54 protein-coding genes and 2 pseudogenes (2 of these 56 cut by a window edge) are annotated in these 54,896 nt (G+C 68.8%); 22 read left to right on the forward strand and 34 right to left on the reverse strand.

The window, feature by feature from the left end; translation table 11 throughout:
• Window positions 1-910, reverse strand: the 5' portion of a protein-coding gene (gene pncB / locus ASF44_RS23085; protein ID WP_056901600.1) for a nicotinate phosphoribosyltransferase. 287 nt of this gene lie to the left of the window's left edge; the window shows 910 of its 1,197 coding nt (coding positions 1-910); the start codon lies at window positions 908-910; its stop codon lies beyond the left edge, outside the window.
• A gap of 215 nt (window positions 911-1,125) precedes the next feature.
• On the opposite strand from pncB, the gene ASF44_RS23090 reads away from it, so the two are divergent.
• Window positions 1,126-1,347, forward strand: coding sequence for a CsbD family protein (locus ASF44_RS23090; protein WP_056901601.1), 222 nt, complete (start codon window positions 1,126-1,128; stop codon window positions 1,345-1,347).
• A 93-nt stretch (window positions 1,348-1,440) separates the two neighbouring features.
• Window positions 1,441-1,794, forward strand: a pseudogene (locus ASF44_RS23095) (hypothetical protein); the annotation flags it as partial.
• 106 nt (window positions 1,795-1,900) lie between these two features.
• Here ASF44_RS23095 and ASF44_RS23100 read toward each other — a convergent pair.
• Window positions 1,901-2,356, reverse strand: a complete 456-nt coding sequence (locus ASF44_RS23100) for a thioesterase family protein (protein WP_056901603.1) — start codon at window positions 2,354-2,356, stop codon at window positions 1,901-1,903.
• A 196-nt stretch (window positions 2,357-2,552) separates the two neighbouring features.
• Here ASF44_RS23100 and ASF44_RS23105 point away from each other — a divergent pair, with 196 nt between their 5' ends.
• The 5 genes from ASF44_RS23105 (at window position 2,553) to rpoD (ending at window position 9,697) form a co-directional block, all read left to right on the forward strand.
• A complete protein-coding gene (locus tag ASF44_RS23105) occupies window positions 2,553-3,104 on the forward strand; it encodes a phasin family protein (protein ID WP_056901604.1) in 552 nt (183 codons plus the stop codon).
• A gap of 189 nt (window positions 3,105-3,293) precedes the next feature.
• The gene (locus ASF44_RS23110) at window positions 3,294-4,334 is read left to right on the forward strand and encodes an extracellular solute-binding protein (RefSeq protein WP_369820952.1); all 1,041 of its coding nucleotides are present in this window, start codon (window positions 3,294-3,296) and stop codon (window positions 4,332-4,334) included.
• A 101-nt stretch (window positions 4,335-4,435) separates the two neighbouring features.
• Complete coding sequence (locus tag ASF44_RS23115) at window positions 4,436-5,194, forward strand: 3-hydroxyacyl-CoA dehydrogenase (protein ID WP_056901606.1); 759 nt, start codon at window positions 4,436-4,438, stop codon at window positions 5,192-5,194.
• A gap of 44 nt (window positions 5,195-5,238) precedes the next feature.
• Window positions 5,239-7,083: a DNA primase gene (gene dnaG / locus ASF44_RS23120; protein ID WP_056901607.1), complete on the forward strand. Its 1,845-nt coding sequence runs from the start codon at window positions 5,239-5,241 to the stop codon at window positions 7,081-7,083.
• 262 nt (window positions 7,084-7,345) lie between these two features.
• Entirely contained in the window at window positions 7,346-9,697 is a 2,352-nt protein-coding gene (rpoD, locus tag ASF44_RS23125; protein ID WP_056901608.1) for an RNA polymerase sigma factor RpoD, read from the forward strand.
• Between the two features lie 54 nt (window positions 9,698-9,751).
• On the opposite strand, the gene ASF44_RS23130 is transcribed toward rpoD, so the two are convergent.
• The 4 genes from ASF44_RS23130 to ASF44_RS23145 all read right to left on the reverse strand — a co-directional run bounded on the left by ASF44_RS23130 (window position 9,752) and on the right by ASF44_RS23145 (window position 13,423).
• Window positions 9,752-11,074 (reverse strand): ATP-binding protein, encoded by a 1,323-nt coding sequence (locus ASF44_RS23130; protein WP_369820953.1) that lies wholly within the window; start codon window positions 11,072-11,074, stop codon window positions 9,752-9,754.
• Window positions 11,067-11,759, reverse strand: coding sequence for a response regulator transcription factor (locus tag ASF44_RS23135; RefSeq protein ID WP_056901610.1), 693 nt, complete (start codon window positions 11,757-11,759; stop codon window positions 11,067-11,069). Before ASF44_RS23135 ends, ASF44_RS23130 begins: the two co-directional genes overlap by 8 nt.
• A gap of 94 nt (window positions 11,760-11,853) precedes the next feature.
• Complete coding sequence (locus tag ASF44_RS23140; RefSeq protein ID WP_056901765.1) at window positions 11,854-12,321, reverse strand: Spy/CpxP family protein refolding chaperone; 468 nt, start codon at window positions 12,319-12,321, stop codon at window positions 11,854-11,856.
• Between the two features lie 97 nt (window positions 12,322-12,418).
• Complete coding sequence (locus ASF44_RS23145) at window positions 12,419-13,423, reverse strand: aldo/keto reductase (protein WP_056901611.1); 1,005 nt, start codon at window positions 13,421-13,423, stop codon at window positions 12,419-12,421.
• Between the two features lie 204 nt (window positions 13,424-13,627).
• Between ASF44_RS23145 and ASF44_RS23150 the strand changes: the two genes are divergently transcribed.
• Entirely contained in the window at window positions 13,628-14,074 is a 447-nt protein-coding gene (locus ASF44_RS23150; protein ID WP_056901612.1) for a helix-turn-helix domain-containing protein, read from the forward strand.
• 52 nt (window positions 14,075-14,126) lie between these two features.
• Here the strand turns inward: ASF44_RS23150 and ASF44_RS23155 are convergent, their stop codons facing one another.
• From ASF44_RS23155 to ASF44_RS23190, 8 genes are read right to left on the reverse strand one after another with little or no spacing between them, the layout of a single operon-like run.
• Entirely contained in the window at window positions 14,127-15,077 is a 951-nt protein-coding gene (locus ASF44_RS23155; protein ID WP_056901613.1) for a Gfo/Idh/MocA family oxidoreductase, read from the reverse strand.
• 2 nt (window positions 15,078-15,079) lie between these two features.
• Window positions 15,080-15,943, reverse strand: a complete 864-nt coding sequence (locus ASF44_RS23160; protein WP_056901614.1) for a class III extradiol dioxygenase subunit beta — start codon at window positions 15,941-15,943, stop codon at window positions 15,080-15,082.
• Between the two features lie 2 nt (window positions 15,944-15,945).
• On the reverse strand, window positions 15,946-16,383 hold the full coding sequence (ligA, locus tag ASF44_RS23165; RefSeq protein ID WP_056901615.1) for a protocatechuate 4,5-dioxygenase subunit alpha: 438 nt from the start codon (window positions 16,381-16,383) through the stop codon (window positions 15,946-15,948).
• A gap of 2 nt (window positions 16,384-16,385) precedes the next feature.
• Window positions 16,386-17,318, reverse strand: a complete 933-nt coding sequence (locus ASF44_RS23170) for an amidohydrolase family protein (protein ID WP_056901616.1) — start codon at window positions 17,316-17,318, stop codon at window positions 16,386-16,388.
• A 10-nt stretch (window positions 17,319-17,328) separates the two neighbouring features.
• Window positions 17,329-18,336 carry a tripartite tricarboxylate transporter substrate binding protein gene (locus tag ASF44_RS23175; RefSeq protein WP_056901617.1) on the reverse strand — a complete coding sequence of 336 codons (1,008 nt, stop codon included), beginning with the start codon at window positions 18,334-18,336 and terminating at the stop codon, window positions 17,329-17,331.
• A gap of 28 nt (window positions 18,337-18,364) precedes the next feature.
• Complete coding sequence (locus ASF44_RS23180) at window positions 18,365-19,351, reverse strand: tripartite tricarboxylate transporter substrate binding protein (protein WP_056901618.1); 987 nt, start codon at window positions 19,349-19,351, stop codon at window positions 18,365-18,367.
• Between the two features lie 30 nt (window positions 19,352-19,381).
• Entirely contained in the window at window positions 19,382-20,065 is a 684-nt protein-coding gene (gene ligK, locus ASF44_RS23185; protein WP_056901619.1) for a 4-carboxy-4-hydroxy-2-oxoadipate aldolase/oxaloacetate decarboxylase, read from the reverse strand.
• Between the two features lie 15 nt (window positions 20,066-20,080).
• Window positions 20,081-21,109 carry an amidohydrolase family protein gene (locus ASF44_RS23190; protein ID WP_056901766.1) on the reverse strand — a complete coding sequence of 343 codons (1,029 nt, stop codon included), beginning with the start codon at window positions 21,107-21,109 and terminating at the stop codon, window positions 20,081-20,083.
• 153 nt (window positions 21,110-21,262) lie between these two features.
• Between ASF44_RS23190 and ASF44_RS23195 the strand changes: the two genes are divergently transcribed.
• Together ASF44_RS23195 and ASF44_RS23200 are read left to right on the forward strand one after the other, a co-directional pair.
• The gene (locus ASF44_RS23195; RefSeq protein ID WP_056901620.1) at window positions 21,263-22,186 is read left to right on the forward strand and encodes a LysR family transcriptional regulator; all 924 of its coding nucleotides are present in this window, start codon (window positions 21,263-21,265) and stop codon (window positions 22,184-22,186) included.
• A gap of 54 nt (window positions 22,187-22,240) precedes the next feature.
• Entirely contained in the window at window positions 22,241-23,185 is a 945-nt protein-coding gene (locus ASF44_RS23200; protein ID WP_056901621.1) for a 2-hydroxyacid dehydrogenase, read from the forward strand.
• Window positions 23,186-23,233: 48 nt separating this feature from the next.
• On the opposite strand, the pseudogene ASF44_RS33290 reads toward ASF44_RS23200, so the two are convergent.
• From ASF44_RS33290 to ASF44_RS23215, 3 genes and pseudogenes are all read right to left on the reverse strand, one after another.
• A pseudogene (locus ASF44_RS33290) lies at window positions 23,234-24,265 on the reverse strand (DUF418 domain-containing protein); the annotation flags it as partial.
• Between the two features lie 50 nt (window positions 24,266-24,315).
• Complete coding sequence (locus ASF44_RS23210) at window positions 24,316-24,807, reverse strand: GNAT family N-acetyltransferase (RefSeq protein WP_056901623.1); 492 nt, start codon at window positions 24,805-24,807, stop codon at window positions 24,316-24,318.
• On the reverse strand, window positions 24,804-25,778 hold the full coding sequence (locus ASF44_RS23215; RefSeq protein WP_235579315.1) for a tripartite tricarboxylate transporter substrate binding protein: 975 nt from the start codon (window positions 25,776-25,778) through the stop codon (window positions 24,804-24,806). The genes ASF44_RS23210 and ASF44_RS23215 overlap by 4 nt, the downstream gene beginning before the upstream one ends.
• Window positions 25,779-25,876: 98 nt before the next feature.
• On the opposite strand from ASF44_RS23215, the gene ASF44_RS23220 reads away from it, so the two are divergent.
• Window positions 25,877-26,140 (forward strand): addiction module antidote protein, encoded by a 264-nt coding sequence (locus ASF44_RS23220; protein ID WP_056901625.1) that lies wholly within the window; start codon window positions 25,877-25,879, stop codon window positions 26,138-26,140.
• Between the two features lie 8 nt (window positions 26,141-26,148).
• On the opposite strand, the gene ASF44_RS23225 is transcribed toward ASF44_RS23220, so the two are convergent.
• The 6 genes from ASF44_RS23225 to ASF44_RS23250 form a co-directional block, all read right to left on the reverse strand.
• A complete protein-coding gene (locus tag ASF44_RS23225; RefSeq protein ID WP_056901626.1) occupies window positions 26,149-26,868 on the reverse strand; it encodes an ABC transporter ATP-binding protein in 720 nt (239 codons plus the stop codon).
• Window positions 26,861-27,622 (reverse strand): ABC transporter ATP-binding protein, encoded by a 762-nt coding sequence (locus ASF44_RS23230; RefSeq protein WP_056901627.1) that lies wholly within the window; start codon window positions 27,620-27,622, stop codon window positions 26,861-26,863. The genes ASF44_RS23225 and ASF44_RS23230 overlap by 8 nt, the downstream gene beginning before the upstream one ends.
• On the reverse strand, window positions 27,622-28,590 hold the full coding sequence (locus ASF44_RS23235) for a branched-chain amino acid ABC transporter permease (RefSeq protein WP_056901628.1): 969 nt from the start codon (window positions 28,588-28,590) through the stop codon (window positions 27,622-27,624). The genes ASF44_RS23230 and ASF44_RS23235 overlap by 1 nt, the downstream gene beginning before the upstream one ends.
• A gap of 109 nt (window positions 28,591-28,699) precedes the next feature.
• Complete coding sequence (locus tag ASF44_RS23240; RefSeq protein ID WP_056901629.1) at window positions 28,700-29,575, reverse strand: branched-chain amino acid ABC transporter permease; 876 nt, start codon at window positions 29,573-29,575, stop codon at window positions 28,700-28,702.
• Window positions 29,576-29,642: 67 nt separating this feature from the next.
• Window positions 29,643-30,848 carry an ABC transporter substrate-binding protein gene (locus ASF44_RS23245; protein WP_056901630.1) on the reverse strand — a complete coding sequence of 402 codons (1,206 nt, stop codon included), beginning with the start codon at window positions 30,846-30,848 and terminating at the stop codon, window positions 29,643-29,645.
• Window positions 30,849-30,919: 71 nt separating this feature from the next.
• A complete protein-coding gene (locus tag ASF44_RS23250; protein ID WP_082524986.1) occupies window positions 30,920-31,762 on the reverse strand; it encodes a GntR family transcriptional regulator in 843 nt (280 codons plus the stop codon).
• A 91-nt stretch (window positions 31,763-31,853) separates the two neighbouring features.
• Between ASF44_RS23250 and ASF44_RS23255 the strand changes: the two genes are divergently transcribed.
• On the forward strand, window positions 31,854-32,909 hold the full coding sequence (locus tag ASF44_RS23255) for an aromatic ring-hydroxylating dioxygenase subunit alpha (RefSeq protein WP_056901631.1): 1,056 nt from the start codon (window positions 31,854-31,856) through the stop codon (window positions 32,907-32,909).
• A 92-nt stretch (window positions 32,910-33,001) separates the two neighbouring features.
• Complete coding sequence (locus tag ASF44_RS23260; protein WP_056901632.1) at window positions 33,002-33,967, forward strand: PDR/VanB family oxidoreductase; 966 nt, start codon at window positions 33,002-33,004, stop codon at window positions 33,965-33,967.
• Window positions 33,968-33,973: 6 nt separating this feature from the next.
• Here ASF44_RS23260 and andR read toward each other — a convergent pair whose 3' ends face one another.
• The gene (gene andR / locus ASF44_RS23265; protein WP_056901633.1) at window positions 33,974-34,966 is read right to left on the reverse strand and encodes an anthranilate 1,2-dioxygenase regulatory protein AndR; all 993 of its coding nucleotides are present in this window, start codon (window positions 34,964-34,966) and stop codon (window positions 33,974-33,976) included.
• A gap of 169 nt (window positions 34,967-35,135) precedes the next feature.
• On the opposite strand from andR, the gene andAc reads away from it, so the two are divergent.
• The 8 genes from andAc to ASF44_RS23305 are packed head-to-tail and all read left to right on the forward strand — an operon-like array spanning window position 35,136 to window position 41,918.
• The gene (gene andAc, locus ASF44_RS23270; RefSeq protein WP_056901634.1) at window positions 35,136-36,422 is read left to right on the forward strand and encodes an anthranilate 1,2-dioxygenase large subunit AndAc; all 1,287 of its coding nucleotides are present in this window, start codon (window positions 35,136-35,138) and stop codon (window positions 36,420-36,422) included.
• 1 nt (window position 36,423) lies between these two features.
• Window positions 36,424-36,939 (forward strand): anthranilate 1,2-dioxygenase small subunit AndAd, encoded by a 516-nt coding sequence (andAd, locus tag ASF44_RS23275; RefSeq protein WP_056901635.1) that lies wholly within the window; start codon window positions 36,424-36,426, stop codon window positions 36,937-36,939.
• A 1-nt stretch (window position 36,940) separates the two neighbouring features.
• Window positions 36,941-37,285 carry a non-heme iron oxygenase ferredoxin subunit gene (locus tag ASF44_RS23280; protein ID WP_056901636.1) on the forward strand — a complete coding sequence of 115 codons (345 nt, stop codon included), beginning with the start codon at window positions 36,941-36,943 and terminating at the stop codon, window positions 37,283-37,285.
• A gap of 29 nt (window positions 37,286-37,314) precedes the next feature.
• On the forward strand, window positions 37,315-38,517 hold the full coding sequence (locus tag ASF44_RS23285; protein WP_056901637.1) for an ABC transporter substrate-binding protein: 1,203 nt from the start codon (window positions 37,315-37,317) through the stop codon (window positions 38,515-38,517).
• 13 nt (window positions 38,518-38,530) lie between these two features.
• Complete coding sequence (locus tag ASF44_RS23290; RefSeq protein WP_056901638.1) at window positions 38,531-39,451, forward strand: branched-chain amino acid ABC transporter permease; 921 nt, start codon at window positions 38,531-38,533, stop codon at window positions 39,449-39,451.
• Window positions 39,452-39,457: 6 nt separating this feature from the next.
• On the forward strand, window positions 39,458-40,441 hold the full coding sequence (locus ASF44_RS23295; protein WP_056901639.1) for a branched-chain amino acid ABC transporter permease: 984 nt from the start codon (window positions 39,458-39,460) through the stop codon (window positions 40,439-40,441).
• Window positions 40,438-41,199, forward strand: coding sequence for an ABC transporter ATP-binding protein (locus tag ASF44_RS23300; protein ID WP_056901640.1), 762 nt, complete (start codon window positions 40,438-40,440; stop codon window positions 41,197-41,199). Before ASF44_RS23295 ends, ASF44_RS23300 begins: the two co-directional genes overlap by 4 nt.
• Window positions 41,199-41,918 (forward strand): ABC transporter ATP-binding protein, encoded by a 720-nt coding sequence (locus ASF44_RS23305; protein ID WP_056901641.1) that lies wholly within the window; start codon window positions 41,199-41,201, stop codon window positions 41,916-41,918. Before ASF44_RS23300 ends, ASF44_RS23305 begins: the two co-directional genes overlap by 1 nt.
• Here ASF44_RS23305 and ASF44_RS23310 read toward each other — a convergent pair.
• The 9 genes from ASF44_RS23310 to ASF44_RS23350 all read right to left on the reverse strand — a co-directional run bounded on the left by ASF44_RS23310 (window position 41,915) and on the right by ASF44_RS23350 (window position 53,325).
• Window positions 41,915-42,835, reverse strand: coding sequence for a dihydrodipicolinate synthase family protein (locus ASF44_RS23310; RefSeq protein ID WP_056901642.1), 921 nt, complete (start codon window positions 42,833-42,835; stop codon window positions 41,915-41,917). The genes ASF44_RS23305 and ASF44_RS23310 overlap by 4 nt on opposite strands.
• A gap of 8 nt (window positions 42,836-42,843) precedes the next feature.
• On the reverse strand, window positions 42,844-44,583 hold the full coding sequence (locus ASF44_RS23315) for an IlvD/Edd family dehydratase (protein ID WP_369820954.1): 1,740 nt from the start codon (window positions 44,581-44,583) through the stop codon (window positions 42,844-42,846).
• A gap of 7 nt (window positions 44,584-44,590) precedes the next feature.
• The gene (yjfF, locus tag ASF44_RS23320; protein WP_056901644.1) at window positions 44,591-45,598 is read right to left on the reverse strand and encodes a galactofuranose ABC transporter, permease protein YjfF; all 1,008 of its coding nucleotides are present in this window, start codon (window positions 45,596-45,598) and stop codon (window positions 44,591-44,593) included.
• Window positions 45,595-46,614, reverse strand: coding sequence for an ABC transporter permease (locus ASF44_RS23325; protein ID WP_056901645.1), 1,020 nt, complete (start codon window positions 46,612-46,614; stop codon window positions 45,595-45,597). The genes yjfF and ASF44_RS23325 overlap by 4 nt, the downstream gene beginning before the upstream one ends.
• 346 nt (window positions 46,615-46,960) lie before the next feature.
• The gene (locus ASF44_RS23330; RefSeq protein ID WP_056901646.1) at window positions 46,961-48,475 is read right to left on the reverse strand and encodes a sugar ABC transporter ATP-binding protein; all 1,515 of its coding nucleotides are present in this window, start codon (window positions 48,473-48,475) and stop codon (window positions 46,961-46,963) included.
• Window positions 48,472-49,704, reverse strand: a complete 1,233-nt coding sequence (gene mmsB / locus ASF44_RS23335; protein WP_056901647.1) for a multiple monosaccharide ABC transporter permease — start codon at window positions 49,702-49,704, stop codon at window positions 48,472-48,474. The genes ASF44_RS23330 and mmsB overlap by 4 nt, the downstream gene beginning before the upstream one ends.
• The gene (gene mmsA / locus ASF44_RS23340; protein WP_056901648.1) at window positions 49,701-51,248 is read right to left on the reverse strand and encodes a multiple monosaccharide ABC transporter ATP-binding protein; all 1,548 of its coding nucleotides are present in this window, start codon (window positions 51,246-51,248) and stop codon (window positions 49,701-49,703) included. The genes mmsB and mmsA overlap by 4 nt, the downstream gene beginning before the upstream one ends.
• 17 nt (window positions 51,249-51,265) lie before the next feature.
• Window positions 51,266-52,330 carry a multiple monosaccharide ABC transporter substrate-binding protein gene (gene chvE, locus ASF44_RS23345; protein ID WP_056901649.1) on the reverse strand — a complete coding sequence of 355 codons (1,065 nt, stop codon included), beginning with the start codon at window positions 52,328-52,330 and terminating at the stop codon, window positions 51,266-51,268.
• A 29-nt stretch (window positions 52,331-52,359) separates the two neighbouring features.
• A complete protein-coding gene (locus ASF44_RS23350) occupies window positions 52,360-53,325 on the reverse strand; it encodes an ABC transporter substrate-binding protein (RefSeq protein WP_056901767.1) in 966 nt (321 codons plus the stop codon).
• Between the two features lie 186 nt (window positions 53,326-53,511).
• Here ASF44_RS23350 and ASF44_RS23355 point away from each other — a divergent pair, with 186 nt between their 5' ends.
• Window positions 53,512-54,459, forward strand: a complete 948-nt coding sequence (locus ASF44_RS23355) for a LysR family transcriptional regulator (RefSeq protein WP_056901650.1) — start codon at window positions 53,512-53,514, stop codon at window positions 54,457-54,459.
• On the opposite strand, the gene ASF44_RS23360 is transcribed toward ASF44_RS23355, so the two are convergent.
• Window positions 54,460-54,896, reverse strand: the 3' portion of a protein-coding gene (locus ASF44_RS23360) for an SDR family NAD(P)-dependent oxidoreductase (RefSeq protein ID WP_056901651.1). Its footprint extends 349 nt past the window's final position; 437 of the gene's 786 nt are visible here — the last part of the coding sequence; its start codon lies off the right edge, out of view; the stop codon is at window positions 54,460-54,462.

The raw sequence follows: 54,896 nt of genomic DNA on the forward strand, positions 1-54,896 counted from the left end.
TATGCGGGTCGACGCGGTTCTGGCGGTAGTGCGCGATCAGCCGCTCGCCCCAGGTGAACGGGTCGCCGCTGTCGTGGCGGGCGCCATCGAACAGCTTGCAGAAGTACATGTCGAAGTCGCGCAGGAAGGCGCTCATGCCGTAGACGTCGGACAGCGCGATGCCGAGGTCGCCGCGGTACTCCTTGGCCCATGAATCGAAGGCGAACACCTGGCTGTCGCGCAGCCGCGGGCCGAGCGCCTGGCAGGCCTGCAGGTATTCGTGCGCCACGGTGCCGAGCGGCGTCAGGCCGAGCTTCATGGCGTACAGCACGTTGCTGGTGCCGGCCAGCTGGCCCTGGGGGCCGGTGCCCAACCGGTCGGACAGGCGCCGCAGCACTTCCTCGTGCCAGGTCTTGGAGAAGCGCCGGCGCGTGCCGTAGTCGGCGATCTTGAGGTCCGCCAGGCCTTCGCCCTGCAGCTGCGCCACCTTGCGTTCCAGCCGCGCACGGCCCAGGTCGAGCCGCGCACCGGCGGCGGTGTTGCGGAAGTAGACCTCGTTGACGATGGCCAGCACCGGGATCTCGAACAGGATGGTGTGCAGCCAGGGCCCGCGGATGCTGATCTCGATGTCGCCCGACGGCAGCGGCTGGACCTCGATGTACTTCTCGTTGAGCTTGAACAGGCCCAGGAAGTCGATGAAGTCGCTCTTGATGAAGCGCAGCGAGCGCAGGTAGGCCAGCTCGGCGTCCTGGAAGCGCAGCGTGCACAGGTGCCGGATCTCCTCGCGGATCTCGTTCACGTAGGGCGCCAGGGGCACGCTGTTGCGGCACTTGAAGCGGTACTCCACCTGCGCCCCCGGGAACTGGTGCAGAACCACCTGCATCATCGTGAACTTGTACAGGTCGGTGTCGAGGAGGCTGCTGAGGATCATGGTTGGCGGGCCGCGCGGGCTTGTCTCCGGCTCGATGCTTCAGGGTGATGACAGGGCATTGTCGCAGGCGTGGCGTGCGGTTTTTTCTGCACGGCGCGAAGCATTCGGCCTACGCCGGCAGACCTGGGCGTCCTACCGTGCTGCCCTGCAGCGCTGCCTACAGTGGTCTCACGTTCCAAGCACCCGCAGGGAACGCACTCACAAGGAGATCGGACATGAACAACGACAAGGTCGAAGGCAACTGGAAGCAGTTCAAGGGCAAGGTCCAGGAGCAGTGGGGAAAGCTCACGAACGACGATCTGGACGTGATCGAAGGCCGGCGCGAACAGCTGTTGGGCCGCATCCAGGAACGCCATGGCGTGGCCAAGGACGAAGCCGAACGCCAGGTGCGCGACTGGGAAAGCCGCAACCCGACCTTCTTCTTCGAGAAGTCCTGAGTCAGTCCTGAACCCGACCCAACCAACGAACCGAGGAGTACCACCATGCAAGCCACGACCATCAAGCACGCGCTGACCGCCCTTGGTGTCGCCATGACGTTCACGCTGGCATCGCACGCCAGCGCCATGACGCGCGACGAGTACAAGGCCGCCGAGGACCGCGTCGAGGCCGAGTACAAGGCGGACAAGCAGCGCTGCGACGGCCTGGCCGGCAATGCCAAGGATGTGTGTCAGAGCGAAGCCAAGGGCAAGGAGAAGATTGCCAAGGCCGAACTCGATGCGCAGTACAAGCCCAGCGCCAAGGCCACCGCCAAGGTTGCCGAAGCCAAGGCCGACGCCGCTTACGACACCGCCAAGCAGAAGTGCGATGAGCTGGCCGGCAACACCAAGGACGTGTGCATGAAGGACGCCAAGGCCGCCCACGTGGCCGCCATGGCCGACGCCAAGCGCAGCTGACGCGCAGCACCGCTTGTGGCCTGGTTGGCGCGCGATGGCGCACGGCAGGCCCGTTCGGGCCGGTACGGGAACGCTCCCGGCGGGCCCGAACCCGTTTTCAGAGCAGCGGCCTCAGCACCGCGCGCAGCGCCTCGGGGACGGGCACCGGACGGCGGCTTGCACGGTCCACGTACACGTGCACGAAGTGGCCGTGGGCAGCCGTTTGCGGTACACCGTGCGCGAACAGGCCGACCTCGTACCGCACGCTGCTGCCGCCCAGGCGCGCCACGCGCAGCCCTGCCTCGATGGCCTGGGGGAAGGCCAGCGGGGCGAAGTACTGGCACTGTGTCTCCACGACTAGGCCGATGGTGGGGCTGCGCTCGACGTCCAGCGCCCCCTGCTCGATCAGGTAGGCGTTCACCGCCGTGTCGAACCAGCTGTAGTAAACGACGTTGTTGACATGGCCGTAGGCATCGTTGTCGGCCCAGCGCGTGGTGATAGGACGGAACACCCGGAAGTCCTCGCGCCCGCGCGGCTGGGCGCGGGCCGGGACGGAAGCTGCGGTCTCAGGCATCGCGGCATTCTGCCAGCCGGGCTGGACAAGCCCGGCGTGGTTTAGAAGGCGCGCTCTAGATTGTTGCAATGCAGCAAAAAAAGCTTGCACCCCCGCGGTGCATCCCTATAATTCGTTCCATGCTGCACTGCAACATCACTGGATGAGGCGGGAGAGCAGCAAACGATCCCGACCATTTTTCAAACTGGAGATTCACATGCTGACCGCTGACCAAATCGTTGCGACCCACAAAGCCAACTTCGACATCCTGTTCGGCCTGACCGCCAAGGCTTTCGAAGGCGTGGAGAAGCTGGTCGAACTGAACGTCACCGCTTCCAAGGCTGCCCTGGCCGAAGCTGCCGACACCGCCCAAGCCGCCCTGTCGGTCAAGGACGCGCAAGAACTGCTGGCCCTGCAAGCCAGCCTGCTGCAGCCCCTGGCCGAGAAGACCGCTGCCTACAGCCGCCACGTCTACGAAATCGCCCAAGGCACCGGCGCTGAATTCGGCAAGGCTTTCGAAGCACAAGCCGGCGAAGCCCAGAAGAAGTTCCTGTCGGCCGTCGACACCGCTGCCAAGAACGCCCCCGCCGGTTCCGAGACCGCCGTGGCCGTGTTCAAGAGCGCAGTCGCCGCCGGCACCAACGCCCTGGAATCCGTGCAGAAGGCCGTCAAGCAAGCCAGCGACGTGGCCGAAGCCAACTTCAACGCGGTCGCCACCTCGGCCGTGAACGCAGGCAAGACGGCCACCGCTGCCGCCAAGAAGCGTTGATTCGTTTTTCTGGGAGACCGGCGCTGGCCGGCTCCCGCGAGTTGTCTCCTCGGGTTTCTTCGAATTCATCGGAGTTCAGGAACCCCTTCAAGGGCCCCGCCATGCGGGGCCTTTTTTTGTGCCCGGGATTTGCGCAAGAATGATTCGCGTTGGCCTTAACATCGCCGGCTTCATCGTTCGAGGATGCCCATGTTGAAGAAAGCCATCTCCCTGGCCGCGCTGTTGCTGGCCGCCGGCACCGCCCTGGCGCAAGACCAGGTCGTGAACCTGTATTCGGCGCGCCACTACGCGACCGACGAGGCGCTGTACAGCAACTTCACCAAGGCAACCGGCATCAAGATCAACCGGGTGGATGCGGGCGATGCGGACATCATCGCCCGCCTGAAGGCCGAGGGCAGCGCATCGCCTGCCGACGTGATCCTGTTGGTCGACGCCGCGCGGCTGTACCGCGGCGAGGTCGACGGCCTGTTCCAGCCGATCCGCTCCAAGCTGCTGGAAGACGCCATCCCGACCAACCTGCGCTCGCAGCCGGCGGCGGACGGCGGCGTGTCCTGGTGGGGCTTTTCCACGCGGGCCCGCGTCATCGTCTACGACAAGGCGACGCTGAAGGCCAGCGATGTGGACACGTACGAGAAGCTGGCCTCGCCCGCGCTCAAGGGCAAGATCTGCATCCGCTCGGGTTCGCACCCCTACAACCTGAGCCTGTTCGGCGCCGTGATGGAACACATGGGCGAGACCCGCACCGAGGAGTGGCTCAAGGGCATCGTGGCCAACCTGGCGCGCGACCCCAAGGGCGGCGACACCGACCAGATCAAGGCCGTGGCCTCCGGCGAATGCGCCGTCGGCGTGACCAACAGCTATTACCTGGCGCGCATGATCCGCTCCACCAACCCGGCCGACCGCACCGTGGCCGAGCGCGTGGGCGTGGTGTTTCCCAACCAGGGCACCTGGGGCACGCACCTGAACATCGCCGGCGGCGCAGTGGCCAAGTACGCCAAGAACCGCGACAACGCGGTCAAGCTGCTCGAGTACCTGGCCAGCCCGGAGGCGCAGAACTACTTCGCCAACGGCAACAACGAATGGCCGACCGCCAAGGGCGTGAAGGTCGACAACCCGGCCCTGGCGGCCATGGTGCCCAATGGCTTCAAGTCCGAGACGATCCCGATCGGTCAGGTCGGGGCGCACCAGCTCAAGGTGCAGCAGATGCTGGACCGCGTGGGCTTCAAGTAATCCGCGCAGCGTCCTGCAAGGGCCGCCTTCGGGCGGCCCTTGTCGTTGGGCGGGCGCCATAATTGACGTTTACGTCAACGTCAACCACCAAAGGAGCACACATGGACATCGCAGGCAAGGTCTTCATCGTCACGGGCGGCGCATCGGGACTGGGCGAGGGAACGGCGAAGGCACTGGCGGCCAAGGGCGGCCGCGTGGTCGTGGCCGACCTGCAGCTGGACAAGGGCGAAGCGCTGGCGCGCGAGATCGGCGGCGCTTTCGTGCGCTGCGATGTGAGCCAGGAGGCCGATGGCCAGGCGGCCGTGGCCAAGGCCGTGGAACTGGGCAAGCTGATGGGACTGGTCAACTGTGCCGGCATCGCGCCGGCCGAGAAGACCGTGGGCAAGAACGGCGCCCATGGCCTGGCGACCTTCCAGAAGACGCTGATGGTCAACCTGCTGGGCAGCTTCAACATGATCCGGCTTGCGGCCGAGGCCATGGGCCGGAACGCGCCCGAAGCCACGGGCGAACGCGGCGTGCTGATCTCCACCGCCTCCGTGGCCGCCTACGACGGCCAGATCGGCCAGGCTGCCTACAGCGCGTCCAAGGGCGGCGTGGTCGGCATGACGCTGCCCATCGCACGCGACCTGGCCAAGACCGGCATCCGCAACATGACCATCGCACCCGGCATCTTTGGCACGCCCATGCTGTTCGGCATGCCGCAGGAGGTGCAGGACGCGCTGGCCGCCAGCGTGCCCTTTCCCTCGCGGCTGGGCACACCGGCCGACTACGCGCGTCTGGCGCTGCACATCTTCGAGAACGACATGCTCAACGGCGAGGTGATCCGGCTGGACGGCGCCATCCGCCTGGCGCCGCGCTGACCCCTTTCCCCATGGACAGGCCGCGGCCTGTGTAAGCTCGCCCCGTGGCCATTCCCCAGTCCTTCGTCCAGGAACTGCTCGCCCGCGTCGACGTGGTCGAGGTGGTGGGCCGCCATGTGCAGCTCAAGAAGGGTGGCGCCAACTTCCTGGGCCTGTGCCCTTTCCATGGCGAGAAGTCGCCCTCGTTCACCGTCAGCCCCAGCAAGCAGTTCTTCCACTGCTTCGGCTGCGGCAAGAACGGCAACGCCATCGGTTTCCTGATGGAGCACACCGGCGCGGGCTTCCGCGAGGCCGTGCAGGACCTGGCGCAACAGGTCGGCATGGCCGTGCCCGACGACGACAGCACGCCGCAGGAACGCCAGCGCGCCGCCGAGCAGCGCGAACGCCAGGCCACGCTGACCGATGTGCTGGAGAGAGCCGGCGAAGCCTGGCGCAAGCAGCTGCGCCAGTCGCCGCGCGCCATCGACTACTGCAAGCGCCGCGGCCTGTCGGGGCAGATCGCCAAGCGCTTCGGCCTGGGCTACGCGCCCGAAGGCTGGCGGCACCTGGCCAGCGTGTTCCCGCGCTACGACGACGTGCTGCTGGTGGACAGCGGCCTCGTGATCCACCACGAGGACAGCGACGACGACAAGCGCTACGACCGCTTCCGCGACCGGCTGATGTTCCCGATCCGCAACGTCAAGGGCGAGTGCATCGCCTTCGGTGGCCGCGTGCTGGGCGACGAGAAGCCCAAGTACCTGAACTCGCCGGAGACCCCGGTGTTCAGCAAGGGCCGCGAGCTCTACGGCCTGTACGAGGCGCGCGAGGCCCTGCGCGACATGGGCTACGTGCTCGTGACCGAGGGCTACATGGACGTGGTGGCACTGGCCCAGCACGGCTTTCCGAACGCCGTGGCCACGCTGGGCACGGCCTGCACGCCGGACCACGTGCAAAAGCTGTTCCGCTTCACCGACGCGGTGGTGTTCAGCTTCGACGGCGATGCCGCCGGCCGGCGCGCCGCACGCAAGGCGCTGGAAGGCGCCCTGCCCTATGCCACCGATGTGCGCAGCGTGAAGTTCCTGTTCCTGCCGGCCGAGCACGACCCGGACAGCTACATCCGCGAGAACGGCACCGAGGCGTTCGCGCTCAGCGTGGGCGAGGCCGTGCCGCTGTCGCGCTTCCTGGTCGACACCGCGCGCGAGGGCTGCGACATGAACAGCGCCGAAGGCCGCGCCCACCTGGCCAGCAACGCCAGGCCACTGTGGGCGCAGCTGCCCGATGGCGCGCTCAAGCGCCAGCTGCTCGGCGACCTCGCCGACCTTGTCCAGCTGGACGCGCGCGAGCTGTCCGAACTGTGGGAACCGCGTGCCGCGCCCGATGCCCCCAAGCCGCGCCGCCGCCCCGCCCGCGGCGACGAGGCGCCGCGCCCGCGGTCCAGCCGTGCCCGCACCGCCGCCCGCCCCGCCCTGCAGGCCTTCGCCAGCCATGTGGCCATGGTGCTGCTGCGCAACACCGGCCTGTGGGACGAGCTCACCCACGCCGACCACGACATGCTGTGCGGCCTGGACGGCGACTACGGCGACCTGTTCCGCTGGGTCGACCAGCAGGTGCACGAGCACGGTGCCCAACCCTGGGCCGCGCTGGACATCGGCGTGCACGGCCAGCCCTTCGAGCAGGAGGCGCGCAAGCTGGTGGCGCAGGACAGCATGCAGCCGCTGGGCCAGGTCTTCGAGATCGAGGAGGTGCCTCTGGCCGCCGTGCGCACCACCTTGACGCGCCTGCACCGCGACGTGATCGCCGAAGAACTCCGCCACCTGCAGACGCTACCCGCCTCCGATCCGGAGCGCATCGGCCGCGAACGCGAACTCATCCTGCAGCAGCTGGCACTCAAGAAGTCGCTTGCGGCTTGAAATCCGCCTCGTCGGCTATAATCTTCGGTTTGTCTCGCGGCAAGAGCGACAGCAGTACCTCCGAGCCCGGCCAACCGATGCCAACGCGCGCACGACCGGCCATCTCATCGCAAGGGCTGCATTCCAAATGATCGCCCCCATATCTTGCCCATGGGCCGCTTCTTCCTGACGCAACCGAACGGAAGAGTTGGCCTCATCGCCCCCGCGCCGGGTTTCCAGCGGCGCTTGCCCTTTGCGTTTTTCGTTGTGTCGAGGTGTATCCATGCCAAGCCAGAAGTCCGAGAAGCCGGTCAAGACGTCCGCCGCCAAACCTGCCGCAAAGGCTGCAGCCAAGCCAGCGCCCACCGCGAAGGCCGCCGCCAAGTCCCCTACGAAAGCCCTGACAGTGCCCGCATCCAAGACACCCGCTTCGGAAAAGACCCCCAAGACCGCCGCCACTTCCGCCGCCGCGGCCGATGAAACCCTGACCAAGAAGAAGCCCGGCCGCCCGCCCAAGGCCGCCAGTGCAGCCGCGGCCAAGAAGCCTGCAGCGGCCAAGAAGGCAGCCCCCAAGGGCATGGACGAGGACGATGTCGCCGACGACATGTCCGACATCGAGGAAGAGTTCGCCGAAGAGCCCGCAGCGCCTGCGGCGGCAGCCGCCGACGCGCCGGTCGAGAAGGTCAAGCCGCTGCGCATGAAGATCAGCAAGGCCAAGGAACGGGCCTTGATGAAGGAATTCGGCCTGGACGAGACCGTGCTGTCCGAAGAGGACATGGCCAAGCGCCGCCAGCGCCTGAAGGCCCTGATCAAATTGGGCAAGACGCGCGGCTACCTCACGCACGGCGAAATCTCCGACCACCTGCCCGACAAGCTGGTCGATGCCGAGACGCTGGAAGTCGTGATCGCGACGCTGAACGACCTGGGCGTGGCCGTCTACGAGCAGACGCCCGACGCCGAGTCGATGATCATCACCGACAACGCGCCCACCGGCTCCACCGAAGAGGAAGCCGAGGAAGCCGCCGAAGCCGCCCTGTCCACCGTGGACAGCGAATTCGGCCGCACCACCGACCCGGTGCGCATGTACATGCGCGAGATGGGCACGGTCGAGCTGCTCACGCGCGAAGGCGAGATCGAGATCGCCAAGCGCATCGAGGGCGGCCTCATGCGCATGATGGAAGCCATCAGCGCCAGCCCCGCCACGCTGGCCGAGGTGTTCCGCCTGGGCGAGGAGATCCGTGAAGGCAAGGTCGTCATCTCCACCATCGTCGACGGTTTCTCCAACCCCAACGAGGCCGACGACTATGTGGCCGAGGAAGACTTCGACGAATTCGATGCGGCCGACGACGACGACGGCAAGGGCGGCTCCAAGGCCCTGACGAAGAAGCTCGAGGAACTCAAGAACGAGGCCCTGTCGCGCTTCGACCGCCTGCGCGAGCTGTTCGAGAAGGTCCACAAGATCTACGACAAGGAAGGCTACGGCTCGCAGCACTACCTGAAGGCCCAGCAGGCCGTCAGCGAGGAGCTGATGACCATCCGCTTCACGGCCAAGACCATCGAGAAGCTGTGCGACCTGCTGCGCGGCCAGGTCGACGACGTGCGCAAGAAGGAACGCGAGCTGCGCCGCATCATCGTGGACAAGTGCGGCTACCCGCAGGAGCAGTTCATCGCCGAGTTCAGCGGCCGCGACAAGATGGGCCACAAGGTGGCCTCGCACCTGCTGGACTTGAAGTGGATCGAGAAGCAGGCCGCCTCGAACAAGCCCTGGGCGGCGATCATGGGCCGCAACATCCCGCCGGTGCAGGACCTGCAGCAAAAGCTGATGGACATCCAGGCCCAGGTGGTGGTGCCGCTGGACGAGCTCAAGGACATCAACAAGCGCATGAACGAAGGCGAAGCCTCGTCGCGCGATGCCAAGAAGGAGATGATCGAGGCCAACCTGCGCCTGGTGATCTCCATCGCCAAGAAATACACCAACCGCGGCCTGCAGTTCCTCGACCTGATCCAGGAAGGCAACATCGGCCTCATGAAGGCCGTCGACAAGTTCGAGTACCGCCGCGGCTACAAGTTCTCGACCTACGCCACGTGGTGGATCCGCCAGGCCATCACCCGCTCGATCGCCGACCAGGCGCGCACCATCCGCATCCCGGTGCACATGATCGAGACCATCAACAAGATGAACCGCATCAGCCGCCAGCACTTGCAGGAGTTCGGCTTCGAGCCCGATGCGTCCATCCTGGCCGAGCGCATGGAGATCCCGGAAGACAAGATCCGCAAGATCATGAAGATCGCCAAGGAGCCGATCTCCATGGAAACGCCGATCGGCGACGACGACGACAGCCACCTGGGCGATTTCATCGAGGACAGCGCCAACACCGCGCCCATCGATGCCGCCATGCAGGCCGGCCTGCGCGACGTCGTCAAGGACATCCTGGATTCGCTCACGCCACGCGAAGCCAAGGTGCTGCGCATGCGCTTCGGCATCGAGATGAGCACCGACCACACGCTGGAGGAAGTCGGCAAGCAGTTCGACGTGACGCGTGAACGCATCCGCCAGATCGAGGCCAAGGCCTTGCGCAAGCTGAAGCACCCCAGCCGCAGCGACAAGCTGCGCAGCTTCATCGACACGCTGTGATCCCAAGCCCGCGCGAGCGGGCTTTTTCGACGAGCCCGCTGCCAGCGGGCTTTTTTACGCCCGTGCCGGTGCCGGCAGGTCCACCTGCACCACCAACCCCGGACAGGCATTGGCCACCTGCCAGCCGGCACCATGGGCCTGCGCCACCAGGCGGCACAGGTACAACCCCAGGCCCACGCCGCCGCTGCTGCGCTCGCGCGCGGCATCCGGCCGGTAGAAGGGCTCGGCCAGGTGCGGCAGCACGGCCTCGTCCACGCCGGGGCCGTGGTCGCGCACCTGCAGGCGGATGCCGCCGCCCTGGGGCAGGAGGTGCAGTTCAGGCGGCTCGCCCGCGCCACCGCTGTGGCGCAGCGCGTTGCCAAGCAGGTTGCGCAGCAAGAGGCGCATGCGCGCGCGGTCCAGCGGCAGCAGCGGCAGGTCCGCCGCCGCATGCATGCGCGGCGCCGTGCCGCCTTCGCCGCCCAGGCCATCGAGCACCTCGCGCGCCAGTGCGGCCAGGTCGGTCGGCTCCAGTTGCAGCGCTGCGTGGCGCACGGCCAGGCGCTCGCTCTCCAGCAGGTCGGTGACCAGGTCGCGCATCACGGCCAGGTCGCGCAGCAGCGCCTCGCGCGTGGGCGTCAGCGCGCTCGTCTCGGGCAACAGTTCGGTGTGCAGCCGGGCCCGCGTGAGCGGGCTGCGCAGTTCGTGGCTGATGGCCAACAGCAGGCCGCGCTTGGCCTCCAGCATGCGGTGGATGTCCTGCGCCATGGTGTTGACGCCTTCGGCCAGCTGGCCGAGTTCGTCGTGCCGGCGCACCGGGATCGGCTCGGCGAAGTCGCCCGCGCCGAAGCGCCGCGCGCCCGCGCCGATGTCGCGCAGCGGGCGCAGCAGCCGGTGCACGTAGACCCAGGCCAGCGCGGTCAGCACCAGCAGCACCGACAGCGTCATCCAGCCGACGCGGCGCGGCTTGTCCTGCCACGCCGCGACCGACAGGCCGAGTTCCACCACATGCCCGTCGGCCGTGGTGCGGCGCAGGAATTCGTGCTCGTGCCCGTCGCGGTCGCGGTAGCGCTCGCGGCCTGCGTCGGGCTCGCTCTTCCAGTTGACCGACGGGCCGGCGATGCGCACGCTGACCGGCAGCCGCGCGCTCAGGGCCTGCGCGCGCGCCACGCTCGGCGGGCTGCCGATCTCGGCGACCAGGCGGTCGACATAGTCCGCCGCGAGCGGGCGCACCGCATCGCGCCAGCCCATGGAGATCGCCCGCTGCATGCCGAACAGAAAGCTGGCCGACATCGCCAACGCCAGCAGCAGGAACAGCGCGACCAGCCGCAGCCGCAGCGAATGCCGCATGGCGCGGTGCGCGCGCCGGTGCCAGCCCCGCACACGTGCCTCAGCCACGGCCGGGGCGCGGCGCCAGCGCCAGCGCATAGCCGGCGTTGCGCAGCGTCTTGATCGCGTCCAGCGGCTCGAGCTTCTTGCGCAGCCGGCTGACGACGATGTCGACCGCGCGCGTGTAGAGCTCGGCCTCGTGGCCGCGCAGCTGGTTGAGGATGTCGTCGCGGCTCCAGACGCGGCCGGGCTCGCGCGCCAGCAACTGCAGCAATTCGAACTCGGTGCCGGTCAGCTCGAGCGCCTGGCCGGCGCGCCAGACGCTGCGCGTGACGGGGTCGATCTCCAGCCCGTCGAAGCGTAGCCGGGCGTCTTCCGCCGCCGCCGCAGGCGCCACGCGACGGCGCAGCACGGTCTGCACGCGTGCCACGAGTTCGCGCGGCTCGAAGGGCTTGGGGATGTAGTCGTCCGCCCCCAGCTCCAGGCCGACCACGCGGTCCATGACCTCGCCGCGCGCGGTCAGCATCAGCACGGGCAGGTCGCTTTCCCTGCGGATCGCGCGGCACAGCGCAAAACCGTCCATGCCCGGCAGCATCACGTCCAGGATGGCGGCGTCGAAGCCGCCCGCGCGCAGCCGGGCCAGCCCATCGTCTGGGTGCATGGCCTGGTGCAGTTCCAGCTCGAAGCGCGCGAAGTACGCGGCCAGCGGCGCGCCCAGGTCGGCGTCGTCGTCGATCAGCAGGATGCGCGGCATCAATGCCGCCCGGCCGCCGGAGGGCGTCGAGACGCCCCCTCGGGGGGCAGCGGTGCGCGAAGCGATGAGCGTGGGGGCCACATGACCCGCATTGTCATCCGCGGTGCCAGCCGCCCCGGCGCTGCATGAAGTCGCGCACCTTCTGCTGCTGGGCTGGCGTCAGGCTGTCGTAGAAATCGCCCAGCGCCGTCACGACCTCTGGCGCCTTGGCCTTGAGCGCGTCAGCCTTCTGGTCCACCAGCGCCTGCGCGCCGGCACGGTCGAACTTCTCGCCGGCCACCAGGGCCTGCGCCTGCTCGCGGGGATGGGCCCCGGCCATCAGCGCGCTGCGCTGCTCGGACAGCTTGCCGGCCAGCACCTCGAGCTTGGCCTTCTGCGCGGCGTCCAGCTCCAGCTTGTCGGCCACGCGCGCCACCATCTTGGCGCGGCGCTCGGCCATCTGCTCGGCGCTGGCGGCGTTCCAGCCGCCATCGTGCGGCCGGTGGCCGCAGGCCGACAGGCTGCCAACCACCACGGCGGCGCCGAACAGGCCCGCCAGACTGCGTTTGATCCAGGATTTCATCGCCATGCCTCTTGAAGAGAAGTGAACATGGCAGCGATGGTGCCGGGGCCCCCTTGCGCAGGGGTCTCGCGGCGGTTTCGCTTTGTTTCGGTTTATCTCAGCCGAAGTTCTCGGTGTCGACCTCGCCCGTGGCCTGCGGCGCATAGCGCGGGCCGACCACGTTGTGCTGTCCGATCAACGCCTCCACGCGCTGCAGCTGTTGGGGCGAGAGCCGCACCGAAGCCGCGCCCAGGTCCTCGTGCAGGTGCTCCACACTCGTCGTGCCCGGGATCGGCACGATGTGCGGTGCCTTGTGCAGCAGCCAGGCCAGCGCCAATTGCGCCGGCGTGCAACCGACCTCGCGCGCGAACGCCACGTAGGGCTGCAGCAGCTGCAGGTTGGCCGCGTAGTTCTGCGGCGCGAAGCGCGGCATGGGCCGGCGGATGTCCTTGGCATCCAGCGTCGCCACGTCGTGCAGCGTGTCGGTCAGGTAGGCGCGCGCCAGCGGGCTGAAGGCCACGAAAGCTGCGCCGATGCCACGGCAGGCCTCGAGCACTGCGATCTCGGGGTTGCGCGTCCACAGCGAGTACTCGGTCTGCACGGCCGTGATGGGATGCACGGCATGCGCCTTGCGGATGGTGGCGGCCGACACCTCCGACAGCCCGATGGTGCGCACCTTGCCGGCGCGGACCAGCTCGGCCAGCGCGCCCACGCTGTCCTCGATGGGCACCTCCTTGTGCCAGCGGTGCAGGTAGTACAGGTCGATGACGTCGGTGCCCAGGCGGCGCAGGCTGTCCTCGCAGTTGCGGCGCAGCGCCTCGGGCCGGCCATCGATGACGCGCCGCGTGACGCCGTCTTCCCCGCGCACGCCGGCCATGCCGCCCTTGCTGGCCAGGGTGAAGCGGCTGCGGTGGGCCTTGAGCACGCGGCCGACCAGTTCCTCGTTGGCGCCGAAGCCGTACAGCGCCGCCGTGTCGAACAAGGTGACGCCAGCGTCCAGCGCGGCCAGCAGCAGGCGCTCGGCCTGTTCGGGCGAAGGCGGCACGCCATAGGCGTGGCTCAGGTTCATGCAGCCCAGGCCGATGGCCGAGACGGTGAAGGGTCCGATGGTGCGTGTTTGCATGCGGCCGAGCTTAACGCCGCCCCGCTGCCCTGCCCCTGCGGCGCAGATCACCCTGCACTGCAATGCGGATGCACAAAGAGGTCATCGAAGACCGCCCCGAAGACTTCTCAGAAGAGAACAATTTGTTTCATCCATGCAAGGATGGAATTCACGCTTCATTGAATACATTAAAACAATAACGAAAGACGGATACAGGATGTACTCATGAGGCAGGTCGAACTGCAATTGACGCCAGCAGATCGAGTGACTGTGGAACAAATCCGAAGCAAGGGCGTTCACCACGCCCGCGAGGTCAACCGCGCCCACGTGCTCTGGTGCCTCGACCAGGGCATACCCGAGGCGCGGATCCTGGAAGTGCTGGGAGTTGGCCGCACAGCCCTGTGGCGCGCGCGGGCCGCCTATCTGCAAGGGGGGGTGGAACGGGCGGTGTTCGACCTGGCACGTTCGGGCCGTCCGCGCCGCTATGGGCCGGAAGCCGAGGCGCGCGTGATGCAGCTGGTCGCCTCCAAGCCGCCGGAAGGCAGGCAGCGCTGGACCCTGCTCGAACTGGAGCGCGCCGCGCGCCAGCAGTTCGGCATGGGGTCCGTCAACCGCGAGACGGTGCGGCGCATCCTCAAGAGAAGCTCGGCCACACCGGCTGCCGCCAGCTGAGGCGGGCCAGTGGGGCCGTGGGCGGCAATGCCGCCTTGCAGCCGTCCGGCCGTCAGCCGTTGAGCTGCTGCTCCAGCTGGTGCAGCACCTGGTAGCAGGGCAACACCTGGGCCACGCTGCTGTTGGGCTCGCGGCCTTCGCGGATGGCGGCGAAGAACTCGCGGTCCTGCAGCTCGATGCCGTTCATCGACACATCGACCTTGGAGACATCGATCTTCTCTTCCTTGCCGTTGACCAGGTCGTCATAGCGCGCGATGTAGGTCGCCGTGTCGCCGATGTAGCGGAAGAAGGTGCCCAGCGGGCCGTCGTTGTTGAACGAGAGGCTGAGCGTGCAGATCGCGCCGTTGGCCGCCTTGAGCTGGATGCTCATGTCCATCGCGATGCCCAGGTCCTTGTGGATCGGGCCCTGCACGGCGTTGGCCTTCACGATGGGGCTGCCGGCCTGATAGGCGAACAGGTCCACCGTGTGGGCCGCGTGGTGCCACAGCAGGTGGTCGGTCCAGCTGCGTGCCTGGCCCAGCGCGTTCATGTTGGTGCGGCGGAAGAAGTAGGTCTGCACATCCATCTGCTGGATGTTGAACTCGCCGGCCACGATCTTCTGGTGCACGTACTGGTGGCTCGGGTTGAAGCGCCGCGTGTGGCCGCACATCGCGACCAGGCCGCTGGTCTTGGCGACCTGCACCACTTCCTCGCCGTCCTGCAGCACGTCGCACAGCGGGATCTCCACCTGCACATGCTTGCCGGCCTTCAGGCACGCCAGCGTCTGCGAGGCGTGCATCTGCGTGGGCGTGCACAGGATCACGGCATCGACTTCCTTGAGCGCCAGGCTGTCTTCGAGGTTGGTCGTGACGTGCTGGATGCCGTACTTGTCCGCGACCTCCTTGGTCTTGTCCAGGTCGCGGCTGATCAACGAGACGACTTCCACGCCGTCGATGTTCTTGATGCCGTCCAGGTGCTTGATGCCGAAGGCGCCGGCGCCGGCGAGGGCTACTTTGATGGTCATGTTCAGTTCTCCAGGATGAGGTGGCCCACGGCGGTGTTGGACGCGGGGACATGGAAGAAGCGGTGCTTCAGCGTCGGTGCGGGACCGCCGGCGACATCGGCCATCGCGCCACGCGCGATCAGCCACATCACGAGCTCGATGCCTTCCGAGCCGGCCTCGCGCACATACTCGATGTGCGAGACCTCGGCCAGTCCGGCGGGGTCGGCGATCAGCCGGTCGAGGAACCTGTTGTCCCACTCCTTGTTGATCAGGCCGGCGCGCGCGCCCTGCAGCTGGTGGCTCATGCCGCCCGTGCCCCAGATCTGCACGTTGAGCGGCTGGTCGAACGACTCCACGGCGCGTCGGATCGCCTGGCCGAGCTGGAAGCAGCGCTTGCCGCTGGGCACCGGGTACTGCACCACGTTGACCGCGAACGGGATCACCGGGCAGGGCCAGGCGCCCTCCTTCGGGTCCAGCTTGCCGCACATCAGCGACAGCGGCACCGTAAGGCCGTGGTCCACGTCCATCTTGTTCACGATGGTCAGGTCGAAGTCCTGCTGGATCACGCTCTGCGCGATGTGGCTGGCCAGCTCGGGATGGCCGACCACCTTGGGCACCGGGCGCGGGCCCCAGCCCTCGTCGGCCGGCTGGTACTCGGCCGCCGTGCCGATGGCGAAGGTCGGGATCATGTCCAGGCTGAACGCGGTGGCGTGGTCGTTGAAGACCAGGAAGATCACGTCGGGCTTGTTGTCCTTGAGCCATTGCTTGGACGGCTCGTAGCCCGCGAACAGCGGCTGCCAATACGGCTCGTGGTCCTTGCCCAGGTCCATCGCGGCGCCGATGGCCGGCACGTGCGAGGTGTAGACGGATGCGCTGATGCGTGCCATGTTCAAGCCTTCTTTCCTGCCGCGCCCTGCGGCTGGCGGTGCGCCTGCGCGTCGCCGTCCTCGCCCACCACGCGGTTGCCCTCGACCGAGCGGCCGCCGTTGATCATCATGTTGCGGTATTCCTCTTCGGTCATGCCGGTCATGGAGCCCGCCATCTGCTGGAAGCTCTTGCCATCGGTCGCGCCGATCTTGGCCAGGAAGTAGATGTTGCCGCCGGTGCGCATGCACCAGTTCAGGTCGCGTGCCAGCACCGCCTGCTTCTGCTCTTCGCTCATCGCCCACTCGTCGAGGTAGGCGCGTTCGTCGGCCTTGAAGCGGGCGCGGTTCTCGGCCTTCATCAGCGACATGCAGAACTGGTTCAGCCAGTAGCCGCGCCGGCTCTGCTCGGCATCGAAGATGATGGTGCCCGGCACATCCAGGTAGGGTTTGTCCAGGGCCATGGCTACTTTTCCTCCGGCCAGTACAGGCGCATCGGGTTGTCGACCAGCAGCTTCTGTTGCAGCTCGGGCGTCGTCGCGATGTGCGGGATGAAGTCCACCAGCAGGCCGTCGTCGGGCATGTGGTCCTTGAGGTTGGGGTGCGGCCAGTCGGTGCCCCACAGCACGCGGTCGGGGAACTGCTCCACGATGCGCCGCGCGAACGGCACCACGTCGCGGTAGGCGGCCTGCTCGCCGTCCAGCGCCTTGGGACCGCTGACGGACAGGCGCTCGGGGCAGCTCACCTTGCTCCACACGTTGGTGTGCTCGCGCATGAACTTCTCGAACAGCGCGAACTCGGGGCCGTCCACAGGCTTCGTCACGTCGGGCCGGCCCATGTGGTCCACCACCACCGTGGTGGGCAGCGCGGTGAAGAAATCCCACAGCTCGGGCAGGTCCACCGCCTCGAAGTAGATCACCACGTGCCAGCCGAGCTTGTGGATGCGGCCGGCGATCTCCAGCAGCTCGTCCTTCGGCGTGAAGTCCACGAGCCGCTTGACGAAGTTGAAGCGCACGCCGCGCACGCCGGCATCGTGCAGCTCCTGCAGATCGGCATCGCTGATGCTGCGCTTGACCGTGGCCACGCCGCGGGCCTTGCCGCCCGAGGACTTGCAGGCGTCGACCATGGCGCGGTTGTCGGCGCCGTGGCAGGTGGCCTGCACCACCACGTTGCGCGCGAAGCCCAGGTGGTCGCGCAGCGCGAACAGCTGTGCCTTGCTGGCGTCGCAGGGCGTGTACTTGCGCTCGGGCGCGAACGGGAACTCGCCGCCCGGGCCGAACACGTGGCAGTGCGCATCGACTGCGCCGGCCGGCAGCTGGAACCTGGGGCGGGACGGACCGGTGTACCAGTCCATCCAGCCGGCGGTCTTCTCGAAAGGACCAGTGGTGGGTTTGCTCATGGTGTTGCTCTCATTCCAATTCGATCTTGGCGCGCTTGATGATGGCCTCGTGCCGCTTGGACTCGGACTGGATGAAGGCCTCGGTCTTCGCGCGGTCCAGCGACAGCTGCACATAGCCCAGCGTGGCGTAGCGGTCCTGTACATCGCTGCTGGCCACGGCCTCGGCGATGTCGGCGCGGATCTTGTCGCCCACGGCGACCGGCAGCCCCTTGGGCGCGGCGATCACGTTCCAGCCGCTGACCTCGTAGTCCTTGGGTCCGCCAGCCTCGGCCACGGTCGGCACGTCGGGATAGGCCGACAGGCGCTGCGGCGCGCTGACCGCCAGAAAACGCACCTTGCCGGCCTTGTACATGGGCCCGGTGGTGCCCGCCGTGCCCTGGGTCACCGGCAGTTCGCCCGTGGCCACGGCCGTGTAGAGCTGCGAGGTCTCCTTGTAGACCACGTGCTGCATCGTGGTGCCGGTCAGGCGCTGGAACTCCTCCATGCCCAGGTGCACCGGGTTGCCGATCGACCAGGAACCGTAGTCGATCTTGCCGGGGTTGGCCTTCGCGTCGGCGATCACGTCGCCCACGGTCTTGTACTTGCTGGTGCTCGGCACCACGAACATCATGTAGGCCTTCCACAGCGTCGCCTGCACGTCGAAGTCCTTGGCCGGGTCGTACGGCAGCTTCTTGAACAGGTACGGGTAGGCCGCGATGTGCACGCTGTCCAGCTGGATCAGGTCGTGCCCGTCCTTGGCGCCGCGCTTGAACGCGTCGATCGCGATGAAGCCGTTGCCGCCGGGCCGGTTCTCCACGATGACCGACTGGCCCCACTTGCGCGAGAGCTTCTCGGCCAGCACGCGGGCGATGGTGTCGGGCGCGCCGCCGGTGGGGTAAGGCGTGATCAGCCGCACGGTGCGCGTGGGCCATTTGGCGGCGTCCTGCGCCTGCGCCTGGGCCTGCGTTGCCAGACCGAGGGCGGCCAGGGCCGACAGGGCGAGCAGTGCCGCACGGCGCGGCACGAGAGATGGGGTCATGGTGTTGTCTCCTGGAGGTTCGCGGCGCTCAGTCCAGCGTGATGTTCGCCTTGCGGATCACGTCGCCGAAGCGCTGGGTCTCCGCCTTGACGGTGGCCTGGAACTGCTCGGGCGTGGTCGGGAAGGACTCGTAGCCGAAGGTCTTGAAGCGCTCGACGAAGTCCTTGTCCTTGAGGATCTCGGCCAGATCCTTGCGCAGCTTCTCCGTGGTGGCTGCGGGCAGGCCCGGCGGCACGGCGATCACGTTCCAGCCGGTGACCTCGAAGTCCTTCGGGCCGCCCGATTCGGCCACCGTCGGGATGTCCGGGAAGTCGGCAGAGCGCTTGTTGGCGGCAAAGGCCAGCAGGCGCAGCTTGCCCGCGCGGTACAGCGGGCCGGCGGTGCCGGCGCTGCCGAGTGCGAAGTCGATGTCGCCCGTGGCCACCGAGGTGTAGAGCTGCGTGGTCTCCTTGAAGATCACGTGCTCCATCTGCGTGCCCGTCACGCTCTCGAACAGCTCGGAGCCCAGGTGCACCGGATTGCCCACCGACCACGAGCCGTAGTTCAGCTTGCCCGGATGGGCCTTGGCGTCGGCAATGATGTCGCCCACGGTCTTGTACTTGCTGTTGGTCGGCACCGTGAAGAAGAAGTGCGTCTTGAACAGCGGCAGCGCGATCTCGAAGTCCTTCTGCGGGTCGTAGGGCAGCTTCTTGAACAGCGCGGGATAGGCCGCCAGATGCACGTTGTCCAGCACCAGCAGGTCGGTGCCGTCCTTGGCGCCGCGCTTCCAGGCATCGATGGCGATGAAGCCGTTGCCGCCAGGGCGGTTCTCCACCACCACGGGCTGGCCCCAGATGCGCGAGAGCTTGTCGGCTGCCAGGCGGGCCACGCCGTCCGGGCCGCCACCGACCGGGAACGGCGTGATGATGCGCACGGGCTTGGAGGGGAACTGCTGGGCGGATGCGCCGAAGGCGGCTGCCAGTGCGCAGGCGGCGATGCCGGTGCGCAGCATGGCGCGGCGGATGGAATTCGTCATGTCTTGTCTCACTCGGTCCAGTCGGTTGTCTCAGTCGATGTATTTCAGTCCGGCGGCCGCCAGCGGCTCGCGCATCTTGTACATGTCCAGCCCCAGCACGCCCGAAGCCAGCCTGTCGCGCTTCTCGCCCTCGAAGGATTCGCGCTTCTGCGCAGCCTCCAGCGTCTTGGCGGCAATGGCGCGCGGCACGCAGACCACGCCGTCGTCGTCGGCCACGACCACGTCGCCGGGCGTCACCAGCATGCCGGCGCAGACCACGGGGATGTTGACCGAGCCGATGGTGGCCTTGATCGTGCCCTTGCTGCTGATCGCCTTGCTCCAGACCGGGAAGTTCATTTCCTTGAGCGTCTTGACATCGCGCACGCCCGCGTCGATGACCAGCGCACGCGCGCCGCGCGCCTGGAAGCTGGTGGCCAGCAGGTCGCCGAAGTAGCCGTCGGTGCACTCGGCCGTGATGGCCGCGACCACGATGTCGCCGGGCTGGATCTGCTCCGCGACGACGTGCATCATCCAGTTGTCGCCCGGGTGCAGCAGCACCGTGACGGCCGTGCCGGACACCTGCGCGCCCGGGAAGATCGGCCGCATGTAGGGCTTGAGCAGGCCCACGCGGCCCATGGCCTCGTGCACGGTGGCCGAGCCCAGCGCGGCGAGCGCGTCGGCGGTGGCAGCGTCGGTGCGCTGGATGTTGCGGTAGACGACTCCGAGTTCGTACATGTCTTTGCTCCTGGCTTACTTGTTCTTGGCCTTGAGGGCCGTGTCGAGGCGCGAGAACACGCGGCGCGCATTGCCTTCGAACACCTGGTAGCGGTCTTCGTCGGTCAGGTTGGGCGTGTTCAGGACGTAGCGCTTGGTGTCGTCGTAGTAGTGGCCGGTCTGCGGATCGATGCCGCGCACGGCGCCGATCATCTCGCTGGCGAACAGCACGTTCTTGGTCGGGATCACCTTGGTCAAGAGGTCGATGCCCGGCTGGTGGTAGACGCAGGTGTCGAAGTAGATGTTGTTCAGCAGGTGCTCTTCGAGCAGCGGCTTCTTGAGCTCCTGCGCCAGCCCGCGGAAGCGGCCCCAGTGGTAGGGCACGGCGCCGCCGCCGTGCGGGATCAGGAACTTCAGCGTCGGGAAGTCCTTGAACAGGTCGGAGGTCAGGCACTGCATGAAGGCCGTGGTGTCCGCATTCAGGTAGTGGGCGCCGGTGGTGTGGAAGCAGGCGTTGCAGGAGGTAGAGACGTGCACCATGGCCGGGATGTCGTACTCCACCATCTTCTCGTAGATGGGGTACCAGTGGCGGTCCGACAGCGGCGGGCTGGTCCAGTGGCCGCCCGAGGGATCGGGGTTCAGGTTGATGCCGACGTTGCCGTACTCCTTGACACACTTTTCCAGCTCGGGAATGCAGGTCGCGGGGTCGACGCCGGGGCTCTGCGGCAGCATCGCGGCGGGGATGAAGTTGTCGGGGAACAGCTGCGCCACGCGGTAGCACAGCTCGTTGCAGATCGCCGCCCAGGTCGACGAGACGTTGAAGTCGCCGATGTGGTGCGCCATGAAGCTGGCACGCGGGCTGAAGATGGTGAGGTCGCTGCCGCGCTCGCGCATCTTGGCCAGCTGGTTCAGCTCGATGCTCTCGCGCAGCTCGTCGTCGCTGATCTTCAGGTCGGCCACCTTGGGCATGGCGGCCGGATCCTTGATGCCGGCGATCTGCTGGTTGCGCCAGTTCTCCAGGGCCTTGGGCGCGGTCGTGTAGTGGCCGTGCACGTCGATGATCAGGGGGTTCTCGCGGCTCATGTTGCTCCTCGGTTTTGGGCTCTGCGGTGTGGGCGGATTCTGCGCGCGCGCCGCATACCCGCCTAGTTCGCAGGCCTGCTATCAGCTAGAACGAAATGGCATATCTCTGCAAGCGATATTGCATATAGTCGCAGCATGGATTTGAAGCAACTGGAGTACTTCGTCCGCGTGGCCGAACTGGGCAGCTTCACGCGCGCGGCCATCGCGCTGGACGTGGCGCAGCCCGCGCTGTCGCGCCAGATCCGCCTGCTGGAGGTGGAACTGCGCCAGAACCTGCTGGCCCGCAACGGCCGCGGCGCCACGCCCACCGAGGCGGGCAAGCTGCTGCTGGAGCACGGCCGCGGCATCCTGCACCAGGTGGCGGTGGCGCGCGAAGAGCTGGGCGTGGCGCGCGGCGCGCTGGCCGGGCGCGTCTCCATCGGGCTGCCGCCCAGCCTGTCGCGGCTCATCACGGTGCCGCTGACCCAGGCCTTCCGCGCCAAGCTGCCGCAGGCGCAGCTCACGCTGACCGAGGGCTTCTCGCTCGTCATGATCGACAGCCTGCGCATGGGCAACCTGGACATGGCGCTGCTCTACAACCCCGAGCGCTCGCCAGACATGGAGCAGACCCTGCTGCACGAGGAAGAGCTGGTGCTGATCTCGCCGCGCGCCGAGGTGCCCCACGGCAAGGGCAACAAGGCGCGCGCCGCGGTGGCGCTGCGCGATGCCGCGGCCCTGCCCCTGATCCTGCCCAGCCGCCCCAATGCCTTCCGCCTGCTGCTGGAGGCCGAGACCATGCGGCTGGGCTGCGCGCTGCGCATCGCGATGGAGGTCGACGGGCTCAACGCCATCCTGAGCCTGGTGCGCGAGGGCTTCGGCCATGCCGTGCTGCCGGCCTACACGCTGGCCAACATCGACCATGGCGGCGCGCTGGTGGTGCGCCAGCTGCAGGCGCCGCGGCCCACCAGCCAGCTGACGCTGGTGCGTTCCTCGCGCCGGCCCTCCACCGAGACGCACAAGGTGGCACGCGCGCTGCTGCAGGACGTGGTGCTGCAGGCCATAGCGCCCTACACGGCCTGAGCGCTCTGCGGCCGGCGCTAGACTGCGGCGCTTTCGCTGCCCGCTTTCCGTGCCATGACGAACCCCCGCCCCACCCTGCTCGTGCTGTGCCCGCTGCAAGACGAGTACATGCAACAGTTCCGCGACCGCTTCGACGTGATCGAAGCCGGTGACGACACACGCCGCGCCCAGGCGATTGCCGACCAAGGCGCGCGCATCCGCGCCGTGCTGACCATCGGCACCATCGGCCTCACAGCCCTGGAGATCGCCGCGCTGCCCGCGCTGGAGGTCGTGCACACGCTGGGCGTGGGCTACGAGCTCGTCGACGTCGCGGCCGCCAAGGCGCGCGGCATCGCGGTGGCCAACGCCGCCGGCAGCAACGAGACCTGCGTGGCCGACCACGCCTTCGGCCTGCTGCTGGCCGCCGTGCGCGGCATCGTGCAGATGGACGTGGGCGTGCGCCGCGGCCTGTGGCGCGACCAGCTCACGGTCTACACGCCCACCGTGAGCGGCAAGCGCCTGGGCCTGCTGGGCATGGGCGGCATCGGCAAGCAGATCGCCAGGCGTGCGGCCGGCTTCGACATGGCGGTCGGCTACCACAGCCGCAGCGCCAAGCCGGAACTGCCGCACCGCTGGTTCGACAGCGTGCGCGCGCTGGCCGAATGGGCGGACTACCTCGTGGTGGCCACACCCGGTGGCGCCGAGACCAGGCATCTCGTCGACGCCGGCGTGCTCGATGCGCTGGGGCCCAAGGGCACGCTGGTCAACATCGCGCGCGGCAGCGTGGTCGACACGGCCGCGCTGGCCACCGCGCTGCGCGAAGGCCGCATCGCCTCGGCCGGCATCGACGTCTACGAAAGCGAGCCGAAGCCGCCCGCCGAACTGCTGGACATCGCCAACGTGGTCATCACGCCCCACATCGCCGGACGTTCGCCGGAGGCGATCCAGGGCTCGGTCACGCTGGTGCTGGGCAACCTGGAGGCCTTCTTCGCGGGAAGGCCGATGCGCACGCCGCTCTGAAGCACCGCGCCGCCCCGCGCACCGCCCTTCAGCGGCGCGCCATCCAGCCTCCAGCGGCCACGGGCGGCGGCTGTGGGCCGCCGCGGCCAGCGCCAGCAGCCACAGGCCCAGGCAGGCCAGCACGGTCTGCGCCGGGCTCGCCGCGATCGCCAGCCCCGCGCCGGACAACAGCGCCAGGCAAAGCAGGCTGTGGCCGATGTACAGGCTCAGGGTGCGCTGCCCGAGCGGGCTGAACCACCGGCACCAGCGCGCCCTGCCGCCGTTCGCGGCGAGCGCCAGCGCGGCGAGGTAGCAGGCCGCGAGCGGGAGGGCGATGAAGTCGCCCAGCGCATCGATCCACGGGCGCCACGCATCCGCGGCGCCCACCGCGGCACAACCCCAACCGTAGACGCAGCCCAGCGCAGCCAGGGGCGGGCCGCAGCGCCACAGGAACCGGCGCAGCGGCGCGCGCCAGCGGCGGTGGGTCAACAGCCGCAGGCGTGCCGCCGCCACGCCGCAGGCCATGCACAGGTAGGTCACCGGCACTGCCAGCGGCAGGCTCACGGCGAGCCCGATCGCGTAGGAGCTGGCGTTGAGCTGCAGGAAGGGCCAGCCGCCCTGGACGGACGCGATCGACGGCACGTCGGCCGTGTCGGCGTCGGCGCCGAACCCCACGAGGACCAGCAGCCACGCCAGCTTGGCCAGCAGCGCCCAGGCCAGTGCGTGCCACAGGTTGCGGCGCAACCCGCGCCAGGGCTGGTGCAGGCGGCGCAGCAGCCGCCGGCCGACCAGCGCGTACAGCGTCAGGATGTCGCCGAAGTACACGAACACGCCGTGCACGATGCCCAGCCCCAGCAGGCGGCGGTTGCGCACCAGGCCGCGCTGCAAGGCCTCGGGCCGGCCTCGCCGCCGCGCCGCCAGCCACAGCGACATCCCGAACACGAAGGACAGCATCGCCACGCCCTTGCCCTGCAGCAGCGCGCCCACCAGGCCCTGGGTCACCGCGCTCCAGGCGCTGTCGGACGGCATGCGCACGCCGAGCATCGGGCCCCACGGAGCAACGGCGTAGCCGATCGCATTCACCACCAGCACGGACAGCATGGCGATGGCGCGCAGCGTGTCCGGCAGTGGATCGCGGCCGGGCGAGCTGTTCACCCGGGGCCGCCCCCCGCCGCGAAGTCGCGCAGCGCCTGCCCGTGCATGCGGTAGCGCACCCACTCGCTCTGCGGCTTCGCGCCGATGGACTGGTAGAAATCGATGGCCGGCTGGTTCCAGTCCAGCACGCTCCATTCGAAGCGGCCGCAGCCCTCGGCCACGGCGATGCCGGCCAGGTGCTGCAGCAGCCGCTTGCCGGCGCCATGGCCGCGCGCCGCAGGCAGCACGAACAGGTCTTCGAGGTACAGGCCCTTCTTCGCCTGCCAGGTCGAGTAGTTGAAGAAGTAGACCGCGAAGCCGATGGCCTGGCCGTCCTGCTCGCAGACGAGTGCCCGCGCGGGGCTGCCGGGGCCGAACAGGCTCGCGGCCAGCGTCTCGGGCGTGGCCTCGACCTGGTCCTCGGCCTTCTCGTAGATCGCCAGTTGGCGGATGAAGTGCAGGATCAGCGCGGCGTCGGCGCTGCTGGCGTTGCGGATGGACAGGCTCATTGCTTGGGTATGTTCGCGCGGGCGATGACCTCGCCCCAGCGCTTGATCTCGCGGTCCAGCTGGCCGGCCAGCTGCTCGGGCGTGCTGCCCTGCGCGATGAGGCTCAAGGCCAACAGCTTGTGCTGGACGTCCGGCAATGCCAGCGCGGCGTTGGTCTCCTTGCTCAGCCGTGCCACCACGTCCCTGGGCGTGGCGGCCGGCACCGCCAGGCCGTTCCACGAGGCGACGTCGAAGCCGGCCAGGCTGCCGCCCGTCTCGCGCACGGATGGCGTGTCCGGCAGCAACGCGGTGCGTTTGGCGCCCAGCACCGCCAGCGGGCGCAAGGTCTTGCCGCCGATCTGCGACATCAGTGGCCCGAGGATGTCCAGCATGGCGTCGAGCTGGCCGCCGCGCACGGCCGTGATCACGGGCGGCGTGCCGTTGAAGGGCACGATCTGCGCGTCGATGCCGGCCGTGCTCTTGAACAGCTCGGCCGCCAGGTTCTGCGTGGTGCCGATCTGCGGCGTGCCGATGTTGAGCTTGCCGGGGTTGGCCTTCGCGTAGGCCACGAGTTCGGCCAACGTCTTGAAGCGGCTGTCCTGCGCGACCACGATCCCGAGGTCGAAGGTGGCCAGCATGGAGACGGGCGCGAAGTCCTTCTGCGTGTCGAACGGCAGCGACTTGAACAGCGCCGCGCTGACCGCCGTGCCGCTGGACACCAGCAGCAGCGTGTGCCCGTCGGCCGGCGCACGCGCTACCGCCTCGCCGGCCACGATGCCGCCCGCGCTGGGCCGGTTGTCGATGACCACGGGCTGGCCCAGCGCGTCGGCCAGCTTCTGGCCCACGGTGCGCGCGGTGAGGTCGGCCGCGCCGCCGGCCGCGTTGGGCACGACGAGCTTGAGCGGCTTGGTGGGGAAGGCCTGCGCTGCGGCGAGCCGCGGCAGCAGCACAGTGGCGGCACCCGCCGCCAGGAATTCACGTTTGGTCCACATGCTGGATCTCATGTCCTTGGGTCTGGAAACACAAAATGTAGCCAGCTGGCTACAAGTTCACGCATGTACAGCGTCCTCGAAATCGAGCAGTCCTCTGCCTGGCTGATGGGTCTCAAGGATCGCACCACGCGCGAGCGGCTGCAGTTGCAGCTGCGCAAGACCCTGCGCTGCTGGCCGCGGCATTGGGCGACGTCGCCAAGGCACGCGGCATGTCACAGCTGGCGCGCGACACCGGCCTGTCGCGAGAGAGCCTGTACAAGAGCCTGTCGGGTGAACGCGCGCCCAGTTCCGACACGCTGTTCAAGGTGCTGCACGCTTTGGGCTTGAAGATCACCTTGTCGCCCGTCGCATCCGGCAGCTGAGGCCACGCTCAGCGCACCACACCCAGCAACTGGTCCAGCAGCGCCGGCTGCGCCCGCAATTGGGCCGCGCCCGCGCGGTGCACCACCGTGCCGCGGTCCAGCACGGCGGCGAGGTCGGAGATCGCGAGGATCGCCTGCGGATGCTGCTCGACGATGATGGCCGACAGGCCCTCCTCGCGCGTGATGCGGCGAATGGCGCGCAGCAGCTCCTCCACGATGATGGGCGCCAGGCCCTCCAGCGGCTCGTCCAGCAGCAAGAGGCGCGGATTCAGCACCAGCGCCCGGCCCACGGCCAGCATCTGCTGCTCGCCTCCGGACAGCTGCGTGCCCAGGTTGCCCTTGCGCTCGGCCAGGCGCGGGAACATCTCGTAGACACGCGCCGGCGTCCACTGCGGCGCGCCGCCGCGCCCGGGGCGCGCCACCGCCGTCAGGTTCTCGTGCACCGTGAGCGACTTGAAGATGTTGCGCTCCTGCGGCACCCAGCCGATGCCGGCCGCCGCGCGCTCGTGCGAGGGCAGCCGGTGCAACGCCACGTCGCCCAGGCGGATGCTGCCCGCGTGCTGCCGCGTGGCCCCGGCCAGCGTGTTCATGAGCGTGGTCTTGCCGGTGCCGTTGCGGCCCAGCAGCGCCAGCGTCTGGCCTTCGGGCAGCGCCAGGTCCACGCCCGTCAGCACCACGGCCTGGCCGTAGCCGGCACTGAGATCCTCGACTTGCAGCAGCTCAGCCATGCACTGTTTCTCCGTGTCCGAGGTAGACCGCCTTGACCTGCGGATCGCTGGCGATCTCCTGCGGCGTGCCTTCGGTCAGCAATGCGCCGTTGACCAGCACGGTGATGCGCCTGGCGAAGTCGAACACCAGGTCCATGTCGTGCTCGATCAGCAGCACCGACACATCGGCCGGCAGCGCGGCCACGGTCTGCAGCAACTCCTCGCGCTCGCCGGGCGGCACGCCGGCCACGGGCTCGTCCAGCAGCAGCACGCGCGGCTCGCAGGCCAGCGCGATGGCGATTTCCAGCAGCCGGCGCTTGCCGTAGGCCAGCACCTCGGTGCGCTGGTCCATCACGTCGGTCAGGTGGAACTGCTCGAGCAGCTCGGCGCAGCGCTCGGCCACGCCGGTGCGCGCGCCCAGCTTGTGCCACCAGCGCGCGCCGATGCCGCGCTGCTGCGAGACCACCATCGCCAGCGTCTGGAGCGGCGTCATGGTGTGGAACAGCTGGCTGATCTGGAAGGTGCGCACCATGCCGCGCTGCACGCGCGCATGCGGCGAAAGCCGCGTGATGTCCTCGCCCAGCAGCGCAATGCGGCCTTCGGAGGGTTCGAGCACGCCCGTGAGCAGGTTGATCAGCGTGGTCTTGCCCGCGCCGTTGGGACCGATCAGCGCGTGGCGCGCACCTTTTTCCAGGCGCAGCGTCACATCGTTGGTGGCGGTGATGCCGCCGAAGCGCTTGACGAGCTTGTCCGCCGAAAGAACCACCTCGCCCATCACGCGCCCCCCCGCTTGCCGAACCAGGTCCAGGGCCTGAGCAGCCGGTCGCGCCCGACCTGCACCAGCACCACGAGGAACAGGCCCAGCCAGAACGTCCAGTACTGCGGCGTGATGGAGGCCAGCACGTCGTACATGATCTTGAACACGATGGCGCCCGCCACGCCGCCGTACAGCCAGCCCGTGCCGCCCACGATCAGGATCAGCATCACGTCGGCCGAGCGGTGGAAGTCGAACACGTCCAGCGAGGCGAACCCGGTGGTCTGCGCCAGCAGCGCGCCCGAGGCGCCGGCCAGCGCGGCGGCGACGGTGTAGGCCGTGGCGATGCGCGCGTTGACGGGGATGCCGATGGCGCCCGCGCGCAGCCGGTTGTCGCGGATGGCCTTGAAGCTCGCGCCCAATGGCGAGTGCACCAGCCGGCGCGCCAGCACGAAGCACAGCAGCAGCACCGTGAGCGAATACCAGGCCGCCGTCTGCCCGTACAGGTCGAACTCGAACCGGCCCAGCAGCGGGCCGATGACCACGCCCTGCAGGCCGTCGGCCCCGCCCGTCAGCCAGTCCAGCTTGTTGGCCAGCTCCAGCATGATGAGGCCCACGCCCAGCGTGACCATCAGCCGCGTGAGGTCGGTGCCGCGCATCACGGTCAGCGAGCCCACGGCGCCCAGCAGCGTCGCCGTGGCCACGCCGAAGGCCAGGCCCACCACCGGGTCGGGCATCACATGCTTGGCGAACAGCGCGGCCGCATAGGCGCCCATGCCGAAGAAGGCCGCATGGCCCAGCGAGACGATGCCGGCATAGCCGAGCACCAGGTCGAGCGAGACCGCGAACAAGGCGACGATGGCGATCTCGTTGACGATCAGCGCCTTGCTGGGCAGCAGCAGCGGCATGGCGAACGCCAGCAGCCACAGCACGGGCTCCCAGGGCCGCATGCGGCTGATGTCGAGCAGCGAACTGCGGGCGTCGCTCATGCTTCCGCCTCCGTTTGGTTACCACGCATCGAAGGCAGCGCCGGTCGGCGGCCGAAGCCAGCCGCGCTGTTGTCGGTCCCCGCTGCGCGGGGCCCTTCGCCAGGTGCACTCATGCCTTGCCTCCCTTGCGCACGAACAGGCCTTGCGGCCGCCAGATCAGGATCGCGATCATGAGGCTGTAGACGATGAAGGCCCCCATCTTGGGGATGTAGTACTTGCCCGCCACGTCGGCCACGCCCAGGAGCAGCGCGGCCAGCAGCGGCCCGGTGATGGAGGCCGTGCCGCCCACCGCCACGACGATCAAAAAGTACACCATGAACTTGAGCGGGAACTGCGGGTCCAGGCCCAGCACCTCGGCGCCCAGCGCGCCGCCCAGCCCCGCCAGGCCCGAGCCCACCGCGAAGGTGGCCAGGAACACGAAGTTGACGTTGATGCCCAGGCCGGCCGCCACGCGCTGGTCGTCCACGCTCGCGCGCAGCCGGCTGCCGAAGCGCGTGGACGACAGCACGTACTGCAGGGCCAGCGTGAGCAATGCGCACACCACGATGATGAACAGCCGGTAGTGGCCCATGCCCAGCGCGTACGCGCCGCTGCCGAACTCGCTGCGGCCCTTGAGCCACTCGGGCAGCTGCATGATCTGCTGTGTGGAGCCGATGAAGTAATCCACCGCCGCCACGGCCATGAAGACCAGGCCGATGGAGAACAGCACCTGGTCCAGGTGCGGGCGCCGGTAGAGCGGGCGGTAGAGCGTGCGCTCCAGCACCGCGCCCAGCAGCGCCGGCACGAGGAAGGCCAGCGGCAGGCAGGCCAGGAAGGGCCAGCCCGCGCGCTGCATCAGCAGCACCGTGGTGTAGCCGCCCACCATGGCGAAGGCGCCGTGCGCGAGGTTGATGAAGTTCATCAGCCCCATGGTCACGGCCAGGCCCACGGCCAGGATGAACAGCAGCATGCCGTAGGCAATGCCGTCGAAGAGGATGGTCAGCATGGAGTGCGAGGAAAGGGATGGCAGCGCGCCCGGCGGGCCGCCATCCGGGGCCTTCAGGCGCGGCCGTTCACTTGGTCTTGCCGGGGTCCTTGACGTCCTTGATCACGTCGAACTCCACGTTCCAGAGCTGGCCGTCCTTCTTCTCGACCTTGCGCAGGTAGATGTCCTGCACGATGTCGCGCGTCTGCGCGTCGATGTAGATCTTGCCGCGCGGGCTCTCGAAGATCTGGCCTTTCATGGCCGCGACCAGGGCCTCGCCGCCGCCGGCGCCCTTGGTGGACCTGAGCGCCTCGTAGATCACGCGCATGCCGTCGTAGCCACCCACGGCCATGAAGTTGGGCCGCAGGTTCTTGTTGGCCTTCTGGAACGCGTCGACGAACTTCCTGTTGAGCTCGGACGGGTGCGCGGCCGAGTAGTGGTGCGAGGTGACCACGCCCAGGGCCGCGTCGCCCATGTCGTTGAGCTGGTCGTCGTCGGTCACGTCGCCCGTGCCGATCAGGCGGATGCCGGCCTTGTCCATGCCGCGCTCCGTGAACTGCTTCATGACGGCCGCGCCCGCGCCGGAGGGCACGAACACGAACAGCGCATCGGGCTTGAGGTCGCGCACCTTCTGCAGGAAGGGCGCGAAATCGGGGTTGCGCATGGGCACGCGCAGCGCCTCGATCACCTTGCCGCCGTTGTTGACCATGCGCGCGTTGAAGTACTTCTCGGCGTCGATGCCCGGGCCGTAGTCCGAGACCAGCGAGACCACGGTCTTGATGTTGTTCTTCGGCGCCCAGTCGGCCAGCGCGACCGAGGCCTGCGGCAGCGTGAAGCTGGTGCGCACCACGAAGGGCGAGGCCTCGGTGATGCTGGAGGTGGCGGCCGCCATCACCACCAGCGGCGTCTTCGATTGCGTGGCCAGCGGCGCCACGGCCAGCGCCGAGGGCGTGATGCCCATGCCCGCCAGCACGTTGACCTTGTCGCCCACGATCAACTCCTGCGCCAGGCGGCGTGTCTGGTCGGGCAGGCTGGTGTCGTCCTTGACGATCAGCTGCACCTTCCTGCCGGCCACGGTGTCGCCGTTCTGCGCCATGTACAGGCGCGCGGCGGCCTCGATCTGCCGCCCCGTGGTGGCCTGTTGCCCGGTCATGGGCAGGATCAGGCCGATCTTGAACACGTTGTCCTGGGCTTGGGCCGGCGCGGCGGCCAGGCCGGCCAGCGCAGCCGCGGCGGCCACGGTCAGCGCCGTGCCGAATGTCAGCGCCGTTCGGCGGGTCGTGGGTGCTTGCATGTCATCTCCTTCATTGGTCTGGTAATCGAACGGGTTCGTGGCCGCTTTTGGTCGCGCATTGTGCGATAGCTTCAGCGTGCGCTGGCGTCCTTGCGGGGCCGGCCGCGCCGGCGCGGCGCGTCCGGTGCCGGCGCGGGCTCCGGCGACTCGGCCTCGGGCACCACCAGCCGCACCCCCGGCGCGCGGCCCGGCATGGGGGCGGCCATGGCCTCGCGCAGGTTGCGCTGGGCAATGCGCGCGTGCTCGCGCAGGATGGCTTCGGCGCGTGCGCTCTCGCGCCGTGCGATGGCTTCCAGCACCTGGCGGTGCTGGTCCTGCGCCACGATGAGCATGTCGCGCGCCTGCGGCGCATGGGCCTGCTGCACGACGAAGGCCGAGGGCGATGCGAACGGCAGGCGCAGCACGCGCTCGAGCTCGCGCGCCACCACCTCGCTGCCGGCCATGCCGTGCAGCAGGTGGTGGAAGCGCTCGTTCGCGGCCACGTAGCGCTGCCAGTGGGCGTCGTCCAGCGCGCTGTGGCGCAGCACGGCGTCGATCTCGTCCAGCGCTGCATCGGCCAGCGCCAGCATCTCGGCCGGCACGCCGCGCTCGGCCGCCAGCCGGGCCGCCAGGCCCTCCAGCGTGCCGCGCAGCTCGATCGCGTCGGCCACCTCACGCTCGGAAAACACGCGCACGGCGTAGCCGCCGCCGGGCAGCGCCTGCAGCAGGCCTTCCTGTTCGAGCCGCAGCAGCGCGGCGCGGATGGGCGTGCGCGACACGCCGATGCGTTCCACCAGCGCCACCTCGGCGATGCGCGTGCCGGGCGCCAGCGCACCGCCCAGGATCAGCTCGCGCAGGCGCAGCTGGGCGCGCAGCGACTGCGATCCGCCGGCGTCGTCTGCTTCCCGGCTTTCGGCGTCTATGTATACATTCATCCGAGTAATTCGCTAAGAATGGCTTATTTTGAAGCAACATTGCGTCTTGCGGTATACATTACAACCCTAATTTCAACCCCACGGAGACCGCATGTTCCCGCGCAACACCTGGTACGTCGCCTGCACGCCCGACGAGATCGACGCCAAACCCCTGGGCCGCCAGATCTGCGGCGAGCACATCGTGTTCTACCGCGGCGCCGACGGCCAGGTCGCCGCGCTGGAGGACTTCTGCCCGCACCGCGGCGCCAGGCTGTCGCTGGGCAGCGTCTGCGAAGGCCAGCTGGTCTGCGGCTACCACGGCCTGGTGATGGGCTGCGACGGCAAGACCGTCTCCATGCCCGGCCAGCGCACGGCGGGTTTTCCGAAGATCCGCAACTTCCCCGTGGTCGAGCGCCACGGCTTCATCTGGGTCTGGCCCGGCGATGCCGCGCTGGCCGACCCAGCCGCCATCCACCACCTGGAATGGGCCAACAGCCCCGACTGGGCCTACGGCGGCGGCCTGTACCACATCCAGGCGGACTACCGGCTCATGGTCGACAACCTGATGGACCTCACGCACGAGACCTACGTGCACGCCACCAGCATCGGCCAGAAGGAGATCGACGAGACGCCGGTGACCACCAAGGTCGAGGGCGGCCAGGTCGTCACCAGCCGTTTCATGGAGAACGTGATGGCCCCGCCCTTCTGGCGCGCCAACCTGCGCGGCAACCATCTGCCCGACGACCAGCCGGTGGACCGCTGGCAGGTGTGCCGTTTCACGCCGCCCAGCCACATCATGATCGAGGTGGGCGTGGCGCTGGCGGGCCAGGGCGGCTACCACGCGCCGGCGGAGCAGAAGGTCTACAGCATCGTGGTGGACTTCATCACGCCCGAGACCGAGACCTCGCACTGGTACTTCTGGGGCATGGCGCGCAACTTCAACGTGAAGGACAAGGCGCTCACCGCGCAGATCCGCGAAGGCCAGGCCAAGGTGTTCGCCGAAGACATGGCCGTGCTGGAGGCGCAGCAGCGCAACCTGCTGCTGCACCCGTCGCGCCGCCTGCTGCTGCTCAACATCGACGCGGGCGGCGTGCAGTCGCGCAAGCTGCTGGACAAGATGATGGCGGCCGAGCAGGCCGCAACGGCGCCGCAGGCGCAGGCGGCCTGACATGAAACTGCCCCCACGCTTCCCCGCTTCGCGCGGTCCGCTGCCCCCCGAGGGGGTGCGTCAGTGCCTTCGGGCGGCCGGGCGACACTGACATGGAGCAGCTCACCGTCAAGGTCCTGCGCAAGACGCAGGAGGCGCAGGACATCGCCAGCTTCGAGCTCGCCCGCATGGACGGCGGCCCGCTGCCGGCCTTCAGCGCGGGTTCGCACATCGACGTGCAGGTGCCTGACGCCCAGGGCGGCACCACGCGCCAGTACTCGCTGTGCAACGACGACCAGGAGTCGACGCACTACCGCATCGCCGTGCTGCGCGACGCGGCCTCGCGCGGCGGCTCGGCCGGCATGCACGACGCCGTGCACGAGGGCGACGTGCTCACCATCAGCACGCCGCGCAACCACTTCCCGTTGGTGCGCGCCGAGCGCACGCTGCTCCTGGCCGGCGGCATCGGCGTGACGCCGCTGCTTTGCATGGCGCAGCGCCTGGCCCTGCTCGCCGCCGACTTCGAGCTCCATTACTGCGCGCGCTCTGCCGAGCGCACGGCCTTCCGCGCCGAGATCGCGGCCGCGCCCTGGTCGCAGCGCGTGCACTTCCACTTCGACGACGGCGACGCCGCGCAGAAGCTCGACGCCGCACGCCTGCTGGCCACGCCGGCCGCCGGCACCCATGTCTACGTCTGCGGCCCCACCGGCTTCATCGACCACGTGGTCGGCACCGCCCAGGCGCAGGGCTGGGACAAGGCCAACATCCACCTCGAGTACTTCGGCGCCGCGCCGCAGGACACCAGCGGCGACGGCAGCTTCGAGGTGCGCATCGCCAGCAGCGGCCAGAGCATCACCGTGGCCAAGGACCAGAGCGTGGTGCAGGCCCTGCTCGCCCACGGCATCGAGGTCATGACCTCGTGCGAGCAAGGCGTCTGCGGCACCTGCATCACGCGCGTTCTGGAGGGCGAGTGCGACCACCGCGATTTGTACTTCAGCGACGAGGAGAAGGCCGCGAACGACCAGTTCACACCCTGCTGCTCGCGGGCGAAGAGCGCGGTGCTGGTGCTGGACCTGTAGCGCGCCTCAACCGCGCAGCGTGGCCGACGGCGATTCGCCGAAGCGCTGTGCGTAGGCCTGCGCGAAGCGGCCCAGGTGCGTGAACCCGCAGTCCAGCGCCACCGTGGCCACGGTGGTGCCGGCCTGCGGCTCGCGCAGCCGCCGGTGCGCCACATCCAGCCGCAACTCGCGCAGGTACTGCATGGGGCTGCAGTCGCGCGCCTGCTGGAAAGCCTCCTGCAGCGTGCGCACCGGCACGCCGGCCGCTTCGGCGATGTCGGCCATGCGCAGCGGTGCGTCGGCGTGCTCGCGCATGTAGGCTTCGGCCCGGCGCACGCAGGCGCGGCCGCCTTGCCCTGCACGCAGCATGGGCGCAGCCGCCACCTCGGTCCACGGCTGGCCCGCCAGCAGCAGCTGCACCAGCAGCCGCTCCATCTCCAGCGCCACCAGCGGGTGCGCATGTACGGCCGCCAGCATGGGTTCGGCGTTGAGCAGCAAGTGCAGCTGCTGCAGCCAGGCCTGCAGCGCGGGGCGGCGCAGGTCGAAGGCGGTGTCGAAGCGGATCGGCCGGCCGGCGTGCGCCTCCAGCATGCGGCGGTCCAGCCGCAGCACCAGCTGCTCGGCATCGGCCGACAGCGCGGCCACGAAGCGCTCGCCGGGTGCGCAGGCCATGCCCTGCAGCCCGTGCGTCTGCAGCGCCTGGCCGCCCACCAGCGTGTCGGCCCGGCCGCGCAGGCAGAACATCAGCAGGTGGTAGTCCTCCACATGCTCCACGTCCACGCGCATGGCCTCGCCGAAGGCGATGGTGCCGATGCCGATGCCGCCCACGCAAAGGTAGTCCATGTGGGCACGGCCGCCATGGGCACGCGCGATGGGCTGCAGGCCGTGCGGCTGCATCACGCGCGAGATGCGCTCGCGCGTGTCCTCCAGGTCACTGGATTCGAACAGGCGGCGCGCGCGCAGCAGCGCAGGCTCGAACCCGGAAGGCGTGGCTGGACGGAAGGTCTGGCTGGGCAACACGGCTTGGTCCGGCGCAAGAAGCGCGCCAGGGCGCCGTGGCCGCAGACGGCTGCGCAAAACGGACAGCGGCCGCCTGCCGGCGCGCAAAGCGGATAGCCAGCGCCCCCTGGGTCTTCCAAGATTGGCCCCACTCGCCGCCCCGGCGCGGCGCATGCCACGAGGACCCACCATGAACCATCCCGTCGACATCAGTGCACTGAAATCGATCAAAGCCACGGCCGAGGCGGCCCGGCTGGTGCATTTTCCGCAGGCCGACGGCTCGCGCGTGCCCTACGAAGTCTTCAGCTCGCAGGAAGTCTTCGAGCGCGAGCAGGAGCGCATCTACCGCGGCCCGACCTGGAGCTTCGTCGCGCTGGACGCCGAGATCCCCAAGGCCGGCGACTACAAGAGCACCTTCGTGGGCGACACGCCCGTGGTCGTCACGCGCACCGAGGATGGCGGCGTGGCCGCCTGGGTCAACCGCTGCGCGCACCGCGGCGCCATCGTCTGCCGCAACGCGCGCGGCAACGCCACCTCGCACACCTGCGTCTACCACCAGTGGAGCTTCGACACGCGCGGCAACCTGCAGGGCGTGCCGTTCAGGCGTGGCCAAAATGGTGCACCGGGCATGCCGGCCGACTTCAACCCCAAGAACCACGGCCTGCGCCAGCTGCGTGCCGAGAGCTACAAGGGCCTGGTGTTCGCCAGCTTCAGTGCCGAGGCGCCGCCGCTGCCGGAGTACATCGGCCCGCAGATGGCGCCCTGGGTCGACCGCGTCATGCACAAACCCGTGGTGTACCTCGGTTGCACGCGCCAGTACGCGCGTTCGAACTGGAAGCTGTACTACGAGAACGTCAAGGACCCCTACCACGCCAGCCTGCTGCACCTGTTCCACACCACCTTCAACATCTTCCGCGTGGGCATGAAGGCGCGCTCCATCGCCGACGTGCGGCACGGCCTGCACAGCATCATCACCGCGACCAAGGTCGACGAGAGCGACACCGCCACGGCCTACAAGCAGCAGGCCATCCGCTCGATGGACGAGGGCTTTCACCTCGAAGACGACTCGGTGCTGGGCTTCGTCTCCGAGTTCGAGGAAGACTGCACCAACCACATCCAGACGATCTTCCCGCAGCTCGTGCTGCAGCAGATCCACAACACTCTGGTGGCGCGCCAGGTGCTGCCCAAGGGCCCGGGCGAGTTCGAGCTGGTCTTCCACTTCTTCGGCTACGCCGACGACACGCCCGAGCTGCGCGCGCTGCGCATCAAGCAGGCCAACCTGGTCGGCCCGGCCGGCTACATCTCCATGGAAGACACCGAGGCCACCGAACTGGTGCAGCGCGGCACGGCCCGCGATCCTGAAGCCACCTCGGTCATCGAGCTGGGCCGCTCCGACCCGACGCGCGAGGACACCATGGTCACCGAGAACCTGATCCGCAAGTTCTGGACGGGCTACCAACAACTCATGGGCTACTGAGATGGACACGACGCTGGCAGAACGCCCCACCACCACCGCATCGCTCGACAGCCTGCTGCTCTGGTTCGAGATCCACCAACTGGGCGAGCGCTACTGCGCCGCACTCGATAACGACCGGCTCGAGGAATGGGCCACGCTGTTCACCGAGGACTGCCTCTACGAGATCGTGCCCAAGGAGAACGCCGACCTGGGCCTGCCCATCGGCCTCATCTACTGCAACAACCAGCGCATGCTGCGCGACCGCGTGGTCTCGCTGCGCCACGCCAGCATCTACGAGGACCACAGCTGCCGCCACATGACCAGCGGCCTCGTGCTGGCCCCGCAAGAAGACGGCAGCGTGCAAGCCGAATCCAGCTACGTGGTGATCCAGACCCGCACCAACGGCGAGAGCTTCGTCTACCAAGCCGGCCGCTACCTCGACCGCATCGTGCGCACGCCAGCTGGCTGGCGCTACGCCCAGCGCCGGGTCATCTACGACACCTCGCGCGTCATCACCCTCCTCGCCACCCCGATCTGACATGGACACCACCACCATCCTGCAGCCCGCGACCTGGACCGACGTGGGCGAGCCCAACGACTTTCCCGACGGCGCAGTCTGGCCCGTCGTGGCCGGTGGCATGCCGATTGCTATGTTCAGGCAAGGGGAGTCGCTGCATGCGCTGCACGACCTGTGCACGCACGGCAACGCCCGGCTGTCCGATGGCTATGTCGAAGACGGCCGCATCGAATGCCCGCTGCACCAGGGCCTGTTCGACATCTGCACCGGCGCGGCCTGCGGCGGCCCGGTGACCGAGGACGTGCGCAGCTATCCGGTCCGCGTGCGCGACGGCCGCGTCGAAGTCGCCACGCCGCTTCTCCCCTGATCCGATCTGTCCATCCCCACGGAGTGCCCATGCCCGCATCGAAGAGCTTCACCACCCTGCGCCATGGCGGCGCCGCCTTTGCGCTCGGTTCCGCGCTGGCGCTGGCCGCCAACGCCGCCCTGGCTGCCGACCCCATCAAGGTCGGCCTGGCGCTGGACATCTCCGGCCCGTTCGCGGCCGGCGGCGCCGAGACTCGCGACGCGATCAACCTGGCCGTCAAGCTGCTGGACGGCAAGCTGGGCGGCTACCCGGCCGAGTTCCTGCAGGCCGACACGGCCGGCAGCCCCGACCAGGCCAAGCAGGTGGTCGACCGCTTCATCCAGCAGAACAAGATCGACTTCTTCACCGGCCCCACGCCGTCGAACGTGGCGCTGGCCGTGGGCCCGGCGCTGTTCGCAGCCAAGGTGCCCTTCATCACCAGCAACCCCGGCCCCAGCCAGTACGCCGGCGCGCAGTGCAACCCCTTCTTCTTCGGCCAGAGCTACCAGAACGACACCTGGGACGAAGCCGCCGGCCAGTGGGCCACCGACAAGGGCCTGAAGACCTCGTTCATCGTTGCGCCCAACTACCCGGCCGGGCGCGACCACCTGACCGGCTACAAGCGTCTGTACAAGGGCGAAGTGGTGGCCGAGGTCTACACCAAGGTCGGCCAGCTCGACTACGCGGCCGAACTCGCGCAGATCCGCGCCGCCAAGCCGCAGGCCGTGTACTTCTTCCTGCCCGGCGCCATGGGCATCAACTTCATCAAGCAGTTCGTGGCGGCCGGCCTGTCGCGCGACATCCAGCTGGTCACCGGCCCGGCCTCGGCCGACGAGGACACGATTGCAGCCGTGGGCGAGCCCATGCTGGGCCTGTTCTCCACCTCGCAGTACTCGCACGACGTGCCGAACCCGGCCAACCAGAAGTTCGTCGCCGAGTTCCGCAAGGCCTACAAGCGCTACCCGACCTTCTACGCCGCCCAGGCCTACGACGCGATCCTGGCCATGGACGCCGCCGCGCGCGACACCAAGGGCAACGTGAAGGACAAGGCTGCCGTGCTCAAGGCGCTCAAGGCCGCCAACTTCCAGTCCATCCGCGGGCCGTTCAAGTACGGCAACAACAACTTCCCGATCCAGGACTACTACCTGCGCGTGATCGGCAAGGACGCCGCCGGCAACATCACGAACAAGACGCTGTCCACGCCGCTCAAGGGCTACCAGGACGCCTACCACCAGCTCTGCAAGATGAAGTGAAAGCGCGCGCCGCATGACGACCACGCTCTTCATCGAACAGATGCTCAACGGCATGGGCTACGGCCTGATGCTGTTCCTGCTGGCCGCCGGCCTCACGCTGGTGTTCGGCATCATGGACGTCATGAACCTGGCGCACGGCTCGCTGTTCATGGGCGGCGCCTACGTGGCGGCCAGCGTGCACACGCTCACCGGCTCCTTCATCGGCGCGCTGCTCGCGGCGCTGGCGGTGGTGGTGCTGGTGGCGCTGGCGCTCGAAGCCCTGCTGGTGCGCCGGCTCTACGGGCGCGACCACCTGTCGCAGGTGCTGGCCACCTTCGGCATCATCCTCATCGCCGACGACCTCGTGAAGATGGCCTGGGGGCCCTCGCCCATCATGGCCTCGGCACCGGCCGCGCTGGCCGGCCCGGTGGAGCTGATCCCCGGCCTGCCCTACCCGGCCTACCGCTTCGTGATCATCGCGGCCGGCGTGCTGGTGGCGCTGGGCCTGTACTTGCTGGTCAACCACACGCGCGTGGGCATGCTGGTGCGCGCGGGCGCATCGAACCGCGCCATGGCCGAATGGATGGGCGTGCGCGTGGACCGCGTGTTCTCGCTCGTCTTCCTGCTCGGCGCGGCTCTCGCCGCGCTGGCCGGCGCGCTGATGGGGCCGCTCACGGCCGTGCAGGTGGGCATGGGCGAGGAGATATTGATCCCCTCGCTCGTGGTGCTGGTCATCGGCGGCATCGGCTCGGTGCGCGGCGCCTTCGTGGCGGCCATGCTGGTCGGCCTGGTGGACACCATCGGCCGCGCCTTCGTGCCGATGGCGCTGCGCAGCGTGCTGCCGCCCACGCTGGTGTCCGACCTCGCGCCGCTGATCGCGGGCCTGGCCACCTATGCGCTGATGGCCGGCGTGCTGGCCTTCAAGCCCACCGGCCTGTTCCCCGCACGAGGCTGACTCCGCATGCAATCCACCCATTCCAAGGCGCAACGCTGGCTGCCCTGGGCCGCGTTCGCACTGCTCGCGGCCTTCCCGCTGCTGGCCCCGCTGCTGGGGCTGGACTACTACATCAACTTCGTGCGCCGCGCGCTCGTCTTTGCGCTGGCTGCGGCCAGCCTGAACTTCATCCTCGGCTACGGCGGCCTGGTGGCGCTGGGCCACATGGGCTTCGTGGGCGTAGGCGCCTACACGCTGGTGGCGCTGGCCGATGCGGGCCAGACCTCGGCCTGGCTGATGTGGCCGGCCGCCATGCTGGTGGCCGGTGGCGCGGCCGCGCTGATCGGACTCGTCGCACTGCGCACGCGCGGCGTGTACTTCATCATGATCACGCTGGCCTTCGCGCAGATGCTGTACTTCGTCGCGGTCGCGCTGCGTGCCTACGGCGGCGACGACGGCTACAACCTCATGGAGCGCCCGCAGTTCGGCCTGGGCCTGGACAGCACGCACGAGCCCACCTTCTACTGGGTCGTGCTGGTGCTGTTCGCGGCCGTGATGGCAATGCTCAACCGGGCGACCGTCTCGCGCTTCGGCCACGCGCTGACGGGCATCCGCGACAACGAGACGCGCATGCAGGCCATGGGCTTTCCGGTGTTCCGGCTGCGGCTGGCGGCCTTCGCGCTGGCCGGTGCGCTGGCCGGGCTGGCGGGCGCGCTGCTGGTCTCGCACAACAGCTTCGTGAGCCCGCAGATCATGCACTGGACGCAGTCGGCCACACTGGTCGTGATGGTGGTCATCGGCGGCGTGGGCAGGCGCTGGGGCGGGCCGGTGGGTGCGGCCGTGTGGATCGGGCTGGAAGAGGTCGTCAAGCTCCACACCGAGTACTGGCACCTGCCGCTGGGCGTGCTGCTGATCGCCATCGTGTTCCTGGCGCCGCGCGGGCTGGCCAGTGTGCTGGAGCGGCGGCCTGGCAAGGCTGCGGCGTTGCACGGACAGGAGGCACTGCAGTGAGCCTGTTCCAGGTCGAAGGATTGGTCAAGCGCTTCGGCGCGCTGCTGGCCACGGACCATGTGTCGCTGACCGTGCAGCCCGGCGAGATCCATGCGCTGATCGGCCCCAACGGGGCCGGCAAGTCCACGCTCGTGAACCTGATCTCGGGGCTGATCCCGCCCGATGACGGGCGCGTGCTGCTCGACGGCCAGGACCTCACGCGCCTGCCCATGCACGCCCGCGTGCGCGCCGGCCTGTCGCGCTGCTTCCAGATCACGAGCATCTTCCGCGAGGCGACCGTGCGCGACAACCTGCTGCTGGCAGCCCAGGCCCATGCCGGCTCCAGCTTCGGCCTGCTGCGCGACCGGCGCCACGAGCGCCCGCTGGCCGACACCGCGCAGGCACTGGCCGAACGCGTGGGCCTGGCCGCCGACCAGCACCGCGTGGCCGGCACCCTGCCGCACGGCGCGCAGCGCAAGCTCGATGTGGCGCTGGCCCTGGCCGCCAACCCCAAGCTGCTGCTGCTCGACGAACCCATGGCCGGCATGGGCCCCGAAGACTCCGAACGCATGACCGAACTGATCCAGGAACTCAAGAAGGACATGGCGATCCTGCTGATCGAGCACGACATGAAGGCCGTGTTCGCGCTGGCCGACCGCATCTCGGTGCTGGTCTATGGCAAGGTGCTCGTCTCGGGCGGTGTCGACGCCATCCGCGGCAACCCGCAGGTGCAGGCCGTCTACCTCGGCACCGAAGACAGCGTGGGAGCACCTGCCTGATGGCCGCCCCGGAACCGCTGCTGCAGGCGCGGCAACTGCAGGCCGGCTACGGCGCGAGCCAGGTGCTGTTCGGCGTGGACCTGGACATCCCCGCCGGCCAGGTCGTGACCCTGCTGGGCCGCAACGGCATGGGCAAGAGCACCACCATCAAGACGCTGATCGGCGCGCTCGCGCTGCGCGGCGGCAGCGTGCGCTTCGGCGGCCAGCCGCTGGCCGGGCTGCGGCCCGACGCGATTGCGCGGCTGGGCGTGGCCATCGTGCCCGAGGGCCGGCAGTGCTTTCCCAACCTCACGGTGCGCGAGCACCTGCTGGCCTTCGCCGACCAGCGCAACGGCCAGCGCGGCGGCTGGGACCTGGCCCGGCTGTATGGCCTGTTCCCGCGCCTGAAGGAACGCGAGAACAACATGGGCAACCAGCTCTCGGGCGGCGAGCAGCAGATGCTGGCCATCGCGCGCGCACTGTCGACCAACCCGCGCCTGTTGATCCTGGACGAAGCCACCGAGGGCCTGGCGCCCGTGGTCCGCGAGGAGATCTGGCGCTGCCTGGCGCAGCTCAAAGCCGACGGGCAGACCACGCTGGTGGTCGACAAGTACATCGAGCGCCTGCTGTCCCTGGCCGACCACCACGTGGTGCTGGAGCGCGGGCGCGTGGTCTGGCAGGGCAACTCCGCGGCGCTGGACGGCGACCGCGGTGTGTGGGCGCGCTACCTGGGCGTCTAGCGTCCCCAGCGCAGCACCAGCGGGTCGAGCCGGCGCGCCGTCTCGAGCAGGCCCTTGCGCACCTCCGGATGCATGGCCGGCCAGGGCGCGCGCGGTGCGTCGCAGGCGATCACGCCGCCTTCCAGCATCAGCGCCTTGGCCGCCAGGAAGCCGGCCTGCCGGTTCTCGTAGTTGATCAGCGGCAGCCAGCGGGTGTATTGGGCGATGGCTTCCTCGCGGTTGCCGGCGACATACGCGTCCAGGATCTGGCGGATGCCGTCGGGGTAGCCGCCGCCCGTCATCGCGCCGGTGGCGCCGGCGTCCAGGTCGGGGATCAGCGTGATGGCCTCCTCGCCGTCCCACGGCCCTTCGATGGCATCGCCGCCCAGGCGGATCAGCTCGCGCAGCTTGCCGGCGGCGCCGGCCGTCTCGATCTTGAAATAGCTCAGGTGCTCGATCTCCTGCGCCATGCGCGCGAGGAACGCGGCCGACATCGGCGTGCCGGCGGCCGGCGCGTCCTGCACCATGATGGGAATACCGATGGCGTCCGACACGCCCTGGTAGAAGGCGTGGATCTGCGGCTCGCCCACGCGGAAGGTGGCGCCGTGGTAGGGCGGCATCACCATGACCATGGCCGCGCCCATGTCCTGCGCGCGGCGGCTGCGCTCGGCGCACACCTTGGTGCTGAAGTGCGTGGTGGTCACGATCACCGGCACGCGGCCGGCCACATGCTCGAGCACGGTGCGCGTGAGCAGCTCGCGCTCGTCGTCGGCGATCAGGAACTGCTCGGAGAAGTTGGCCAGGATGCACAGGCCGTGCGAGCCGGCGTCGATCATGAAGTCGACGCAGCGCTTCTGGCTGTGCAGATCCAGGCTGCCGTCCTCGCGGAAGATGGTGGGAACGACGGGGAAGACGCCTCGGTAGCGGGGTGCGGTCATGGTGATCCTCAATGCGAATGGCGTGGCACGTCGGCGCCGCGGCAGCCGACCAGGAAGTCGAAGTCGCAGCCCTCGTCGGCCTGCAGCACGTGTTGGACGTAGAGGCCGGCGTAGCCGCCGCGCGCGGGCTGGGCCTGCAGCGCGGCCTGCGCGGCGCGCTCGGACAGGCGGCGGGCCAGTTCCTCGTCGGGGATGTCCAGGTGCAGCCGGCCGCCCGCGCAGTCCAGCTCGATCCAGTCGCCGTCCTGCACGGCCAGCAGCGGGCCGCCCGCCCCGGCCTCGGGCGCCACGTGCAGCACCACCGTGCCGTAGGCCGTGCCGCTCATGCGCGCGTCGGAGATGCGCACCATGTCCTTCACGCCTTGGCGCAGCAGCTTGGGCGGCAGGCCCATGTTGCCGACCTCGGCCATGCCGGGGTAGCCGCGCGGGCCGCAGTTCTTGAGCACCAGCACCGAGTCGGCATCGACCTCCAGCGATTCGTCGACGATGCGTTCCTTGTAGTGCTCCAGGTTCTCGAACACCACGGCGCGGCCGCGGTGCTGCAGCAGCGCGGGCGTGGCGGCCGAGGGTTTGAGCACCGCGCCGCGCGGCGCCAGGTTGCCGCGCAGGATGCGCATGCCGCCGTCGGGCAGCAGCGGCTTGTCCAGCGGGCGGATCACCTCGTCGTCGTAGCTCGGCGCGTCCTTCACGTTGTCCCACAGCGTGTGGCCGTTCACGGTCAGCGCCTCGGGGTGCGGCAGCAGGCCGTGCTCCCCCAGGCGCCGCAGCACGGCCGGCAGGCCGCCCGCGTAGTAGAACTCCTCCATCAGGAAGCGGCCCGAGGGCATGAGGTCCACCAGCGTGGGCGTGCCGGCGCCGATGCGCGTCCAGTCCTCCAGCTCCAGCGGCACGCCGATGCGCCCGGCGATGGCCTTGAGGTGGATCACCGCGTTGGTCGAGCCGCCGATGGCCGCGTTCACGCGGATCGCGTTCTCGAAGGCCTGGCGCGTGAGGATCTTCGACAGGCTGAGCCCCTCGCGCGCCATGGCCACGATGCGCGCGCCCGACATCTGCGCCAGCACGTAGCGCCGCGCGTCGACGGCCGGGATGGCCGCGTTGTGCGGCAGCGAGGTGCCCAGCGCCTCGGCCATGCAGGCCATGGTGGAGGCCGTGCCCATGGTGTTGCAGGTGCCGGCCGAGCGGCTCATGCCGCCTTCGGCCGCCAGGAACTGGTGCAGGTTGATCTCGCCGGCCTTCAACGACTCGTGCAGCTGCCACACGGCCGTGCCCGAGCCGATGTTGCGGCCCTCCAGCTTGCCGTTCAGCATCGGCCCGCCCGTGACCACGATGGCCGGAACGTCGCAGCTGGCCGCGCCCATCAGCAGCGCGGGCGTGGTCTTATCGCAGCCGGTCAGCAGCACCACGGCGTCGATGGGGTTGCCGCGGATGGCCTCCTCCACGTCCATGCTGGCGAGGTTGCGCGTCAGCATGGCGGTCGGCCGCAGGTTGGACTCGCCGTTGCTGAACACCGGGAACTCCACCGGGAAGCCGCCCGCCTCGGAGATGCCGCGCTTCACGTGCTCGGCGATCTTGCGGAAGTGCGCGTTGCAGGGCGTCAGCTCCGACCAGGTGTTGCAGATGCCCACGATGGGCCGCCCGTCGAACTCGTGGTCGGGGATGCCCTGGTTCTTCATCCAGCTGCGGTACATGAAGCCGTTCTTGTCGGCGGTGCCGAACCAAGCGGCTGAACGGAGTTTCTTGTCGGTCATGGAGATGTCACCGGTTGGGGCCGCGCGCCGTGATGAAGCGCTGCAGCAGGCAGAACACGAACAGCAGCACGCCCACGACGATGCGTGTCCACCAGGAGCTGAGCGTGCCGTCGAAGGAAATCAGCGTCTGGATGATCCCCAGCATCAGCACGCCAAAGAGCGTGCCCGCCAGGTAGCCCACGCCGCCCGACAGCAGCGTGCCGCCGATGACGACGGCGGCGATCGCGTCCAGTTCCAGCCCCAGCGCGTGCAGGCCGTAGCCCGACAGCATGTAGAACGTGAACAGCACGCCGGCCAGAGCCGAACACAAACCCGACAGCGCGTACACGCCCACCAGCGTGCGCCGCACCGGCAGCCCCATGAGCCGGGCCGACTGCTCGTTGCCGCCGATGGCGTAGACGGTGCGGCCGAAGGGCGTGCAGTGCGCCACGAACATGGCCAGCGCCAGCACCGCCAGCGCGATCACCGCGGACAGCGACAGCGAGGTCTCGCCGGGCAGCGGGATGCGGATCTGCGCCAGCTCCGCATACGCCGCGCTGGTGATGCTGATGGAATCGATGCTGATCAGGTAGCACAGCCCGCGCGCGAGGAACATGCCGGCCAGCGTGACGATGAAGGGCTGCAGCCGGAAGCGCTCGATCAACAGCCCCATGAACGCGCCGAAGAGCGTGCCCATCGCCAGCACCAGCGGGATGGTGGACAGCGGGCTCCAGCCATGCCGCTCGACCAGCGTGGCCGAGACCATGGTGGTCAGGGCGATGACCGAGCCCACCGACAGGTCGATGCCGCCCGTGAGGATCACGAAGCTCATGCCGATGGCCACCACCAGCACGAAGGCGTTGTCGATCAGCAGGTTCAAAAACACCTGGGCCGAGAAGAAGCCGTCGTAGCGCAGACCGCCCAGCGTGGCCACGGCCACGAACAAAGAGACGGTGGCGGCGAGCGGCAGGTATTTCGGGTCCAGCCGCGGCGCATGCGGCGTGGGCGCCATGGCGGGCGCGGGCACGCTGCTCATCGCAGGCCTCCCGCGGGCCGCACGGCCAGCACGCGCAGCGCGCTGCGGAACTCGGCCGATTGCAGCAGCATCACGGCGAACACCACGACGGCCTTGACCACGAGGTTGATCTCGGGCGGCACGCCCAGCGAGTAGATGGCGTAGGTCAGCGTCTGGATGATCAGCGCGCCGATCACGCTGCCCACCAGGCTGAAGCGCCCGCCCGTCAGCAGCGTGCCGCCCAGCGTCACGGCCAGGATCGCGTCGAGCTCCAGCAGCTGGCCGGCGTTGTTGGCGTCGGCGCTCTTGATGTTGGAGCTGATCAGCAGGCCCGCCATGCCGGCACACAGACCGCAGACCGCGTAGGCGCCCAGCACCAGCCGTTTCGCCTGCACGCCGGCCACGCGCGCGGCCGTGGGGTTGATGCCTACCGACTGGATGAACAGGCCCAGCGCGCTGCGCGTGGCGGCCAGGTACAAGAGGCCGAACACGGCCGCCACCACGAACACCGAGAACGGCAGCCCCAGCAGGTAGCCACCGCCCAGGAAGAAGAAGGGCTTGTGGTAGACCGTGAGGATCTGCCCGTCGGTGATCAACTGCGCGACGCCGCGGCCGGCCACCATGAGGATCAGCGTGGCGATGATGGGCTGCATGCCCGCGCCGGCGACCAGCACGCCGTTCCACAGCCCGCAGGCCAGCGCCACGCCCAGCGCAGCCACGATGGCCAGCGGCAGGCCGAAGCGCGCCGTGCCGTCCACGTTGCCGCCGATGGTCCAGGCCGCGACGGCCGCGCTGATGGCCACCACGGCGCCCACCGAGATGTCGATGCCGCGCGTGGCGATCACCAGCGTCATGCCCAGGGACACGAGGATCAGCGGCGCGGCGCGGTTCAGGATGTCGATGAGGCTGCCGTACAGATGGCCCTCGCGCCACTCGATGCGCAGAAAGCCGGGGTTGAAGGCGGCGTTGACGATGAGCAGGATGGCGAGCGTGACGAGCGGCCAGGCCAGGCGGTGTTGCATCCAGCGGGTCAGCATCCGGGCTCCCTGTGCAGGGGGTGACGTGGCGCGCGGGCCGAGGCCACCGGGAGGCCCCTTCCGCGAATGTCCCCCGCCTGGGCCGCAGGCGGCCCAGGCTCCTCCTTGATTTCGCTGCAGGGGCCTCCCAGTACCCTCGACCCTGGACACGTCGCGTCGTGCTGGCCCATGCGACGCGACGCTGCCAGACCGCGACGATGGTGTGCTCCACGCAGCGAAATAAAGGAGGAGGCCTTGCCCGCCTTGACGGCCCCAGGCCGGCAAGGCGGGCAAGGCCGGGGGACATTCGCGGAGTGGAGCACACCGTCGGCGTGGTCCCGCGCCAAGCGTGCAAACTGGTGTCGCGTCATGCAGCCGCCGCAATCATCTCGTACACATCGTCCTCCGTGCTGCCCGCCGGCAGCTCCCCCACCTTGCGCCGGTCGCGCAGCACCACGATGCGGTGCGCCACGCGCACCACCTCGCTGATCTCCGACGAGATGAACACCACCGCCATGCCGGCCTCGGCCAGCTGCAGGATCTGCTCCATGATCTCCTGCTTGGCCGCCACGTCGATGCCGCGCGTGGGCTCGTCCAGGATCAGCAGGCGCGGCGCGGTGGCCAGCCAGCGCGCGATCACGGCCTTCTGCTGGTTGCCGCCCGACAGCAGGCCGATGGGCGTCTCGATGCTGGCGGTCTTGATGCCCAGCTGCTGCACGAAGCGCTCGGCCAGCCGCGCCTGCTCGGCGCGCGACAGAAACTTGCCCACGCCCATGCGCGCCTGCAGCGCCAGCGCGATGTTCTCGCGCACCGACAGCTCGGCGACGATGCCATCCGTCTTGCGTTCCTCCGGGCACAGCGCCAGCCCCGCGGCGATCGCGTCCGACGGGCTGGCGAAGCGCACGGCCTGGCCGTCGATGGCCAGCGTGCCGCGGTCGGGCGCCTCCAGGCCGAACAGCAGCCGCGCGAGTTCGGTGCGCCCCGCGCCCAGCAGCCCCGCCAGGCCCACCACCTCGCCGGCGCGCACCTGCAGGTCGATGGGCTGCAGCTGCGCCGCCTGGCCCAGGCCTTCGGCGCGCAGCAGCGGCGTGGCACCGGCGTCGGCCACCTGCACGGGCGCAGGCCGCGCCTGCGCGGCGGCCAACTCGCGCCCCAGCATCGCGGCGATCAACTGCGGCGCCGGCAGCTCGGCCACCGGCCACTCGCCCACCCAGCCGCCATTGCGCAGTACCGTGATGCGGTCGGACACGGCATAGACCTGGTTCATGAAGTGCGTGACGAAGACGATGGCCAGCCCCTCGTCGCGCAGCTTGCGCAGCACGGCGAACAGCTTGCGCACCTCATCCTCGTCGAGGCTGGAGGTGGGCTCGTCGAGGATCAGCACCCGCGCATCGACACCCAGCGCGCGCGCGATCGCCACCATCTGCTGCACGGCCACCGGGTAGCTGGACAGCAGGCGCGTCACGTCGATGGCCAAGCCGATGCGCGCCAGCAGCGCGCGCGCCTGGGCGTGCACTTCCTTCCAGTCGATGCGCCGGCCCTGCAGGACGCCCCGGCGCGGATAGCGGCCGGCGAACATGTTCTCGGCCACCGACAGGTTGGGGCACAGGTTCACCTCCTGGTAGACCGTGCTGATGCCCAGGCGCTGCGCGGCGATCGGAGAGTCGGGCCGCACCCGCTCGCTGCCCAGCCGGATCTCGCCCGCGCTGGCCGGGAACACGCCCGTGAGCACCTTGATCAGCGTGGACTTGCCCGCGCCGTTCTGGCCCATGAGCGCGTGGATCTCGCCCGGGTACAGGCGCAGCTGCACGTCCTGCAGCACATCGATGTCGCCGAAGCGCTTGCCGATGCCCGAGAGTTCCAGAACAGGCAGCGCGCTCATGCCTTGTTCTTGTGGTAAACGTCGATGAACACGGCCGCCAGCAACACCAGCCCCTTGATGACCTGCTGGTAGTCGATCCCGATGCCCAGGATCGACATGCCGTTGTTCATCACGCCCATGATGAACGCGCCGATCACCGCGCCCATGACCTTGCCCACGCCGCCGGAAGCCGAGGCCCCACCGATGAAGCAGGCCGCGATCACGTCGAGCTCGAAGCCCAGGCCGGCCTTGGGGGTGGCGGTGTTGAGCCGCGCCGCGAACACCAGGCCGGCCAGTGCCGCCAGCACGCCCATGTTGACGAAGGTGAGGAACGACAGGCGCCGGGTGTCGATCCCCGACAGCCGCGCGGCCTTCTCGTTGCCGCCCAGCGCATAGACGCGCCGGCCGATGGTGGTGCGCCGCGTGACGAAGTCGAACAACAGGATCAGCAGCGCCATGACCACCAGCACGTTGGGCAGGCCGCGGTACGAGGCCAGCAGCCACGAGAAGCCGACCAGCAGCGCGGCGAACACGACGGTCTTGGCCACGAAGAAGCCGCCCGGCTCGCTCGTGATGCCGTGTGCGCGCTGGCGCTGGCGCGCGCGCCACCCGGTCCACACGAACAGCAGCGCGGCCGCCACGCCCAGCAGCAGCGTGAGCAGGCGCAGGTTCTGCTGCCCCGGCGTGGGCGGCGCGGCCAGCGGGTCGGGGATGAAGCCCGAGCTCAGCGCCTGGAACACGTCGGGAAACGGCCCCACCGACTGCCCCGCCAGCAGCGCCAGCGCGAGCCCCTTGAACACCAGCATGCCCGCCAGCGTGACGATGAAGGACGGGATGCGCGCATAGGCCACGAACCAGCCCTGCGCCGCGCCGATGACGCCGCCGCACAGCAGGCAGGCCACGGTGGCCGGCAGCACGGGCCAGTCGTGCTGCACCATGAGCACGGCCGCCAGCGCACCGACGAAGCCGCAGACGGAGCCCACCGACAGGTCGATGTGCCCCGCCACGATGACCAGCAGCATGCCCAGCGCCATGATGACGATGTAGCTGTTCTGCAGCACCAGGTTGGTCAGGTTCAGCGGCTGCATCAGCGTGCCGTCGGTCATGACCTGGAAGAACACCATGATCGCCACCAGGCTCAGCAACATGCCGTATTCGCGGAAGTTGTGGCGCAGGTAGCTGCCCAGGGAGGGCGCCGGGGCGGCGGGCGCGGTCTGCGCAGTGCGCGCGGAAACGGTGTCTTCGGTCATGTCACTTGTTCTGGTCGTGGCGCATGGGCCTTCAGGATGGCGGCCATGATGCGTTCCTGCGAGGCTTCGGCCGTGGGCATCTCGGCCACGAAGCGGCCCTCGTTCATCACGTAGATGCGGTCCGAGATGCCCAGCAGCTCGGGCATCTCCGACGAGATCACGACCACGCAGCGGCCCTGCGCCGCGAGCTCGGCGATCAGCGCATAGATCTCGTACTTGGCGCCCACGTCGATGCCGCGCGTGGGCTCGTCCAGGATCAGCACCTGGGGTTCGGTGAACAGCCACTTGCCCAGCACCACCTTCTGCTGGTTGCCGCCCGAGAGGTTCAGCGTCTTCTGCAGCACATTCGGCGTGCGGATGCGCATCGACTTGCGGTAGCGCTCAGCCACCGCATGCTCCTGTTCGCTGGAGATCACGCCGCCGCGCGAGACGCCGGGCAGGTTGGCCAGCGAGGTGTTGAACTGGATGCTCTCGTCCAGCACCAGGCCCGCGCCCTTGCGGTCTTCCGTCACATAGGCCAGGCCGTGCGCGATGGCCTTGCCGACGGTGGACACGTCCACCGGCGCGCCGTCCAGCAGCACCTGGCCGCGGATCTGCCGGCCCCAGCTGCGGCCGAACACGCTCATCGCGAACTCGGTGCGGCCCGAGCCCATGAGGCCGGCGATGCCGACCACCTCGCCATGGCGCACGTTCAGGTGCAGGCCGCGCAGGAAGTCGCGGTCGGCATGCTCCGGGTGCCGGGCCGACCAGTCGCGCACCTCGAAGCCGATGGCGCCGATCTGCGGGCTGCGCGGCGGGTAGCGGTCGGCCATGGCGCGGCCCACCATGCCGCGGATCACGCGGTCTTCGCTCACGGGCGCGCCCTGGCAGTCGATGGTCTCCACGCTGCTGCCGTCGCGCAGGATGGTCACCGAGTCGGCCACGCGCGCGATCTCGTTGAGCTTGTGCGAGATCAGGATGCAGGTGATGCCCTGCGCGCGCAGGCCGATCAACAAATCCAGCAGCGCCTGGCTGTCGTTCTCGTTCAGGCTGGCCGTGGGCTCGTCCAGGATCAGGAGGCGCACCTTCTTCGACAGCGCCTTGGCGATCTCCACCAACTGCTGCTTGCCCATGCCCAGGTCGCCCACCGGCGCCTCGGGCGATGCGCGCAGGCCCACCTTGGCCAGCAGCGCCTGCGTGCGCTGGTGTGCCGCGGTCCAGTCGATCACGCCGCGCGTGGCCACCTCGTTGCCCAGGAAGATGTTCTCGGCGATCGAGAGCATCGGCACCAGCGCCAGCTCCTGGTGGATGATGATGATGCCGGCGCGCTCGCTGTCGTGGATGCCGCCGAAGCGCTGCACCGCGCCGTCGTAGACGATCTCGCCCTCGTACGCGCCATGCGGGTACACGCCCGACAGCACCTTCATCAGCGTGGACTTGCCCGCGCCGTTCTCGCCCACGAGGGCGTGGATCTCGCCCTCGCGGATCGCCAGGTCGACCCGGTCCAGCGCCACGACGCCGGGGAAGGTCTTGCGGATGGCCCGCATCTCCAGCAGCGTGCGCATGGCCCTTGCCCCGGCGATTACTTGATCTGGGCGGCCTTGTAGTAGCCGCTGCCGACCAGCACCGGCTCCCAGTTGGCCTTGTCCACCGTCACCGGCTTGAGCAGGTAGGACGGCACGACCTTCACGCCGTTGTTGTAGGTCTTGGTGTCGTTGACCTCGGGCGCCTTGCCCGAGACCACTGCGTCCACCATGTTGGCCGCCACCTTGGCCAGCTCGCGCGTGTCCTTGAAGATGGTGGAGTACTGCTCGCCGCGCAGGATCGACTTGACGGACTGCACCTCGGCGTCCTGCCCGCTCACGACGGGGCACGGCGTCTGCTTGGTGCAGTAGCCCACGCCCTTGAGCGACGAGAGGATGCCGATGGACAGGCCGTCGTAGGGGGAGAGCACGGCATCGACCTTGGCATTGCCGTAGAAGGCCGACAGCAGGTTGTCCATGCGCGCCTGGGCGACGGCGCCGTCCCAGCGCAGCGTGCCGACCTTGTCCATGCCCATCTGCTTGCTGCGCACGACCAGCTTGCCGCTGTCGATGTAGGGCTTCAGGACCGACATCGCGCCGTCGTAGAAGAAGAAGGCGTTGTTGTCGTCCGGCGAGCCGCCGAAGAGCTCGATGTTGAACGGGCCCTTGCCGCTCTTCAAGCCCAGCGCGTCGACGATGGAGGACGCCTGCAGCACGCCCACCTGGAAGTTGTCGAAGGTGGCGTAATAGTCCACGTTCTTCGAGCCCTTGATGAGCCGGTCGTAGGCGATGACCTTCACGCCCTTGTCGGCCGCGTTCTGCAGCGCCTTGGAGAGCGTGGTGCCGTCGATGGAGGCGATCACGAGCACCTTGGCGCCCTTGGTCACCATGTTCTCGATCTGCGCCAGCTGGTTGGGGATGTCGTCGTCGGCGTACTGCAGGTCGGTCTTGTAGCCGCGCTCCTTCAGCACCTTGACCATGTTGTTGCCGTCGTCGATCCAGCGGGCCGAGGACTTGGTGGGCATGGAGATGCCGACCATGCCCTTGTCCTGGGCCTGCGCCCAGGGCGCGAGGGCCAGCACGGTGGCGGCCGCGACGAGGGTCTTGAGGAATGTGCGCTTCATGGCGAGTCTCTTTGTTGTGGGGGATGCGATCAGTACTTGCGCTTCGGGAACTCCGCCGCCGCCGTCTCCATCGGGAAGATGCTCTCCACCGTCTCGATGCGCTTGGGGATGGTCTTGCCGGCCACGATGTCCTTCACCGCCGTCATGAGCTGCGGCCCCAGCAGCGGGCTGCATTCCACCGACACGTTGAGCTTGCCGGCGATCATGGCCTCGAAGGCGCCCTTCACGGCGTCGATGGAGATGATGGTGATGTCCTTGGCGGGCTTGAGGCCGGCCTCCTCGATGGCCTGGATCGCGCCGATGGCCATGTCGTCGTTGTGCGCGTAGAGCACGTTGATGCCCTTGCCCTCGGCCTTGAGGAAGGCTTCCATCACCTCCTTGCCCTTGGCGCGCGTGAAGTCGCCGGTCTGGCTGCGCACGATCTTGAACTTCGGGTCGGCCTTGATGATTTCCTCGAAGCCCTTCTTGCGGTCGATGGCCGGGGCCGAGCCCACGGTGCCCTGCAGCTCGACGATGCGCACCTCGCCCTTCTGGTCCTTCATCTTGTCGACCAGCCAGCGGCCGGCCTTGCGGCCTTCCTCGACGAAGTCCGAGCCCATGAAGGTGACGTAGAGCGAGGTGTCCTTCGAATTCACCGCGCGGTCGGTCAGCACCACGGGAATCTTGGCGGCCTTGGCTTCGCGCAGCACGTTGTCCCAGCCCGATTCGACGACCGGCGAGAACGCGATCACGTCGACCTTCTGCGCGATGAAGGCGCGGATGGCCTTGATCTGGTTCTCCTGCTTCTGCTGCGCGTCGGAGAACTTGAGCTCGATGCCGGCGTCCTTGGCCGCGGCCTTGATGGATTCGGTGTTGGCGGTGCGCCATTCGCTCTCGGCGCCGACCTGGCTGAAGCCCAGCACGATCTTCTTCTGGGCGAAGGCCTGGCCCGGCAGCACGCTGCCAAGGGCGAGCGCCGCGGCGGCGGCAACGAGGTCTCTGCGGTTCAGGGCGATGCTGTTCAGGGCGGTGCGGTCTTGTGGCATGGCGTTGTCTCCTGCTGGTTTGGTAGGGCGGTATCCGCGTCTTGCTATGGCTAGAGCGGCTTGCCGGAGCCGGGCGCCAGTGTAAGAATGAAAAATGTATCAATCCAATTGTTTTTTGGACAAAACCGATATCAATTCAATCATCAGGAAAACCCGATGTCGCACTGGTTTCTGCAGGCCCGGCTCAAGACGCGCCAACTGCTGCTGCTGTCCGCGCTGGCCGAAGAGGGCAACATCCACGCCGCCGCGCGCCAGCTCAGCATGACGCAGCCGGCCGCCTCCAAGTTGCTCAAGGACCTGGAGGATGTGCTGGAGGTGCCGCTGTTCGAGCGGCTGCCGCGCGGCATGCGCCCCACCTGGTACGGCGAGACCATGATCCGCCATGCGCGCCAGGCGCTGGCGAGCCTGAACCAGGCGCACGAGGAGCTCAGCGCGCTGAAGGCCGGGCGCTACGGGCAGGTGGCCGTGGGCGCGATCACGGCGCCGGCGTTGGCCCTGCTGCCGCCGGCCATCGCCATGGTCAAGCGCGAGCAGCCCAGCCTGCGCGTGGCGCTGGAGATCGAGAACAGCCCGCCCCTGATCGAGCGCTTGCGCCAGGGCAAGCTGGACATCGCGGTGGCGCGCTTCTTCGCCGGCGAGGACAAGACCAACCTGCGCTACGAGGCCGTGACGGGCGAGCCCGTCTGCGCCGTGGCGCGGCCGGGCCATCCGCTGGCCGGTGCGAGCGGGCTCACGCTGGCGGATGTGGTGCAGGCCGGCTGGATCGTGCCGCCGGCCAGCAGCGTGCTGCGGCACCGCTTCGATCTGATGTTCCAGGAGGCCGGCCTGGAGCCGCCCTTCAACGTGATCGAGAGCGCGGCCATCCTGTTCATCACGCGCATGCTGCAGCAAAGCGACATGCTGTGCGTGGTGGCGACCGAGGTGGCGCGCTACTACGCGGCGCACGGCATCGTCAGCGTGCTGCCGCTGGACATGCCCTGCCACATGGACGACTTCGGTCTCATCACGCGCAGCGACCGGCTGCTCTCGCCGGGCGCCACGCTGCTGATGCAGGCGCTGCGCACGGCCGCGTTCTCGGCCTATGGCAAGCGCATGGACAGCTGATCAGACCCAGCCGGCGTCCACCGTGAACTCCTGCGCCGTGCACATCCTGGCGTCGTCGGACGCCAGGAACAGCACCATGGCGGCGATGTCGTGCGGCGCCAGCTTGTCGGGCAGGCACTGGTTGCGGGCCAGCTCCTTCTCGCCCTCGGCATCGAGCCAGAGGCGGATCTGCCGCTCGGTCATGACCCAGCCGGGCGACACGGTGTTGATGCGGATGCGGTCGGCCCCCAGCGTGCGCGCCAGGCCGCGCGTGAGCCCGTTGACGGACGACTTGGCGATCGCGTAGACCGGGTAGCCCGTGCCCTTGCCCTGCCAGCCCGTGGAGCCCAGGTTGACGACGGAGCCGGCGCCGAGCCGGCGCATGCCCGGCACCACGGCCTGGATCGCGAAGAAGGCCGGCCGCTCGTTGATGGCGATGCGGTCGTCGTAGTAGGCCG

This window comes from Pseudorhodoferax sp. Leaf274, from assembly GCF_001422445.1.
Classification (GTDB): Bacteria; Pseudomonadota; Gammaproteobacteria; order Burkholderiales; family Burkholderiaceae_C; genus Pseudorhodoferax.

Bases quoted from the DNA above. Each gene is read 5' to 3' on its own strand.
- ASF44_RS23210 (WP_056901623.1), bottom strand. From the start codon at position 24,807: ATGAGCCTGTCCATCCGCAACGCCAGCAGCGCCGACGCCGCGCTGATC.
- ASF44_RS23145 (WP_056901611.1), bottom strand. From the start codon at position 13,423: ATGCAAACACGCACCATCGGACCCTTCACCGTCTCGGCCATCGGCCTG.
- ASF44_RS23235 (WP_056901628.1), bottom strand. From the start codon at position 28,590: ATGAGCGACGCCCGCAGTTCGCTGCTCGACATCAGCCGCATGCGGCCC.
- mmsA (WP_056901648.1), bottom strand. From the start codon at position 51,248: ATGCGCACGCTGCTGGAGATGCGGGCCATCCGCAAGACCTTCCCCGGC.
- ASF44_RS23305 (WP_056901641.1), top strand. From the start codon at position 41,199: ATGGCCGCCCCGGAACCGCTGCTGCAGGCGCGGCAACTGCAGGCCGGC.
- ASF44_RS23325 (WP_056901645.1), bottom strand. From the start codon at position 46,614: ATGCTGACCCGCTGGATGCAACACCGCCTGGCCTGGCCGCTCGTCACG.
- ASF44_RS23140 (WP_056901765.1), bottom strand. From the start codon at position 12,321: ATGAAATCCTGGATCAAACGCAGTCTGGCGGGCCTGTTCGGCGCCGCC.
- ASF44_RS23245 (WP_056901630.1), bottom strand. From the start codon at position 30,848: ATGCAAGCACCCACGACCCGCCGAACGGCGCTGACATTCGGCACGGCG.
- ASF44_RS23180 (WP_056901618.1), bottom strand. From the start codon at position 19,351: ATGACGAATTCCATCCGCCGCGCCATGCTGCGCACCGGCATCGCCGCC.
- ASF44_RS23100 (WP_056901603.1), bottom strand. From the start codon at position 2,356: ATGCCTGAGACCGCAGCTTCCGTCCCGGCCCGCGCCCAGCCGCGCGGG.
- ASF44_RS23355 (WP_056901650.1), top strand. From the start codon at position 53,512: ATGTCGCACTGGTTTCTGCAGGCCCGGCTCAAGACGCGCCAACTGCTG.
- ASF44_RS23260 (WP_056901632.1), top strand. From the start codon at position 33,002: ATGGAGCAGCTCACCGTCAAGGTCCTGCGCAAGACGCAGGAGGCGCAG.
- rpoD (WP_056901608.1), top strand. From the start codon at position 7,346: ATGCCAAGCCAGAAGTCCGAGAAGCCGGTCAAGACGTCCGCCGCCAAA.
- ASF44_RS23175 (WP_056901617.1), bottom strand. From the start codon at position 18,336: ATGACCCCATCTCTCGTGCCGCGCCGTGCGGCACTGCTCGCCCTGTCG.
- chvE (WP_056901649.1), bottom strand. From the start codon at position 52,330: ATGAAGCGCACATTCCTCAAGACCCTCGTCGCGGCCGCCACCGTGCTG.
- ligK (WP_056901619.1), bottom strand. From the start codon at position 20,065: ATGTACGAACTCGGAGTCGTCTACCGCAACATCCAGCGCACCGACGCT.
- ASF44_RS23280 (WP_056901636.1), top strand. From the start codon at position 36,941: ATGGACACCACCACCATCCTGCAGCCCGCGACCTGGACCGACGTGGGC.
- ASF44_RS23240 (WP_056901629.1), bottom strand. From the start codon at position 29,575: ATGCTGACCATCCTCTTCGACGGCATTGCCTACGGCATGCTGCTGTTC.
- ASF44_RS23110 (WP_369820952.1), top strand. From the start codon at position 3,294: ATGTTGAAGAAAGCCATCTCCCTGGCCGCGCTGTTGCTGGCCGCCGGC.
- ASF44_RS23135 (WP_056901610.1), bottom strand. From the start codon at position 11,759: ATGCCGCGCATCCTGCTGATCGACGACGACGCCGACCTGGGCGCGCCG.
- andAc (WP_056901634.1), top strand. From the start codon at position 35,136: ATGAACCATCCCGTCGACATCAGTGCACTGAAATCGATCAAAGCCACG.
- ASF44_RS23225 (WP_056901626.1), bottom strand. From the start codon at position 26,868: ATGGCTGAGCTGCTGCAAGTCGAGGATCTCAGTGCCGGCTACGGCCAG.
- ligA (WP_056901615.1), bottom strand. From the start codon at position 16,383: ATGGCCCTGGACAAACCCTACCTGGATGTGCCGGGCACCATCATCTTC.
- ASF44_RS23285 (WP_056901637.1), top strand. From the start codon at position 37,315: ATGCCCGCATCGAAGAGCTTCACCACCCTGCGCCATGGCGGCGCCGCC.
- andAd (WP_056901635.1), top strand. From the start codon at position 36,424: ATGGACACGACGCTGGCAGAACGCCCCACCACCACCGCATCGCTCGAC.
- ASF44_RS23200 (WP_056901621.1), top strand. From the start codon at position 22,241: ATGACGAACCCCCGCCCCACCCTGCTCGTGCTGTGCCCGCTGCAAGAC.
- ASF44_RS23255 (WP_056901631.1), top strand. From the start codon at position 31,854: ATGTTCCCGCGCAACACCTGGTACGTCGCCTGCACGCCCGACGAGATC.
- ASF44_RS23290 (WP_056901638.1), top strand. From the start codon at position 38,531: ATGACGACCACGCTCTTCATCGAACAGATGCTCAACGGCATGGGCTAC.
- ASF44_RS23295 (WP_056901639.1), top strand. From the start codon at position 39,458: ATGCAATCCACCCATTCCAAGGCGCAACGCTGGCTGCCCTGGGCCGCG.
- ASF44_RS23310 (WP_056901642.1), bottom strand. From the start codon at position 42,835: ATGACCGCACCCCGCTACCGAGGCGTCTTCCCCGTCGTTCCCACCATC.
- ASF44_RS23230 (WP_056901627.1), bottom strand. From the start codon at position 27,622: ATGGGCGAGGTGGTTCTTTCGGCGGACAAGCTCGTCAAGCGCTTCGGC.
- mmsB (WP_056901647.1), bottom strand. From the start codon at position 49,704: ATGACCGAAGACACCGTTTCCGCGCGCACTGCGCAGACCGCGCCCGCC.
- ASF44_RS23090 (WP_056901601.1), top strand. From the start codon at position 1,126: ATGAACAACGACAAGGTCGAAGGCAACTGGAAGCAGTTCAAGGGCAAG.
- ASF44_RS23315 (WP_369820954.1), bottom strand. From the start codon at position 44,583: ATGACCGACAAGAAACTCCGTTCAGCCGCTTGGTTCGGCACCGCCGAC.
- ASF44_RS23150 (WP_056901612.1), top strand. From the start codon at position 13,628: ATGAGGCAGGTCGAACTGCAATTGACGCCAGCAGATCGAGTGACTGTG.
- ASF44_RS23330 (WP_056901646.1), bottom strand. From the start codon at position 48,475: ATGAGCGCGCTGCCTGTTCTGGAACTCTCGGGCATCGGCAAGCGCTTC.
- ASF44_RS23155 (WP_056901613.1), bottom strand. From the start codon at position 15,077: ATGACCATCAAAGTAGCCCTCGCCGGCGCCGGCGCCTTCGGCATCAAG.
- ASF44_RS23250 (WP_082524986.1), bottom strand. From the start codon at position 31,762: ATGAATGTATACATAGACGCCGAAAGCCGGGAAGCAGACGACGCCGGC.
- ASF44_RS23115 (WP_056901606.1), top strand. From the start codon at position 4,436: ATGGACATCGCAGGCAAGGTCTTCATCGTCACGGGCGGCGCATCGGGA.
- ASF44_RS23105 (WP_056901604.1), top strand. From the start codon at position 2,553: ATGCTGACCGCTGACCAAATCGTTGCGACCCACAAAGCCAACTTCGAC.
- ASF44_RS23215 (WP_235579315.1), bottom strand. From the start codon at position 25,778: ATGTGGACCAAACGTGAATTCCTGGCGGCGGGTGCCGCCACTGTGCTG.
- ASF44_RS23170 (WP_056901616.1), bottom strand. From the start codon at position 17,318: ATGAGCAAACCCACCACTGGTCCTTTCGAGAAGACCGCCGGCTGGATG.
- yjfF (WP_056901644.1), bottom strand. From the start codon at position 45,598: ATGAGCAGCGTGCCCGCGCCCGCCATGGCGCCCACGCCGCATGCGCCG.
- ASF44_RS23160 (WP_056901614.1), bottom strand. From the start codon at position 15,943: ATGGCACGCATCAGCGCATCCGTCTACACCTCGCACGTGCCGGCCATC.
- ASF44_RS23195 (WP_056901620.1), top strand. From the start codon at position 21,263: ATGGATTTGAAGCAACTGGAGTACTTCGTCCGCGTGGCCGAACTGGGC.